Raw genomic sequence first — 57,671 nt, 5'->3', positions numbered from 1 at the left:
GTCGTAGTCGCCTCGGTTTGGTGCGGCCAGAATGCGGTTGATCATAGTCGGGACCAGATAGGTCTGCGTAACCTTTTCGGCCTGAAGCGTCGAAAGATACGTGTCTACGTCGAACCGCGACAGGATGACGTTGGTGTGGCCCTGTGATAGCAAGGGCATGATCGCCATTCCGGATACATGGGTAATGGGTCCCACGTGCAAATACGTTTCATGTTGATCAGGATACAGCCGAGAACGGAAAGTGATCTTGCGCAGGATTGCTCGGCGATTGCGGAGGGAATGCATCGCAGCCTTTAGCACACCTGAAGATCCGGAGGTGTAATGGTGCACCATGATGTCATCTGGCGAAACATCCGCGCAAACGGTCTCGGTCTCAGCCTGAGCTAGAGCATCCTCATAACTACCACCGTCGCCCAGCACCAACAGCTGCAAGTTATCGTTTTCATTGAATGCCTGCTGCGCCGCTGCCAAATGCGCCTCGTCCGTCAGCAGAATTTTGACTTCACTGTCCTTGCAGACGTGAACAACTTCGTCTGCTGACAGGCGTGCATTGATCGGCACGCGGGTAAAGCCACCTTTGAGCAGAGCCACCTCGGCCTCGACGATTTCGGACCGGTTCCAAGCCAGAACCGCTACACGATCACCCTTGGTCAATCCTGCATCCGACAACGCGTTCGCAAGCCGGTTTGTACGCTCTTCCAGTGTCGCATAGGACAGTGATACGCGTTCGTCCTTTACGGCAATCCGGTCGGCCCAGAACAGGGCGGCGCGTGTTACAAGATTTCCCAGGTTCATGTTCAATTCCTCGCATTATCCGATCCAGGCCTCGAAATGCGGAGGCACAGCAAGATTGAAAGGAAGGGTAGAGGGCTAGTTGTAGACAAGAAAATACTATTTACAGCTGTCTAAGATAGTAAAAACTTATTGCAGGATGATGCCCTGACAATGATTGTCGCTCTGCAATATTATAATAATTTATTATGGCGGTGATCACACCATAGTATTTTCCACGACTTTGGTGCTTCAGCTAAACATACAAGGCAAACCAAAGGCTGATCGAAGGGGAAAGTCATGAATGCGGTTACTTTGACGCGCAAAGATCAGGTTGGCATCGTCCGGGTCGACGCCCCCCCGGTGAACGCCATTTCCCAGACAGTGCGGCAGGGTTTGTTGGAAGCATTTGACGAGGTCACAAACGACCCGCAGATTGCTGTTGCGGTGCTAATATGTTCCGGCCGGACCTTCATGGCAGGGGCAGACGTAAGGGAGTTCGGCAAACCGCCGATGCCGCCCCATCTTAACGATCTGGTGTCCTTCATCGAAAGCTGCCCTAAGCCTGTTGTTGCGGCAATTCACGGTCAGGCGCTTGGTGGTGGACTGGAACTTGCGTTGGCGTGTTCCCACCGGATCGCGACCGCGAATGCGCGCTTTGGGTTGCCCGAAGTAATGCTTGGAATCGTGCCCGGTGCGGGTGGCACGCAGCGGCTACCGCGATTGGTAGGCGTGGAACAAGCGCTTAACTTGGCGGTGGAAGGTAAGCCGGTCTCTGCCAAAGTAGCCGTTGAAATTGGCCTGATTGACAAGATAGCAGACGATCTTGAACCGGAAGCGATCACCTATGCAACTGCGCTGATCGGGGTCGATACTGCCCCTCTAAAGCTCAACCTGCCGATTTCGGCTGACAGCTTTGATCCTGCCCTGTTCGATCAATGGCGGGCCATGTGTGCCAAACGCAAGCGTGGCTTCGATGCGCCCTTGGCGGTTATCGACGCACTTGAGGCTGCCACCGGGCCGGATTTTCAGGCTGGTCTCGACAAAGAGCGCGACTTGTTTCTAACCCTGCGCCAAAGCACGCAATCTGGTGCATTGCGACATATCTTTTTTGCCGAACGCGAAACCTACAAAGTAGAGGGGCTGGATCTGTCGCAAGCAGGCGAGATCGGCAGTGTTGCGGTAATCGGGGCGGGAACCATGGGAGCAGGGATTGCGCAGGTCTTTGCCACCCAAGGCATTGCCGTCACTCTGGTCGAAATCTCGGACGAAGCGGCACAGTCCGGAATCAACCGAATCCGGGGCAATTTGGAACAAGGGGTCAAGCGCGGCAAGATGAGCGCAGCCCGTGCCGAAACCATTTTGACGCTGATTTCACCCACGACCGACTATGACGATATGGCTTTGACCGATCTTGTGATCGAAGCAGCGGTCGAAGACATTGTTATAAAGAAGAAAATCTTTAAACGGCTGGATAAGATCTGTCACCCAGGTGCCATTTTGGCGACGAATACTTCGTACCTTGATATCGACGAGATCGCCCAAGCGACCGATCGCCCCGAGCGCGTTGCCGGCCTTCATTTCTTCAGTCCTGCCCATATCATGAAGCTGGTCGAGATCATTCGCACCGATCAGACGGACCCGGCGGTAACGGCGACGCTGGCAGCGACAATGAAAAAGCTGGGAAAAACGGGTGTGATTGCTGGGGTCTGCCACGGGTTCATTGGTAACCGGATGTACCAAGCCTATCAGCGCGAAGCTGGGTTGTTGATGCTGGAATGTGGATCACCTGAACCGGTTGACGCCGCGCTGCGCCAGTACGGAATGGCGATGGGGCCGTTTCAGGTGCTGGATTTGTCGGGCATCGATATTGGCTATCTGATGCGCAAATCGCTGCCTGTCGGCGCAGTGCATCCTCACGCATTTCAGGTCCATGACCGGCTTGTTGAAATGGGGCGCAAAGGCCGCAAAACTAAGGCTGGCTTTTATGGCTACAACGAGAAGGATCCTTCGATAGACGAGGTTGTTCTGGGACTAATCCGGGAGGCGGCCGAAGATGCAGGGATCAATTCGCGCGATCTGAGCGCGGAAGAAATCGCGCGACGTTGTATCGACGCGCTGCAGCAAGAGGGTGACGAAATTTTGAAAGAAGGCATCGCGGCTAAGCCCGGTGACATCGACGTGGTGTTCGTCAACGGCTATGGGTTCCCTCGATACCAGGGTGGTCCGATGTATCACAAGAATTCAGTCACCGACCAAGTTCCGGTCTAAATTCGGCGGTTGTCGGGACGGGATGCGTCGCAAACGAGACTGTTATGTTAGATGGCGTGTTTCGAAATTGTGAGATGCGGCTTGAACCTTAGGTGGGCACTAGGAAGTGTTGGCGCATGAATTCGATTTCACCTCTGACGCCTCGTTGTTAGTAGTGAATGTGGCCGCGTTTGATGGTTCGGATGGTATCAATGCCACTCAAGGTCGCTTTTAATGAGGTTGTTACGCCGCTTCTTGTCGATGTGCCTGATGCTGACAAAATGCGGATCATAGGAATGATTAATCATCACGGATGACGCGCCGGTATGTTGGCGCTTTGTCTGTGCAGATCGACACTGGACATTGTAGCCCCGTCCTCTCATTTGCTTTGCGAAGAAAGGCTCGTGCAGCTTTGGCATCCCGCCTTACGGTTAGTCGGAAGTCGACCATTTGACCGTTTGCATCCATGACGCGCCAAAAATAGTGCCATTTGCCACCGACCCGAATGTTGGTTTCATCGGCATGCCAACCGACACTCGCCCGATGCAGATACTTCTCGGTCCGCCTGGTCAGCTCAGGCCCGAATTTTTGAATCCACCGGTACACTGTCGATCGATCTACCGAGATGCGACGCTCTGACAGAAATTTAACCACATCTAAAAAGGTAAGCGGGTAGCGCAAGTACCAACGCACGGCACAAAATATGATCTTACGCGGGAAGCGGCGTTTCTTGAAAGGGGAACTACGCGGCATGACCAACCTCAAACGCAAGAAACTGGCCAAATGAGCCGATTAACGCGATAGTCCCCAAGCGATGGGGTTATCGTCTGCCAGTTGACTTCATTGGCAAAGCGGTGCTGCAGGCCCACATAGATGCTGCAGACCCCCAGCAGGATCATGATGATATTTTTGAACACCGGGCCGACATTTGGAATCCACAGCAGGTTCTCAATTCCGCGCATGGTGATCAGAATTTTGATCCAGCGCATTATGATGACAATGATAGCGATGCCCCACGGGCTGAGCTCGAAGCGCAGAATCTGCGCCCTGACCAAAGCAAATAGGTAAAAGACCGCGGGAACCTTCGGGCAATGGTAGCAATAGGCCGAACTCGCAGTGCTAAATGCAACTCAGGGTTGGGTGTTTGCTAAAGAGAAACAAAAGGTTGCTCCAATCGTATGTTTGCGTGCGCCGATTAGTATTTCAAATGGAAGTATTTCGACGAAACAAACCACATTGGAGACAGATCATGTCCAAGTCGTCGTCTTTGGCGGTGTTAATGTGGCGGGCAAGATTTTGGACCTAAATCTGAATCCCCGCAAGATTGGCGAACCTCTTTCGAAGAGCCCCTGGCCCGTGACCTTGAAGGGCCCACTACCAAAGCCGAAGATCAAGGTCAAAGACGGTCCGAAACGACTGAAACGATCGGATAGTGAGGACAAAATGCCAGCAAAAAGAAAACTTTGCGTTCCGGACATTTTACAACTGCAGTAGTGGCGGAGGCAGTCGATAAAAGAACACTTTTAACGTACAAAAAGAATGACATCGCTTTCTGGAAGCGATTTTTGCTTCGGGTTTTCTCTCGATATATTCCGCACTTTAGGCGAATGGAAACTCTCTTGGAGTTCGGCCGACACGATGAAAGACCTTTGAGACGCAAATGGAAGAACGTGTGCACTTTTGAAATGGCAGCTAAAGCGAAATTAACAGCTTAGTGCAGCGTTAGTGGCAGAACTATGTGTCGCCCGACAGGTGGCGTTAGGTTTTATTCTAAGGGCAGGTTGACCGATCTGAGAAGCGCAACAATATTCGAACCGCGATTTTCCAGAAGCTTGGCAATTTGATGCACGCCAAATCCTGGAACATTCCACGTTTCGCTATCAGAATTCACTTTGTTCTCATCCATACTGGTGTTTCGACCCAGATAGAAGCACGCTGCTGAACCGAGGCTCTTTGCGTATTGGGCTACAATAGACAGGGAGTAAAAGCTAAGCAATCGTGTGGTTGCCAGCGGCAATGTAGTGGATCTTTTGCGCCTGCAGCGAATGTCGGGAACGAATGTTGCGCCCGCAGCGGCCGAGAGTGGTGGTCAACGACCGGCTTGGGCTGCAAGAACCAAAAGGTGAACATGGAGTAGCCGATCTACCAACTCGTCGGATGCTTCTCTGAAACAACAGCGTACGCCTCAACCGGCTCCCTGATGCCCTTCATCTCCACCTCTCCCTTGCCTACGGCATCCACAACGCCTTCGACGGCAGCCCACATTCGGGGAGAAATCAGTACCTCATTGCGGGTGGCCATGTTGCAAAGCCGCACGGCCATGTTGATCGAGGTTCCTGAGGCGGTGCAATCAAATCGTCCCGCTGAACCGACGATACCGACCGTATTGTAGTCAAACGAGATGCCAACTCCAAAAAGAACCCGATTGCCCAGCTTTTGCCATTTGGCGCAGAACACTTGCATTTTATCGCGCATGGCCAGTGCCATGCACACCGCGTCGCCTGCCGGATGAATAACCGGAATCGAATCCTTGAAGGTATCGCAATTTGTGGACAGCTCCGGTTTTGCAAGGGTTTTCTTTGTGATTTTGATCGTTTTGCGTAGCGGTCGTTTGTCCGGCCTATTTGTGCGGCGCGTTTGACCGCTGGCCCTGATGAAATACGCATGCTGGATCCCCATCAAGTTGCCGGACTATGATGCCCTGGCAATGCCAAGGGGTGTTCCGGCGGCGGCAAAGATCATCATCACAGGAATTGCCCTTGCAACTCGTATGGAGCGTTTCTCATACGCCCCGAAATCTCAGGCTGGCTTGTAGACTTCTTGCTTGGACAAGACCGCCCAGGCGATCCGGGCGGTCTTGTTGGCCAGAGCCACGCTGACCAACCGTGCGTGCTTTTTCTCCAACAAGCGCCGGACCCATTCTGCGGTTTGTGTTTGCATATGGATAACACGTCTGAGAACCGCAGTGTCACCTACGATAGGCAGTTTGCGTAGATACCCATCTCCCGTCTTCGTGATCCTTCCCAGCCGGTCCTTACCGCCAGAGGAGTTCTGTCTCGGGACCAGCCCGAGCCAGGCCGCAAACTGGCGCGCAGACCGGAGTTGCGCGGGATCAGCAATAGTGGCGGCAAGAGCCGTCGCGGTGAGCACCCCGACGCCCGGGATTGTGGCCAGCCGTTGGCTGACCTCGCTCGTGCGATGCCAACCCTGTATTTTGCGATCGAGATTGGTGATCTCTTCTTCCAGTTCATTCATCTGCCGGGCAAGTGACAGCAGCGCGACCCGCGCCACCTGAGGGATGTCGAGGTGACCTTCCTGAAGTCTGGCGCAGAGGTCGCGTATCTTGTGCGGACCTCGGGCAGATACGAACCCGAATTCCGCCAGATGGGCCCGCAACGCGTTGATCAGCATGGTGCGTTGGCGGACCAAAAGGTCGCGTGCTCGATGCAGCATCAGAACCGCCTGCTGATTGGCGCTCTTGATCGCGACGAAGTGCATGTTCGGTCGGGTAACGGCCTCACAAGTCGCCTCGGCATCCGCCATATCATTTTCTGCCGCCTCACATATGGCTTGACATACGAGGGCGCGATCAGACGTACCTCATGCGCGAGCGCGGCAACTTCGCGGGCCCAATGGTGGCTGGCCGCACAGGCCTCCATGCCAACCAAGCAGGAGGCCAGGCCGGACAGCATATCGAGCAATGCGTCGCGCCGAACCTTCTTTCTAAGAACAACCTCTCCATCAGCATCAACTCCATGAAGCTGAAAGACGGACTTGGCCAGATCGATCCCGAGTGTTGTAACATGCATGTGGACAGCTCATCTCTTCCGTTGGGTACAACAACGCCAACATTGGCACATTGCGATGCCGCGTGGTGGAGCTGTCCACACCATCAAGTTGTTTGACGGCGTTTGAAAGGAGCCGCGGAAGGCGCGGTCAGGCTGTTAGCTCAAAGGCATGGCCATTCCAAAGATCGTGTGCATCTGATCGTGCGCGGCGGAAGAAGACGGTACAGAGGCATAAGCGGCGGCGGAACATGGTGTTGATTTGGTTGTGGACGACGAGAAATCGTGGAGCATGGCGTGGTGAGTTGAACCGGCCCATCATCTTTTCCTGCTTTCGCGTCGGCCGAAAAAACGCTTTGCGGCCTTGCGCATTGCGGCCAGGCTGAATCACAATGTCGAGTACATCTCCATTGCCATCGATTGCACGCCACAGCCAATGTTTCACGCCGTTGATCGGCACGACCACTTCGGCCATTTGCCATGTATCGTGCGGCCGGGGCCGGGCGCGTCGGATACAGTCCGCAAACTGAGACCCGAAACGGTTCACCCAGAGACGAACCGCTTCACGACTGACAATGACGCCACGCTCCGCCAGGAGGTCTTCGACATCCGCCGTGCTGAGAGCAAACCGATGATATGCCCGCACCGCATAGGCGATGATTTCGCAAGGAAAACGGAGGCCCTTCAGCCGCGGCAATGAGGTCGGTAAGGTCATGGGACCGCGCGATCCGAGAAGGACAACGCGATCAACTTGGTAATGTTTTTCAAAGAGATCATGCCGAAGCTTGTAAAAAAACTACAAGCTGAGAACAAACGTCGGAACCTGCGTACTTGTCAATCCAGACAAAAAGTTTGCGACACATCCTTTTTCACCCCGTGGCGGGCACCCACAATCCGCCGATCTCTGTCTTCGCAATACGTATGGTCAACGCCATAGCGACTATCCAGCCGGTCACTACGGCCGCTGCCGTTCCGAACCACACCCCGGTTTCGTTGAATCCCAATATGCCAATAAACACCCAAACAAAGAACGCGACCCCAAAGGCCTGGCGATAAAGGCTGATCCAAACGGTCCAAATAGGTTTTTTGAAGGCCTGCAAAAGTGAGTTGATTGAAAACAGCATCATGTAAAAAGGCAGGATCAGACTGTCGACTCGTAGATATCCCACACCAACGCGAACAACCTCGGGGTCCGCTGTAAAAAGGCGCATCACTAAGGGGCCACCGAGCCAGAGGATCGGGATCGCAACCAGTGACATGTAAAACCCGACTCGCCAGCAATAGAACAACGCGGCGCGCACCCGCTGGCTGTCCCGAGCACCGAAGTTCTGTGAGGCGATTGGCAGTAGGGCACCCGTGACACCCAGAATGGGCAGCAACAAAACCTGTTCAAGCCGTATTGCGATTGCATAACCAGCAATTGCATGTTCACCAAACAGCTTCAGCGCAAACTGCAGGACAAAGGCTGACAACAACATGATCGTAAACGAAAAGGCAGTGGGCAGAACCTGCAGCGAAATTTCTGCAAACCGTTTTAGGCGTGGTCTGAAATAGGCCGCGCGCATACGTTTCATTCGCTTTCGCCGAAGAACCTGCTGGATCAAAAAGATCATCACGCCTGTCTGGCTGATCACCGTGGATAAAGCCAAACCGTTGAAGCCGATGCCCGGGATCACGCCCGGAATTCCGTAGATCAGAAGGGGATTCAGGATGATGTTCGCCAGAAACGCGACGATAAGTGCCCGTTGCATAGACACTGCGTCGCCATGGGCCTGCAAGATGCCATTACATCCATGAGCCAGAAGAAATCCCGGCATTGCCAAAAGCAACCAATAGAAATAGCGAAGTCCGGCTTCACGATAAACGCCTGGTTCCGAAACAAGCTTGATTAACAATGGGCCGAACCAAAGCCCTGCCAGGGCAAGCAGGCAAGACGCAACGATTCCGTAAGCTATCCCTTGGGCCGCTAGGCGTCGTGCCGCTCGGTTGTCGCCTGCACCCAGAGCGTTTCCAACCAGTGCACTCATAGCTGCACCCAGCCCGACGCCCACGGAAATAGAGATGAAGAAAGCTTGAAAGCCAAGGGCCAGCCCAGCTTGGGCGCTAGTCGACAACAGCCCGGCAAAGAAGATGTCGACGATGTTGTACAGTGTACTGAAAAGCATTCCGACTGCGCCGGGTATCGCCAATGTTCGGAAATGGCCTGCAATGGACCCTTGGGTCAGATTAAGGTCGATTGCTTGAGCCATGTTAACTGAGTGTCATGGGCGCTCGGCCTGAACTGTTAGAAAAACAAACACAGGGGTCAGAACATCTTCGAACCCGTGGTTGAGTTCAGCGTCCACACTGATCGTATCGCCAGCTGACAGCGTAAAGCGGGCCTCGCCATATCGGTAAACGGCTTGGCCCTCGAGTGCCTGTACAAACACTACGCCGTGGCCGACGTAAGTGGGCGGCGGCCCGCCTTCGCGCAATAAAGTCACGCGACGCGCTTGAAATCGCAGGTCTTTACGCGAATGCAGTGAAAGATTGACGTACTCGTGGCTGTGCCCCGCCGAGATACGGTTTGATTTCAGTCCCTCACCATGGCGCACGAGAGTGTAGTCAGTGTGATCTGTACGCGCTTCGCGGAACAAAGAAACAATCGGAACTTCGAGCGCTTCGGCCAGTGCCGCCAGAGTGTCGATTGAGGGAGAAACCAACCCATTTTCGATCCGGCTGATCATAGCGGCTGAGATGCCGGACTGTTCTGCCAAGCTACGAGCGGATTGCTTCCGACTTTGCCGTAGTTCCTTCAGCGAGGCTCCGATGGCACGGTCGATCTGTCTGCCTGGAGTGTCTCCTTGCATGATCCGTCCTTTCAGTCGCTGCTATAATACCCCAACACATCGCCATCGGTGGTGACGCCAAGGCCATTCAGCAACCGGTTGGCGTAGTTGAAGTAACCTACGATCTGGTTGATTTCGAGAATTTCGCCATCCTCCCAACCGGTGTGTTTCAGGGCTGCCACATCAGAATCGACCATCGTACCCGGCGAAAGTGTAAGCTTTTCCGCATAGGTCAGTGCCGCCAAATGTGCGCCGTCGAACGCATCCTGCGGGCGATGTGCCTCGAGTGCGGCTTCGATCTTGTCGGCGCGTGTGGCGTCGTCGATCAGGTGACGGGCGTTGGACCAGTGGTTAGCATAGGAATAGGGGCAGGTGTTGAGAGTGGATACGTAGGAACTGATCACTTCCTGAAACCACATGGGAACTTTGTTCGCCTCATCGTGCAGACAGGCCCGGTACAGAATCACATGCCCCTTCATGGTGTTAGGCCGCAGGGAATGCACCCGCATGACATTGTCGACAGTGCCGTGCGGTGTACGCGCCAGATCCAAAGTGGCCTTCAGATGCGAGTCAGCATCTTCGTCAGATATCATGCTGATCCAGGCAGACATTTGCGGTTCCTCCCTTGGTCGTCAGTATTATCTGAGGGCAGATCAAAAATTGTCCTCTGAGTTTTTTATTGACGAGTATTGCATATTAAGCAACCATATTAATTAGTGTGCAACGTATTTGAGGAGGCTCAGGCCTTGCCCGACTGCCCCAAACAATCGCAGCGCCAGCCCGGCCTCGGCTGTTTTGTCAGGCCTTGCACCACGACATGCCGGCCTGCCTTTGCAGGAACGGTGGAGAAAACTCCTTTGCACGCCCGGTCCATCAAAAGACAAATTCGCATGGTGTCCCGAACCCAAGCAGGTACGACATGAACCAAGCCACTCCGATGATTGAAGTGACCAATCTGGATAAATATTACGGTGCGTTTCACGCGCTGAAAAACATCGATCTGACGGTCCATCAGGGTGAAAAAGTCGTGATCTGCGGTCCCTCGGGATCGGGGAAATCGACGCTGATCCGGTGCTTTAACGGGCTGGAGTGGCACAACTCCGGCCGCCTCGTGATCGACGGGATCGAGGTTTATGACGGAGCCAAAGAAATTCGCGAGCTGCGGCAGGAAGTCGGTATGGTCTTTCAGCAGTTCAACCTGTTTCCACACCTGACAGTGCTAGAGAATCTGACGATCGGTCCGATGAAAGTGCGCGGGATATCCAAGGCGCAGGCCGAAGAAACCGCACGCAATTATCTTGAACGTGTTCATATCCCGGAACAGGCCGACAAGTACCCGGCGCAGCTGTCGGGCGGGCAACAGCAGCGCGTGGCAATTGCGCGGTCTCTGTGCATGGAAACTCGGATCATGCTGTTTGACGAACCGACATCCGCGCTGGACCCCGAGATGATTAATGAGGTGTTGGATGTGATGGTCGAGCTGGCCGATACCGGCATGACCATGGTTGTCGTCACTCACGAGATGGGCTTTGCCCGTAAGGTCGCTGACACGATGGTCTTTATGGAGGCGGGCCAGATCGTCGAGGTTTCGCCACCCGAACAGTTTTTCACCAACCCCTCGAGCGAACGCTGCCGTTTGTTCCTAGATCAGATCTTGGCGCATTGACATGAGCGATCTGGGCATTTCCCGGCCAAAAGGTCAGCCGCTGCCAAAGCCGCCTTTTTTGAAGCGGTTTTTTGACTCGACCCTGATTTCGGTCGGGATCTATGCCGTTATCGTCGGGCTGATCGCCTATGGTGCATATATCGGCGCGCAGGGCATGGGGTACAACTGGCAATGGTACCGGGTGCCGCAGTTTCTGTATCGCAATACCGAGGTCGGATTTGAATGGGGTGAAATTCCCATCGGGCTGGTCGCGACGATCAAATTGTCGGTCACGGCTTTCATTCTGGCTATGGTTATAGGCTTGCTTGTGGCGTTGCTGCGTCTGTCGGATCTTGTCATCGGGTCCGCAGTTGCGGTTGGATTTCTGGAGCTGATCCGAAATATCCCGCTGCTGGTCCTGCTCTACCTCTTCTATTATGTTCTGGGGCCGATTTTTGGGTTTGACCGATACACGGCCAGTATCCTTACCCTGGCCGTTTTCCATTCTGCCTTGATTTCGGAAATCTTCCGGGCCGGGATCAACGCCGTCCCCACAGGCCAGTGGGAGGCCGGTAAATCCATCGGGATGAGCCCGTCCCAGACTTATCGCTATATCATCCTGCCACAATCCGTCCGCTTCATGCTGCCGCCGATGACCGGCGAGGTCGTTCATCTCATAAAATCCTCGGCCATTGTCAGCGTGATTGCGGTGGCCGAGCTGACGACCTTCGGACGCAACATCATTTCAGACACATACATGAGTTTCGAAATCTGGTTCACCATCGCACTGGTTTATCTGGTGGTGACCCTGATCCTGTCGATTGGCGTAAGCCATCTGGAGAAGAAATATGCCGTCGACCAATAACCCAGAAAATATGTCGGACAACAAGGAGAACCAAGATGAAGCTTTCTCGCAGAATGCTCGGGGCTGCCCTCGGCGCGGTCGTGGCTACCGGTGTGGCGACCTCAGGCTGGGCGCAGAGCGCTACGCAGGAACTATCCAGCGAAAGTGTGATTGAAACTATCAAGCAGGATGGCGTGATCCGGATCGGTCTGTCGCTGTTCGTGCCATGGTCGATGCGCGACAAGAATGGCGATCTGATCGGATTCGAGCTGGATGTTGGCCGTCAACTGGCCGAGGATATGGGGGTTGAAGTCGAATTCGTGCCCACCGCTTGGGATGGTATCATCCCGGCGCTGGTCTCCGGCAATTTCGACGTGATCATCTCGGGCATGTCGGTGACGGCGCAGCGGAACCTGACCATCAACTTTACCGATCCATACGCCTATTCGGGTCTGGCCATTCTGGCCAATAAGTCGATGACCGAAGGCATGGCGCTTGAGGATTTCAACAATCCCGAAGTGACCTTTGCCGCCCGGCGTGGTGCAACACCTGCGGCGGTGATTGCACAGAACTTCCCAGACGCGACCTTGCTGTTGTTCGATGAAGACGGTGCCTCGACTCAGGAGGTTCTGAATGGGAACGCTCATGCTTCCATGGCAGCGCAGCCAACTCCAAACCGCGAGGCTGGGTTGCACCCTGAAACGCTGAGTGTGCCGTTCGAAAATCTCTATGATCCGCGCGGTGAAGCCTTTGGTGTGCGAAAGGGCGACCCGGACGCCATGAACTATTTCAACAACTGGATCGCGCAGCAGTGGCGTTCCGGTTGGCTGAAAGAACGTCATGACTATTGGTTTGCTGGAAATGAATGGGCTGACCAGGTCGCCCAGTAACCCTGACCCACCCGGGGGGCAGCGATGCAGCCCCCCGGATCTGATACGGAGCGTCTCGCGTGCAGGATTTTCTCAAAAAACTCAGATGGCCGGACTACCTGATCGCCGCGGTTCTGTTCGTGTTTTTCGGGTATATCTGGCTGTCGATTGAAGGCACGCTCAATTATAGGTGGCGCTGGGACGTCATCCCCAGTTACATTGTCGGCTGGCATTCAGGTCGTGAGGAATACTTTGCCAATTTGTTGCTGCAAGGGTTGGCCGCAACGGTTCGCATCAGCCTCTATGCCGGAATTCTGGCGTTGATCCTGGGCACCATTCTAGGTGTAGCCCGCTGTTCATCAAATCTGACCATCCGCATGCTGGCGCGCACCTACTTGGAATTCTTGCGCAACGTGCCGCCGGTTGTTGTCGTTTTCATCTTCTTCTTCTTCCTGTCTCAACAGCTGATCGATGCGTTGAATTTGGAACGTTGGGCGCGCGGTATCGCGCGGCAGGAAAACAATCAGGTCTGGGAGTTCTTCTTCGGTGAAATGCGCCGCTTCCCATCGCTTGTTTCGGGCGTCATTGTACTGGCCCTTTTTGAGAGCGCATTCGTTGGTGAAATTGTTCGTGCCGGTATCCAGTCGATCCCTAAAGGTCAGAGGGAAGCCGCGCGCTCTATCGGTATGAGCCGCATTCAGGAACTGCGTTATGTGGTACTGCCGCAAGCGATGAAGAAAGTGGTGCCACCGCTCGCCAATCAGTTCATATCGCTGATCAAGGACAGTTCAATCCTGTCGTTGATTTCTGTGCAGGAACTGACTTACAAAACGGTTGAGCTTGTGGCCTCATCCCGCATGATATTTGAGGCGTGGATCACCACGGCCGCTTTCTACTTTGTGGTTTGCTTCGGCCTTAGCCGATTGTTTGCGCGGCTTGAAAAACGGTCAGACAAGCGCTGACGTAAAGGCCAGTATGATACGCCTCTATGATTTCCGGCTTTCGGGCAGCTGTCACAAAGTACGACTGTTACTGTCCATGCTGCAGCGGGATCACCAGATCATCGACGTAGACCTGCTGAACGGAGACCAAAACCAGAGCGCGTTTTTGCAGGTCAATCCGCTGAACAAGGTACCAGTTCTGGACGATGATGGGTTCATCCTGCGCGACAGTACTGCCATCATGGTCTATCTGGCGCAGAAATACGGCGCAGGCGAATGGGCCCCGACCACACCGAAGGAACACGGCGACATACAGCAATGGTTGTCGTTTTCTGTGAATGAAATCTTCCACGGCGTTGCAATGGCCCGGGCGATTGTTCTGTTTGAGCGCGACACCGATCTGGCCGAGCCGCAGGCGCTTGGGCAGAAATCTCTGAAGATCATGGAGCAACACTTGTCAGACCATCGCTGGCTGGCCTGCGACCGTCCCACCCTCGCAGATCTGGCCTGCTATCCCTACATAGCTTTGGCGTATCAGGGTGGAATATCGATGTCTCCATACCCGGCGGTGCGCGCGTGGATCGCGCGTGTTGAGGCTTTGCCTGGTTATGTCCCGATGCCGGGTTTGCCGGCACCGGGTTAGGGGCAATCGGGGCTATGCTCTGATCTGAACCATGCCGTTTTCGATCCGGGATTCAAACACTTTCATCGGCCGCGTCGCAGGCGCTGAAACCGGGCGCCCGTCTCGCACATCAAATGCGCCCTGATGCAGGGGGCACTCGATGACATAGCCATCGAAATACCCGTCACACAGATCCGCGCCGCCATGATTACAAAGCGCCAGTGAGGCATAGATACCACCGGGCGTGTCGTAGATTGCGATGATACGTGAGCCGAGTTCTACCCGTGTGACCCAATTTTTTTCCAACCGAGCAGCTTCGATCACGTCTTTCCACGGTTTTACATCTGTCATGGATCACGCCTCTTCCTTGTGCCGGATCTGACGCAGGATTTCACGGTGGGCAGCCAGATAGCCGCCGGGCTCGATATGGATGTGGTCTTTTAGCTTCTCATGCAAGCGCGGGAGCGCGTGAAACGGGACCGAAGCGACATAGTGATGTTCCGCGTGGTAATTCATGTTCCAGCACAGAAAGGACCACGGTGCCGAAACCAGATTGGTGCGCGTATTTTCTGACATCTGCGCGACGGTCGGGCGTCCGACATGTTCGGTCATCCGGATGAACCGCATCACCGGCTCGCCCAGAAACAGGGGGATGAACCAGTACCAGATCAGCCCCCACCAACCCGTGATGGCCATGCCCAGAACGATCGCCGCATAAATAGCCAGCATTCTGCGGGCATCGCGATATACGGCCTGATGTTCGACTTTCGGAATGAACCGCAACTCGGTCTCGCTGAGATTGCCGCTGGCGTGGCGAAACAGTTCCGTGAATTTGCCGCGCCAATAGGGCAGGGCGGACAGATAAAGCAGATATTCTCCCATTGTTTCGGGCAAAGGGATCAGTTCGGGGTCTTCCCCGGTCAGTTGCGTATAGGTGTGATGATCGCAATGTTCGTAGCGAAAGAACCGATGTGGCAGAATGATGATCAGGCCGCAGATCTGACCTACCAAATCATTCAGCCACCGGGTTCGGAACACTGTATAGTGCACGCATTCATGCTGTAGTGAGAAATGGTGCACCAGAACGATGCCTTGCAGGAACATTGCGGGCCAGATTAGCCAGCTGTTCCAGGCTAGGGTGACAAGGGTAGTTGTGCCAGCCAGCACCAGTACCCAAAGCGCCAGATGGCGCAAGCCGGGGCCGTCGGACCGTTGCATGAATCCTTTCAGTTCTTCACGCGTGAGCTTGCCTTCGGCCAGTGCCTGAGACAGGGGCGTTACGATTGCTTGTGACATGTGAATTCCACATTTTTGCCGGTGCGGGGGCTGTGCCCTCATCGCATGTACCGGCACCGGAGACGGGAGTGCTCCGCACCATAGGACCTTGTCAGGTGGACCTATTGCAATCAGTTTAGCGCGATGGCACGCGTTCGATCAAGCGGGAAGGCTCAGCCAGTGCGGCGTAGACCGATATCCAGATCGGGGTCGGCGAACAGGGCAGCCGCGCAGGGGTGTTTGTCCAAAATGGTGGCTCCGCCGGGCAGCCGGTCGGCGTGGAAAGCCCCGTTTTCCCAGTATGTCACACCGTCAATCACGATCGTCGGATCAAACACGTTCCAGCTGATTTCGCCTGGGGCATAAGCACCGCAGGTGTGGAAGTGCAAAATACGCGGATTGCCGAAAGCGGACCCGCCCCAACGTTCGAAATTCTCGCGCATATCCCATGGGTAGCCGCAGCCCGGGTGGATGCCCGCATGCCAAGAATGCACGAAATTGCGGTCGATGCCAAACTGACCCGCGACCCGGTCATAATGAGCCTCGGCCCGCGCGGCGTCGGCAGGATCGCCATCAATCCCTGTCAGACGCCCGTTTTCCAGCATCGCAAACACCGGTCTTTCGAACTCTACTGTATAATCATCATAGTATTTTGATCCGGTGCCCGTCAGAAATTTCAACGCCACCCGGCCCGAAAAGCTGTGTGCCGGGACTGGCGTGAATACCGACATGGGGAAGCGTAGGATCGACGTATCGCCTGTCGTATCCAGGTTCATCTCAGGCCGCCCCTGAAAGTTCGTACCCAGAGGGCAGGTGACTCGCACGTCGGCGGCCCTGTTCAGAACGCCATTGATCCCAGCCTTGATGTCGAGGAAGGCATCGTGATGCCCGTTGGAAAAACCAGAGCCAAAAAGCTCGCGGCTCAGGGCGAAACTGACGATGATCTTCTTGCCCTGCGGCATTTCCGAGAACCGGAGTTGATCCCCGAGACGGGCCAGAAACAGGATAATATCGGCGGTTTCGAACCGCGCCAGGAGGTCGGTGGAAAGGTGTGGATTGTCCGGATTAAAACCCACATCCACTGCATCAACCGACAGCCCCATGGATCGCGCGGCATGCGTGACGATTTGGACACTATCCGCATCGAAATAGCCATGTTCGGGAGGTTCATAAGCGATCAACAACCGGTCGCCTGCCGTTGCGTGGGCGCAATTAGTCAATAGATTTCGCGCGCCGCGCTCGGGTGTGATGTCCGACATTCGCGTCTCCTATGGGTTCCGGTCAGTATAGATTAGGCTCGGGTTGAGCGCCTAATCTATTTGAAAGTGATTATGCCTGACATTAGGGTGACTAATATGATCGTAAACCTGCCCTATTCCGCCCTGCGCGCCTTCGAGGCAGTTGTCCGGCATTCCGGCTTTTCCCCTGCTGCAGCTGAGCTGGGCGTCAGCCAAAGCGCGGTCAGTCAGCATGTGCGGGCGCTTGAGGAATGGCTTGGTCGCGATCTGCTGGTACGTGGCGCGAGGTCATCGCGCCCGACCCGCGAAGGAGAGCTGCTGGCACTGGCCATTTCTGAAGGGTTGGGGCGTATTTCGGACGTTTGTACCCAGTTGAGGGACAAGACCCGCACCGACAGGACCATCGTGATTTCATGTCTGCCGGGTTTTGCGTTCAACTGGTTGTTTCCGCGCCTTTTAAACTTTGATCTTGCTCATCCGGACCTGTCGATTTCCATTGCTACGGATACCGGGCAATATCCGTTTTCAGGGGCGGATGCGGATATCGGTATTCGCTATGGACTGGGTGATTATCCTGGCTATCAGGTCGATCTTCTGATGACTGAGCAACTGTTTCCGGTCTGCGCTCCTTCTTTGATACCAAGTTTGCGTGGCGTCGAAGATCTGGCGCAACACACGATGCTGGTGGATGAGAACCTGCATCATGGGCCCGCAAGTCCAACGTGGGATTTCTGGGCGCGGCAATGCGGGCTAACGTTACCGTGGCCCATGCGAACACGGAGGTTTGGGCAATCCAATCTGGTCGTTCAGGCGGCCATCGAGGGGCTTGGTGTCGCTTTAGGGCGGGAACCTCTGGTCATCGACACGCTGTGCGACGGACGTTTGGTGCGCCCAATTCCAGAGCTGACGCAGTCTCCGCTGTCTTATTGGCTGGTTCGACCCCATGAAACTAAGGACAGCCCGAAAGTCGGCGAGTTTCTGAGCTGGATCCGTGCCGAGGTTGAGGCGCAGCCGGACATTCCGCCAGCCGCGGGCACCGGGAATTAGCCTGACTTATACGAGTCATTACCATTCCAGCATGGTGCAAGATCGGCTTGCCGCCCATACTTGCACAAGCCATCTGACAATCTGGAGAGCATTCCAATGTATCTGAGAAACTGCTGGTATGTCGCCGCCTGGAGCAAAGATATCGGTCGCGAGCTGAAGGCCGAGACGTTTCTGGGCGAGAATATTGTGCTTTACCGGCAGGAGGATGGCAGGCCAGTCGCATTGGAGGATGCTTGCCCGCACCGCAAGCTGCCTCTGTCCAAGGGCAACCTTATCGGGGATGTCGTGGAATGCGGCTATCACGGGCTTAAATTCGACTGCACGGGCAAGTGCACTGACAGCCCGACGCAGCGCGGCATGACCCCGCGGCGGGCGGTGGTGAGATCATATCCGGTTGTGGATCGGTATCGGTTCCTTTGGATATGGATGGGCGATCCGGAGCTGGCAGATCCCGATAAGATTTTCCCGATCGAGAATTTTGACGATGACAGCTGGGGCAAGACCGACGGTGGGGTAATGGATATCGACTGCCATTACCTGTGGGTCTGCGACAACCTGCTTGATCCCAGCCATGTCGCCTGGGTGCATGTTTCTTCTTTTGCAGGCGCTGGAACGGATGAAGAGCCGCTGAACGTCGAGCGGACCGACCGTGGCGTCGTCGTCTCGCGCTGGATCGCGAACAAACCACCATCGCCCTATTACGCCAAACTGGTGGCATTTGACGGCGATTGCGACCGGCTACAGCATTATGAGATGTGCATGCCCGCGATCGGGCTGAACAAATCCATCTATACGCCGGTCGGGACCGGCGGGTATGACAAGCAACCCATTGCCGAAACGTTCATCAATATCTCCTATAATTTCATGACCCCAATCGATGAAGACCGCACCAGATACTTCTGGTTTCAGCACCGAAATTCCGATCCCGAAAATGCGGAAGTGTCCAAATTCATGAATGACGGTGCGCGCATGGCGTTTCTTGAGGACAAGGACGTACTGGAAGAAGTCCACAAGGGTATGAAGTACGCCAAGACGCCCAATATCGATCTCGGGTTGGACGCGGGTGCCAAACTGTTTCGCAAAACGCTTGATCGCGCGATCGAAGCCGAAACCACCCCTGTGAGTACAACAGTTCCGGCTTGAGGCGCCGTCTGCGAAAGTTACTTATGTAGTTTCACTTGATCGGGCTATTTGAAGCTGACCCCGCCCTGCCGGCCGAATTTTTGGCAAGAAGGGCGGAGTTTACCGCTTGCTTGTTATGACGCTCTATAGATCACTGGAAACCGGCCCCCGGCGAATGGCGCACCGGGGCGTAAGCTATCGTCGTGCAGCCATTCGGTGACAGTATCGCGGGGCTCATAGGTTGCGCCGTCCACAGCGAACCGGATCGCATAGCCGCGTCTGCGCCGGGTTGAGGTGCGGTTGCCCATCGCTGAATGTACAATCATACCGTCAAATGCCAGCGCATCACCGGGTTTCATTTTCGGGTAGTGAAAGATGTCGTAGTCGGCGCGGTTCATCTCGAAATCGGGCATGTCGATATAGTCTGGGTTGTCCACTTCCAGATAATGCAAAAAGCCCCCAAGTTGGTCCGTTTTGAAGGGCCGGTATTTGGCGCCCCAAGCATGCGAGCCTCTTACGAACTCCAACGCACCGTTGTCGGGGTCCACGGGGTCCAGCGCAATCCACATGGTCATGATCGGGCCTGAGACCGGCCAATAGGGTTGATCTGTATGCCAGCCCGTTTGTGTCTTTGTGCCCGGTTCTTTGGCAAATATCTGGTCGTAGATCAGCGAGGTCCAGGGGCTGTTTGCTACCTCTGCCACACGCTGCCCAATATCAGAGTTCAGGCAATAGTCTTGAAACACGCCAGGATTTTCACGCATGTTTTTGTAAGCAAAGTAACGGTCGCCTTTGGCAACTTCGTCATCGACAGCCTGGCGCAGCTTCCTCAGCCAATACTGTGACAGCACTTGTTTCAGCAGCACGACTCCGTCGCGCGCATAGGTATTCCGAACGGTTTTCAGGTCAGGTGTTTGTGTCATGTAACGTCCATTTCTGTCACCTCATTCACAGAGGCGGTTGCAGAGGGCAGGCGCGTTGCGCCCGGTTTTTCTGGCGTTACGAGGCGGGTGAACTGCGGCAATTTATGATGAAGCAGGGCCAAAGCGACCGGGCCGACCATTTGCCGGCGAGACGTCGATGGAACTGTTCCACGCGAAAGCTCATTGCGTCACCTTTCTTCGCTACCTTAGCCGCAATTTCCGCATTGGAATAGAACCCGTGGCGAGTTGTTTTGCATGTCGATAAATCTATTGACTAAATGTGCACAGTGATAAATATTATTACCATCATGCAAAATTATTCTGTTTTCTCGCTCGCCCGTAATGCGCTAACCGGGCACCGGAACTGGCCGCAGGTCTGGCGCAGCCCGCCGCTGAAAGACCGCTATGATGTCGTCGTGATCGGGGCAGGGGGTCACGGGCTGGCAACTGCCTATTATCTGGCCAAGGAATTTGGCATCACCAATGTCGCCGTGTTGGAACGCGGCTGGCTGGGCGGCGGCAACATCGCGCGAAATACGGTGACCATTCGGTCGAATTACATGAGGGATGAGTCAATCCCGTTCTATGTCAAATCCGTCGCCATGTACGAAGGTCTCACGGACGAGTTGAATTTCAACATGATGCATTCCAAACGAACCATGGTCGATGTGGTTCAGACCTGGCCCAAGCTACGCGAGCTTCGGCGGCGGCAGTTGGTGATGGACATCTACGGCTCGACCTACGAACAGATCACAACCGAAGAATTGCGCCGCCGCATTCCTGCGTTGACTGGCGGCGGCCCAGATGCACGACTGCCTGTGATCTGCGGCATGGTTCATACGGATGCGGGCGTGAACCGGCATGATGCGGTGGCCTGGGGCTATGCCCGCGCGGCTGATGCGCGCGGGATTGAGATTCATCAGCAAACAGCGGTGCAATCCCTGCTACGCGGGGCGGATGGGTCCATCGAAGGGGTTGAGACCAACCGGGGCACAGTTCGCGCAAAGAAAGTGGTCGTGGCAGTCTCAGGCCATACAACGACGCTGACCGAAACTGCAGGCCTCAAACTGCCGCTGCGGACGATGAACCTGACGGCCTTTGTGTCTGAGCCGGTCAAGCCGCTGGTTGATGTGATCGTGAACTGTCCGGACAGCGGGTTCTATTTCAGCCAGTCCGACAAAGGTGAGATGGTCATCGGCGGCGCGCCAGATATGGGGCAGAGCTTCCGTCGAGACATAAAGCAACATGTATTCGAGGATACCGTGACTGCGATGCTGTCGCTGTTCCCCAGTTTCAAGAAGCTCAAACTGATGCGGCAGTGGGGCGGGCATCTGGATATTGCCCTTGATGCCTCACCCATCATGGATCAGACAGATGTGCCGGGCCTGTTTGTCACCGCCGGATGGTGGGGTGGGTATAAGGCTATCCCTGCGGGCGGGCTGACGCTGGCGCATCTGGTGGCCAAAGGTGAACCGCACCCATTGATGGCACCCTTCACACTGGGCAGGTTCCGGCATCTGGATTTCGTAATGGAAGCCGGAACCACCACTGCGCGATAGGAAAGGACAGGATCATGATGCTTATAACCTGCCCGTTCTGTGGCAAGCGCAATGAAAGCGAATTTATCCATGGTGGCCCGGTAGGGGCGGTCCGCCCAGATCCCAATGCCGTCAGCGATGAGGAATGGGTCGAGTATCTGACAGTGACGCCGAATCCATTGGGTCCGGTTCAGGAGAAATGGTGGCACGCACGGGGATGCGGTGAATGGTTCACCATCTGGCGTGATACACGGACCCATGACATTGTGGAGGCACCCGATGGCACAACGTAACCGCCGCGCCTCGGGCGGGCGCATCGACCGAAACCGCCCTTTGCATTTCACCTTCAATGGCAAACCATATGAAGGGTTTGAGGGCGATACGTTGGCCTCGGCCTTGTTGGCCAACGGAATTCGTGTCACCGCCCGCAGTTTTAAGTATCACCGCCCGCGCGGTATTATGGGGCACGGGGTCGAAGAACCTGCGACGCTGGTGGAACTGGACGGCGAGGATGCCTCGGGTAACCGTCCCGCGACCACGGTTCCGCTTCGGGACGGGCTCAGCGCACGATCGGTCAATTGCTGGCCGTCGCCCGAGTTCGATCTGGGCGGGATCAATCAGTTGCTCTCGCGGTTTATCCCCGCAGGGTTTTACTACAAGACGTTCAAATGGCCGAACTGGCATCTGTTCGAACCTTCGATCCGCCGGGCTGCAGGGTTGGCGGCAGCACCCGAAAGCCCCCCGGCTTCAGGCCATTTCGAGGCCCGAAACGCCCATGCCGATGTGCTGATCGCGGGGGCGGGCCCAGCCGGGCTGCAAGCGGCGCTTGAGGCTGGTCGCGCCGGAAAACGCGTGTTTTTGGCCGATGAGGGCGCCGAGGCGGGCGGTAGTTTATTGAACCGCAACCTGTATATCGGTGGGCAGTCAGCCGTGGACTGGGTCGCGGACGCGGTGGCTGAGCTGCGTGGGATGGAGAATGTAACCCATCTGCAGAATGCAACCGTCTGGGCTTACCGCGAGCACAATCTGATGATCGTGAACGAACGCGAACCCGAACTGGACGGAGTTCTGGAACGCAGCTGGCGCGTGCGGGCGGGGGAAGTTGTGATTGCAACCGGGGCCACCGAACGAGCCATGGTCTTTGGTGACAATGATCGACCCGGTGTCATGCTGGCCTCGTCGGTGCAGGCCTATGTCAATCGCTGGGGCGTTACGCCCGGGCAGCGTGTGGTGCTGTTTACCAACAACAACAGTGTTTATGCCGTGGCGGCCGATCTGGCAGCAGCCGGTATGCAGGTTGAGGCCATCCTCGATTGTCGCAAAACCGTTCCACCTGAAGCTATGAAGCTGGTGCCGGATATTCCGGTTCATGCCGCAACCGTTGCTGGTGACGTACGCGGGCGCAAAGGCGTGCGCGCAGTCAAAGCCGTTCCCGTGACCGGAGGAGCGGGTCGCTGGATCGACTGTGACGTGCTGGGTTGTTCCGGCGGTTGGAACCCGACCGTTCATCTTTGGTCGCAATCCCGCAGCACGTTGCGATTTGATGAGGATCTGGCAGCCTTCGTTCCTGACCAGGCGGTTCAGAATTGTCGCGCTGTGGGTGCAGCGGCTGGTGATCTGACGCTGGATAGGATTGTTGGTGGCGGCGAAGACCTGGCCTACGCGATCGAACCTCTCTGGCGGGTCAACGTGCCGGGACAGCGCGGGAAGGCTTTTCTGGACGTGCAGAACGATGTCTCGGTCAGCGATGTGCATCTGGCCCTGCGCGAAGGCTATGACAATGTGGAACATGTCAAGCGCTACACGACCGGCGGCATGGGGGTCGATCAGGGCAAGACCGGCAATATCAACATCATTGGCACTGTTGCGATGCAAAAGGGCGTGCCGCTGCAAGAGGTTGGAACAACCACCTTTCGATCCCCCTACACGCCTGTTTCGTTTGGTGCGATTGGCGGATTACGGGAAGGCTGGCGGCTATTCCCCTATCGCCATACCCCTGTAACCCAATGGAATAAGGACAACGGCGCTGTAATGTATGAAGCCGGCGCGCGCTGGCGGCGTCCGGGCTATTTCCCAAAACCGGGTGAAGGCCTGCAAGAGGCGGTAAACCGCGAATGCCGCGCTGTTCGTGAAGGCGTCGGTGTCTATGACGGATCGCCTCTTGGCACGTTTGAACTGAAGGGGCGGGACGTTCCGAAATTCCTAGATTTCATCTACTCCAACCTTATGTCCACGCTGAAACCGGGTGACGGACGCTATGGGCTGATGTTGTCTGAAGATGGTTTAATCCTGGACGATGGCGTGGCCTTCCGGCTCGATGAGCACCGCTGGATGATTTCAACCTCGACCGGTCACGCGGATGCGGTGAACCAGCATATGGAAAAGCTGCTGCAAACCGAATTCCCCGACTGGCAGGTGCTGATTACCACTGTCACCAGCCAGTGGAATAATGCCACTATCTGTGGTCCCAAGGCGCGTGAAGTTTTGCAGGCGGTAGGCTCGGATATCGACCTCGCGCCCGAGGCGTTCCCTTTCATGTCTTTCCGCGAAGGCACCGTCGCTGGTTTCCCGGCGCGGGTGGTGCGAGTGAGTTTCACCGGTGAATTGTCCTATGAGGTCAACGTAGCCCCGCGCCACATGGCGGCCCTTTGGGACAAGGTGATGGAGGTTGGTGCGCCCTTTGGCATCCTGCCTGTGGGTTCGGAATCCAGCCATGTGCTGCGGGTCGAAAAAGGGTTCCTGTCGTTGGGGCATGAGGTCGATGGCACGGTGGATGCCTATGATCTGGGAATGGGATGGGCGATGTCCAAGAAGAAGCCTGACTATCTGGGCAAACGCTCGGTCCAGCTGCGCAGGTCAGGCGGCAGTACCCGGCGCGAGCTGGTTGGAATTCTGGCGGATGATCCCAACCAGCAAATCCCCGAAGGTGCACCACTGACGCCCGGAGGTCGGAAAGAAACCACCGACGGGCTGGTCACTGCCTGTGTATGGAGCGTGGTAAACAACCGCTGGGTTGGGCTGGCGTTGCTGGAAGATGGCCACGCGCGGCAGGGCGAAACCGCCCACGTCCGGCTGAAGGATGACGTGATCCCGGTCACGGTCACGAAACCGGTCTTTCACGACCCCGAAGGTAAATTGCTGAGGTCCTGAGATGAGTTATGACGTCACAATTGAACGGTGCGGCCTGATGGCTCTGTTCGACCTCAAAGGCGCGCCTGACGCGGTATCGAAATGGGCTGGGGACGCTTTACTTAGTTTGCCGTACCGCCCTAACAGCCGAACAGAAAAGGATGGCATCGAACTGTTTCACATCGGTCGTGACCACTGGATCACCCGCGCCCCACTGGCGCAGGAAGACGCGATGGAAGCCCGGCTGAAGCCCACGGACTGCCCGGCTGATATCAGTATAGTTCGGGTCTCGGACACGATGACCTTCTTTCGCTTAGTCGGCCACGATGCAGGTCAGGTGATGTCAATTGCCTGCCCGATGGATCTGCATGACAGCGTGTTCGGGACGGACGCGGTTTCCTATACCGAAGTATTTGGCCTCAAGGCTTTGGTGATGCGGTGCCAGGATGGTATTGAGTTCGCAGTCGAACAAAGTTTTGCGGATATGGTCGAAGACTATCTGATACGCGCAACGGCTTGAGGGGAAGATCGGCATGGTTCGAACGCACATCCACAAGTACCAGACGCGCTATCACGCGAAAGCAACTTATTCCAAGGCGATCCGCGCCCGGGGTGACTTTGTTTTCATGCAGGGACAGGTTGGCACTCTGATGGATGGCACACTGGTTGGCGAAGGCGACCCGGGCGCGCAGGCAGATCAGGCCTGCCGCAACATCCAGCGCTGGATGGAAGAGGCCGGGGGAAGCTTGACCGATGTTTGCAAGTTGACAGTCTACGTCACCGATATTTCATACCGTCCAGCCGTTTACGAGGCGATCAATCGCTGGTTCGAAGGTGTTCATCACTGTTCGACAGGCGTGGTTGTGCAGGGGCTGGCCGATCCGTCGCTTTTGGTCGAGATCGACGCGATGGCTGTCATCGATGATGATGCTGATACCCGCGGCTGAAGCATTCGGGTCTATCCGACATCGCATTGCGTAGAAACGCCAGTCATGACAGTGTCCGGTCGAGCCGGCCCGGTTTTGTCTGCGAATTGTAATGCTTTCGACACTCACCTCGATACTGCCGATCTTTTTGATCATTGCGCTGGGCTTGGCCCTGCGCAAAGGCGGCATTCCCAGTACGGATTTCTGGAACCTGAATGACAAGCTTGTCTATTGGGTTCTGATGCCATGCCTTCTGTTCAGTAAAATTTCCCTGTCGCCGTTGGACAAGTCGGCGCTGGGCCTTTACTCGGTCGCCATTCTGGGTGGGTTCGTTGTGGCGCTTCTGTTTGCGCTTCTTAGTGCCCGTTTGATGGGTTTTGCGCCGCCGCAGGCCACCTCGATCCTGCAAGGCAGTGCGCGACATAACTCATTCATCGGACTTGCGCTGGCTGCCAACTTGTATGGGCCAGCGGGGCTGGATATCGCGATTCTGGCGACCGCAATTCTCGTGCCCACCACCAATATTGTTATGGTGGTTCTGATGGTTGGTGCGCTCAAAGGCGATCGGACCAACAGCCTGGCCGTTGCAATCCTGCGGGAACTCGCGCGCAACCCATATGTGATTTCGATCTTTCTGGCGGTCTGTGCCAACCAGTTGATCGGTGACAGGATAGCGGTCGTGCATGATGTGACGGATGTTCTGGGTGCAGGCGCTTTGCCGATCACATTGCTGGCTGTCGGTGCAAATCTGAGAGTCCGGGCAATGGCCGCAAGTGCGCTGCCCTTAATTCTGGCCTTCACGGGCAAGATGATTGTCTTCCCTCTGGCAGTTCTGGTGATCGGACTGCTGGTGGGGTTGCCGCGGGAGGTTCTGCAGATCGCCGTCGTCTACTCGGTGGTGCCGGCCGGTGCGTCTTCGTACACGCTGGCCAAGCACTTGGGTGGAGACGCGCCGCTGATGGCGGCCATTGTCACGTTGCAGACGTTGATAGCAGCCGTCAGCATTCCCGTATCACTTGCTTTGCTGTTGCCGATAATTCCTTAGGCGATTATTGCGACAGGTGTTCATGGGCCCAGACCGCTATGTCCAGCAGGCGGGCGTCATCACCCTTTCGTCCGATCAATTGAATGCCAAGCGGCAAGCCATTTTGGTCGGTTCCGAACGGCAAAGCGACCGAAGGCACCTGCAACAGGTTCCACATCCGGGAAAAAAGCGGATCTCCAGTAGCGTCCAAACCGGCAGGGGCTGGTCCGGGGGCCGACGGGACCAACAGAGCGTCCACATCACGGAACATCTGGTCCAGCATCGCACCCGCCCGGTCGCGTAGGTCCAGCGCGGCTTGGTATTCTGCGTCGGTGACCGCCAGCCCCGCTGTGGCAAGGTCATGAAATTGCGGGCTGATGGCAGGCATGCCGATAGCGTATTCTGCAGCGCGCTGCCGCGCGACCTCATAGCCCATGACGGTAATCTGAGCCTGCGTAAGTTCGGCAAAAACGGGTGGAAAAGCAATTTCTCCGGTCTCTGCTCTCGTCGCGGCAAGGGCGGCTAACGCACGCGTGCACGTGTCCCGCATCTCGACCGAACCGTCCCGCCAGTGCGGGCCGCGCATTAGGCTGATCCGAGGCAAAGCCTCTTCGAACTCAACTGGCGGTGCCGGGTCAGTTCGGCACATTACCGCATCGGTCAGCACAAAGTCGCGGGGATCACGAGCCAGAAGGCCGAGTGTATCCAGGCTTTGGGACAAGCCCATGACACCCGTCAGAACATACCGTCTGGTGGTTGGCTTGAACCCGCAGACCCCGCAATACGCTGCTGGTCGGATCAGCGAGGCTGCGGTTTGCGAACCAAATGCGAGCGGAGCCATGAAATCGGCCACAGCTGCGGCGGAGCCGGATGACGAGCCTCCCGGCGTATGCGCCGGATTCGCCGGATTGGCAGTTTTACCGGGCTTGAAGTAGGCGAATTCGGTGGAGATGGTTTTACCGATTGGGATCGCGCCCGCGTCCAAAAAAGCCTGAACGCAAGCTGCATTGCGGTCGGGGCGGCGCCCGGCATACAGGTCGCTACCCCATCCTGTCGGCATGTCATCGGTGTCGATGATATCCTTGATCACAAACGGCACGCCATGGAGCGGCCTACCAACGGGGAGAGTATCGGCGGCCTTGGCGCGCTCCATGGCGCGGTCCGCATCGAGGGTTTGAAAAGCCCCGATGACGGGTTCACGCTTCGTGATGCGGTCCAGATGGGCCGCCATCACCTCGGAAGGTTTCACCTCACCTGCGCGGATCAATGTGGCAAGTTCATGGGCAGAATGATGGTTCAACCCAGTCATGTCTCCAGCGCTTTCAACGCGTCGGCAAAGGGGGCGACTGGCATGTCGTAGATGCCACCGCCCAAGCGACCGGCCTCACCCAATCGGTCAAGAATGCCCAGCCCGATCACAGGCCCCGAACCCTGTTCCACGGCACCCCGCGCCGTGCTGCCCAGCCGAACATCGAAGGCCCGGAAATACGGATGCGTTCCGACTGACAGACCTGACATTCGCGCTTGAGCGTCGTCGGGCAGATAGGCACCCAGACCCTTCTTTTGTTCAGGGCTCAGATCTATGGCCATTGCCCCCAGCCCGAATGCCTCGACCACGGCACTGTCCCCGACCGCTCCGAGGGCGCGGTCCTGCGGCAGATCCACGTCAAACGCCCCTTTGGGAGGGCTGGCCGGGGTTGTGAACCAACGGCCCGGCAGATCCGAGATCTGGATGCCAACTTCACGCCCATTGCCGCCTGCAGCAGTGACGAAGCTTGACCCTTCAATACCCTCCGCCAGTTTCATCATGCATTTGGTCGCTGCCATCCAGAGGTTGAGAAATAGTGACGGCGAGCAGTCCATAAAGGCCAACGCGTCGTCATCCGTGATCCCGCTGGTGGTGCGATCCTTGAGTTCAGCAATCAACGCCTGTGCGGCCACGGGTGTGCGGCCATGGCAATCATCCCCACCCATCAGGCCGATCACGGCCAGCGGGACCAGAGCGATCCCTTCGGCAATCCCTTTCTCCAGAACGTCAAGAAACCGGGTGTTGAGCCAGCGAATGTGGTTGAGCACCGCCTCGGACCTCAGCCCCAACCGCATGGCCGGGCGGCTGCCTGCATTAATCGGCGCATAAACACGTTGTTGGCCACGCCACGCGTCATAGACTGTGTGCAGCGGCATATCCGCCGAGACGACCGCGGCCAGAGGTGTCACGACATCATGGTCCTGCGCAGGTTTCAGGATGATCTCGCCCGCATTGATCATCGCCTCGGCCTGATCGAAGTTCTGTGCCAGCCCTTGCCAGACTGCAGCGACACAAGCCGAGTTCAGGATCGGCGCGGTGATCTGATCCGGGCTGGCGAAGGCGGGACCGGCATGTAGCAGGACATTTTCGTCCAACCTCAGCGCCTCGGAAGCAGTATTGAACCGGTTCCAGACCGGTTGTGTCACCATGGCCTTGTCGAACGCCAGCTGATCAGCCGGATGCAGCATCAAGTATCCTCCGGCGGGATGATCCATGTTTCCGAGAAATAGAGGAAGGCTGTCGTCGTTTCATACCCAGCCTGGACCCGTGTGCCCAACTTGCCCGGCAATGCGTGACCATTAACGATGATCTGCGCCGAATGTGCGGGCACCAGTAGCGAGAACATGTTCTGCTCACCCGAAGCGACCTCATGCGGAGACAACTCCAGCGCCCGGGGTGGCTCGAGCCCCTCCCAGACCAGTTCGACCGTCAGGTTTTCCCCGGCGATGGTTTCGGTATAGCGGTGGCTCATCGGATCGCCCGAGGATCGGACGACCTGCGCGCCTATCTCGGGCAGGGAAGCAAAAGCGGGAGCATTTGCGAAAGCCGCCAGTTTGCTGATGAAATTGGTCTTCAGAAAGGCGGTCAGATCGGGATTGTCGCTCAGGATTGCGTTCGGTGCCTCCGGCGGTCCTTCCACTTGATCTGGCGTTCCATACAGCAGCAGCACCTGACCCTGACCGACTGGAGACCATGCCACGCGAAAGAACAGCGCCATGGCGGTGAAATTGTTGTTGTCGTCTTTCAGCAGGATGCCGGGGTTCTCGCCTGTCCAGTCGACGGTTCCGGGGGTGATCGGTTCGTTCAACGGCATTACAGATCCTCCTGCGGGGTCACCCAGGTTTCGGAAAAGGCCAGAAAGGCGGTCGACATGGTGCGGCCAAAGAACTGGCGGCTTGCAACCTGACCGGGGAGCAGGGTGCCGTTGATGACGACCTGCGCCGTCTTGGCTTCAAGGAAAACCGAATACATCTCATGCTCTTTGGTTGCCGAGTTTTCCTTAGTTACCTCTACTGGCAAGGGTGGACCCATTTCCTGCCAGATCATCTCGACCGTGACGCCCGAGCCGCGCAGGGTCTCGGAATAGCGCGATCTCAAATCACCGGGGCGTTTTTCGACGCTGTCACAGTCCAGCCAGCTCATCGCGTCGAGGCCTGCCTTTCCGATAAAGGTGGGCATCTTGGTGACCCAACCATCCACGATCCAGCGCATCATGCGTTGGTTGTCCGTCATGATCAGATTGGGTGCGTGCGGCCAACCCTGCGCTTGATCCGGCGCGCCCAGGATCAATGCGGCATTGCCCCGACCATAGGGCGACAAAACCACCCGAAAGAATAGCGCCAGAGTGTCATAGTGGTCCTGCGTCGAGTTCTGTTTCAGATAAATGCCGGGGTTTTCGCCGGACCAGTCGACCCGACCCGGATTATGTGGAACACGATTGGTCATGACCAGCTTGCCTCATACTTTTTCAGCGCATCGACGATGAACGTCTCACGTGCCTCGCCCTGCAAATGGTCGCCAGATTTGTAGATCTCAGCCACCTGATGCGAGATTTCCTTGAGCACAGCACCATCATCGCGGCCGTCCTGAAGCGGAATGCGCAGCATTGTGTCCCCGGCATAGGTCGGTATCACCTGACCAGCAAAGCCATCGGTCGGTTGCGGAGGGGACTGACCGTCTTTCAACGCGCGAATGGCGTTGCGCAGCAAGCGGCGTGCCTTGGCCACACCGCGATCCGTAAAGCTGAGGTTTTCGCGGGCATGGATGTTCCGCGGCCCTTGACTGACCCAGGCGTCATAGTCGCCGGGGTCCCGCTGGCGCATCTCATAGGGTCGATCGGGATCCTGGCCATAGAAATCGGTCATCCCAAAGCCCACTTTGTTTTTGTCCGTTAGGCCCTTTGGATCGTCATTCGCCGCCGCATCCCGGAAGTGGCGCCATGCGATGACCATCGTGTTGGTGTCGTCAATTGGGGTTATCCAACGCGACAGCCCGCAGCGCCCAAAATAGCGTGACCCGTCTGGCACCGGGAAGTGGCCGCCATTTTGCGTGAACGACGGCAGCATATGGTCATGTATGCGCACCCAGACGATATCTTCGACACGTCGGACATTGGTGTAAAAATCGCCCGTTTGACTATCGTGAAACTCGATCATCGGCATCTCGGCAAAGGCGTCGATGAACTGGCTGCGTACGGCCAGTGTATGCAGGTAGACAACATGGAACGGGTCCCATGCGTTTTCCATCACCTGAAGCCAGTTGCACGGGGATTTGATGAGGTAAGGCACCAACTCGTCGCCATCATCATCAAATGTGTCCATCACTGGAAATGGGGGTTGCTCTTCGGGGGGCCCCATAAATGCAAAGGCCAAACCCTTGTACTCGATCACTGGATAAGCCCCCAGGCAGGCCTTTTTTTTGACCTGTGAGGCGGGCGGCTCACACGGGGTTTCCAGAATGGTGCCGTCCAAACCGTACTTCCAACCGTGGTATGAGCATCTAATTCCGCCTTCCTCAACGATGCCGAACTCCAGGCTCATGTTGCGGTGGCAGCAATGCAGATGGGTCAGGCCCAGCTTGCCCTCTTTCTTTTCCCGGAACAGAACCAGATCTTCGCCCAGAATACGCAGGCGATAGGGCAGGTCGCCAATCTGATCGGTCATTGCCACCGGCATCCAGAACCGGCGCAGGTATTCGCCGCACGGAGTGCCCGGGCCAACCTCGGTCAGTTCCGGGTCAGGTTCTTGTTGCCAGACTTTTTGTTGGTCGTGACCGCGGAAATTGCCCTTGGGGGCTGAGAAATGATCGTTCATGCCGTCCTCCGTGCGTATCGGTGGTCAGGGAAACGGATCGGGTACCGGCGTGGTGCCGGTCCAGATCGATTTGACCTGACAGAAATCCCTTATGGCGTCCGGGCCCAATTCACGCCCGTAGCCCGACAGTTTGACCCCACCAATGGGGCAGGCAGGGTCAACGCTGCGATAATGGTTGATGTAAACAGTGCCCGCCTCGATTGCCTCGGCTACCCGCGCGCCCTTATCGGCATCGGTGGTCCAGACACCGGCGGCCAGCCCGTAGTCGCTGTCATTGGCCAGCGCGATGGCTTCGTCTTCGGTGGTGAAAGAGGTGACGGCCAGAACCGGGCCGAACACTTCTTCACGCCAGAGCTGCGTGCCGGGGGTCACATCGTCGAATACCGTTGGTCCGATATAGAACCCATTCCGGCCTGACGTTGTGGCGGTGCCGTCCAATAAGCAAATCGCACCGTCGGCTTTGGCGCGTTCGATCATTGCCGTAACCTTTTGCAGATGCGGTTCATTGGCCAGCGGTGCGACCTGAGTATCCGGGTCCATCGGATCCCCCATCTGCAATGCGCGGGCGCGGTCGATCAGGCGGGATAACAGCCTGTCCTTCAGCCCGGCCTCAAGGATCAGCCGCGATCCGGCGACGCAAGTCTGGCCATTTGACAGGAATATGCCGGACAGAATTCCGTTGACCGCATTGGCCATGTCACAATCGGCAAACACCACCTGCGGAGATTTGCCGCCCAGTTCCAGCACCGCTGGGATTACGCCGGCCGAGGCAGCCCCAGCCACTTTTCGTCCGCCAAGGTCCGAACCGGTAAAGGTGACCTTGCGTGTTAGAGGGTGGCGGACCAGTGCTTCGCCGACCTCGTGACCCAGTCCGGTGACGACGTTCAGCACCCCGGGCGGTAGTCCCGCCTCATGTGCCAGGCGTGCGAATTCCAAGGTTGAAGTCGAAGCCATTTCTGAGGGCTTCACTACAACCGTATTGCCAGCTGCCAGTGCCGGGGCCAGCTTCCATGCAAGGATCATCAGCGGAGAATTCCAGGGCGTGATGGCGACCACGACGCCATAGGGCCTAAAGTGGCCCACGCTATGCACGCCGGGGATGGAATTGGCCTGAGGTTCGGGCTGCAGCTTGCGTGCCTCTGTCGCAAAAAATCGAAACCAGCTGTGCAGCCCGGCAAACTGCCCGCGCACCTCAGTAATGCGTTTGCCGTTGTCGCGAATTTCGGGCGTGACAAGGTCTTCCCACCGGGTTTCCAGCATGTCAGCTAAACGGCCAAGCATATCCGCCCGTTCTGTCGGCCCGGCTTTGGCCCATGGCCCGCTGCGGAAGGCCTGGTCGGCGTCCCGGATAGCCATGTCGGCGGTCTGTGCGTCGCTACGGGCGATCATGCTCCACACCTGACCGGTGGCGGGGTCGATACTGGGCAGAGTTTCACCGTCCCAATCGACAAAGGCACCGGAAATGAACGGGGAATAGGTTTTCATTCAACGTTCCTCGGATAGCGGTTGAGCCACCAATGCCAACAGATCGCCACGGCGCACCATGCCACGATTGCCATGAGCCAGAACGTGCCCGGCTGTGGGAAATTTAAGTTCGACTGCCGGGCGTTCCGGTTCGGCGGGGAAATGCAGCGTGCCTGCCAGATCGCCTCGTTTGACTTGTTGTCCTGCGGTGCAGCGTCGGTCGAACAGCCCATCTGCGGGTGCATGGACTGAATGCAATGGATCGGCGATTTCCACACATTGCGTTGAAACAGGGTCCGGAGCACCGCCGGGCAGGATACCTAAATGCTTCAGACAGCGTTTAAGCCCGGTTTCAGCAAGGTCCGCGGCATGCGGATCGACACCACCCCCGCCGCTGAGTTCAGCTGCGATCATCGAGACCCCAACCCGCGCGGCGGCGGCATTCACACTTCGGTTATCGTTATGTGCGCCCAGCACCCAGATCAGAGGCAACCCGAAAGCGCAGGCTAGTTCCATGTTGGAAGCGGTCAGATCCGCGTCATCCCCCCGCGCTGCCAAGGCGCAGGGCTCGAATACAGATGCCCTGCCACCCGAGTGCAGGTCAATGGCGGCATCTACGCGCGGCAGTAGTACAGTTTCAACAAAATGCGCCAGCATCGCTGTCGGACCTCCATTCGCGGTGCCAGGAAAAGCCCGGTTCAGGTTTTGCCCATCCAATGGCGACACCCGCGATGAGGCGAGAAACGCGGGGGCGTTCAAGGCCGGGATCAGGATCACCTGTCCGGTCAGGTCAGATGGGTTCAGCTGTGCCGCAAGCCGCAGGATCGCGGCAGGTCCTTCGAATTCGTCTCCATGAGTGCCGCCCAAAATTAGAACAGAAGGTCCGGGTTTGCCACGTAAGCTGATGACCGGGATCGGGTGGTATCCCAACGGTACGGCATTGTCGGACCATTTCAGCATCAGATCACCGGACCGTCGACCTGGCGCGTCCAGATCGATGGTCAGGTGAAGCCTGCTGTGTTGGGGCGAAAACGTATCGGTCATCCGGGTTCTTTTGCTGAGTCCCAGTCTTCATAACATAATTTTTTTGAAAGTGAATTGCTTAAAACGCAGCTCTATGTGATATATGATGAAAATTGCCATTGCCGCCATCTGGTGGTGCCGGAGGAATTGGATGGGCATAACCCTCGCAAAAACAGGAATAGGCAGGATTAAACCTCATATGATTGGAGGGGCGTCTGCTGACGTTCCACCGCCTGCGATCCTTTTGAACTCGAATGAAAGCGTGTTTGGTCCTAGCCCGTCTGCCCGCGCTGCCGCTTGTGCGGCAATCAGCAATGTCGAGCGCTATTTGGAAAACCCTGACGATATTCTGGCCCCGGCGATTGCCGCGCAGTACGGGTTGGATGCGGCCCGGATCACCACAGGACAGGGATCGGACGATCTGCTGGCCCGTCTGGCCCGCGCCTACCTAGGGCAAGGTACCGAGCTGATCCGCAGCGCCAATGGCTATCTCAAGGTGCCAAACTATGCTTTTGCCAACGATGCCGAGGTGGTGTCGGTCGCGGATGACGCATTCAAACTTTCTGTCGACCGGATGATCGATGCGTTGACCGAACGAACCCGGATCGTCTACCTCGCCAATCCGGAGAACCCGGCAGGCACCTATCTGAACGGCGCAGAGCTGCGGCGCCTGCATGCCGCGTTACCGGAAAACGTTCTGCTGATCATCGATGCTGCCTATGAGGAATATATCGATGCGGCGGATTATGAGCCCGCGCATAAGTTGGTAGAGGCTGCCAAAAACGTGGTCATGTGCCGGACGTTTTCCAAGATATTCGGGCTGGCTGGGGCGCGTGTTGGTTGGATGTACGGGGCCAGTGATGTGGTGGACAATGTACGCCGGATCGGCCTGACCTTCCCGGTGGCGTCCTCTTCGGTCGCAGCGGCTGTTGCGGCACTGGAAGACACGGCACATACCCGTTTCGTGCGAGAGACCAATTTGAACAACCGAGCCTGGCTTAGCGCCGCGCTAATGGAAATGGGTCTGCATGTTGTCCCAAGTCAGGCCAATTTCGTGCTGGTTCATTTTCCGGACCCCGGGAAATCTGCCGAAGCGGCCGATCTTTTCCTGCGCGGACAGGGGATTGCTGTACGCCGGTTCGCCTCACCCGCCTACCGTGATTTTATTCGCATCACCATCGGTCACAGGCATGAACTGCAAGCGGCGCGGGATGGGCTTGCCGCATTTCTGGACGGAGGTGCCTGATGGTTGCGTCCCCTCTACCGACCGAATGTACGCCGCAGGTCAAGAATCCTTCAGGTGCGGCTATCATCGCCGCTATCAAAGCGGCGGGTGTTGGCGAAATCGTGGCATTGCCGGACATCGTTACCAGTGACGGGCTGCTCTGGCCGATCTCGCGAGATCCCGAATTTCGCCTGACCCGGATCTGCAAGGAGGATGAGGGCGTCAGCATCTGCGGGGCGATGTCCTTTAACGGCACGCGCGCGATCCTGATGATGCAGCAAACGGGGCTGATGGATTCATTGAATGCGATCCGGGCCATTGGCGTCGATTATGAACTGCCGGTGGTCATGATGGTTGGCCTGCAGGGTAAAGAGCCACATATTCATCCGGACCAATCGGCCTCTTACGGGGTGCGGATTGTTCGGCCGGTGTTGAATGCGATGGAACTGTCACATTCCCTGATCGAATGGCCAGGGGACGAGGCTCATATCCCGCAGGCGATTGAAGCGGCTTATGCAACTTCGAGACCCCACATTTTCTTGATCGGCCGGGCGCCGGAGGCATCATGACCATGCACCGCGACGCAGCGCTTAAGGCCCTGATCCCTCATGTCCGCGAGGACGATATTGTTGTTGCTGTTTATCAGAGCTGTTTCGACTGGCTTGCCCTGAATCCGCGCGACCTTAATTACGTGGCCGTCGGGGCTATGGGACAGGCGTCGTCCCATGGTCTTGGTCTGGCGCTGGCCAATCCTGACAGGCGGGTCATCGTTCTGGATGGCGATGGCAGCCTGCTGATGAATCTTGGGACATTGGTGACGATTGCCAATGCAGGGGTGACTAACCTCTATCATTTTCTGTCGGCTAACCGGGTCTATGAGGTGAACGGGTCGCATCCCCTGCCTGGTGCGGATAGGGTTGATTTTGCGGCCATGGCCTGGGCTGCCGGGTATGCCAGTGTGCAGCGCTTTACCGAGCTGGATCAGTTTTCAGCTGCGGTGCCTCAGGTTCTGTCATCCACCGGCCCGCAATTCGTCTCGATGGAACTGACGGCAGGTGCCCCTTACCCTCGGGACTACGCCTATATCCACAGCGCGCAGGCGCGAGCCAGTTTTCGCGAGGCGCTTAATCGTCGCTGATCTGCGATTGCACGATCTTCAAAAAGGACTGTCCCACGGCGGACAAGGGCTTGTTCTTGGACCAGAACAGGACTGCTCGAAACGTCAGAGGCGCCGCAAAAGGCAGCGCGACACAATCGGGAATGGTTTTGAGATAATCCAGGCTTGCTCCGACAACCGAAACTCCTAGACCGCGCGCGACCAGACGGCACACTGCGTCGGTAGTGCGGGTCTCATACTGCATCTGACGTGAGATCCCTTTGGCCTCAAAAAACTGGTCAATCTCAAACCGGAAGCGTGAGGACGGCATATATGAGATAAAGCTCTTACCCGCCAGGTCCTGCGCCTGAACTATGGTTTTCTCTGCCAGAGGATGGCCGGTTGGAACGACGCAACAGACGTCGCTGTTCCGGATAACCAGGCTGTCAAAGGACGGGTTGGCGGGTTGGGTTGTCGTGATCCCGAAATCGTAATTCTGCGAAACCATCCATTCGACGGCGTCATCGCTGGGCGCGATTTCCATTCGGGCCATGGCTTTTGGCCAAGTAGCTGAAAACTCCTGAAGCAGATCCGGAGCAAGCTGAGAGGACACCCCCGGCGTGATCACCAGGTTAAGCCGCGCGTGACCGAACTTCCCAATGGCTGTGGCGGAATCCTTTATGTGCTCCATGCCGCTAACGGCCTGCCGAACCTCTTCCACCAGCAAGCGTGCTTCATCCGTGGGTACCAGGACCCGGCCCGAGCGCTGAAACAGCTGAAAACCGACTTCGGCCTCGAAATCCGAGATCAGGCGGCTGACCGCGGGTTGTGAGATGCCCAGCATCGCTGCCGCTTCGGTTACAGTTCCGGTGGAGACGACGGTTCGAAATGCATCAACCTGTTTGAACGTAATTTTCATGGGGGCTCAGTGCCTGATTGGGATATGCGGTTGGATTATTCATAGTTTCACATAATACAAGAATATGAAACGGTCCGGGTAGGTTATACGGCTCGAGGGTGTCAAATCGCGGTCTGAATTTACTGCGGGCGAGTTGATACAGTGATGAATTCGATCTCATCCGACACGATCTTGCAAAACCCGTGACGCAGCTTGGCATCAAAGCTTAGGGTATCGCCAGTTGCCATAACAAAATCCTCGGTGCCACACCTGTATATTGCGTCGCCCATTATCATGTAGAGAAAAACACAGCCTTCGTGCTGGTAACTGGGCAATGTCCCAGATTGGTCCTTTGAAATGGTAATACGGGCAGATTTAAACAGACCTCCCGGTCCGCCATGTTTACCAAGTAAAAGGTAGTTATGCACGTGGCCCTGCGTAATACGCCGGGACATGAGACCTTCGCCTGCTTTGACGTGATGTACGTCGGCCGAAACTTCCGTGTCCGCAAACAAGGCCATCAGAGGAACATTCATCGCGTCCGCCAATGCCTGTAGCGTGCCAAGAGACGGAGAGACGCTACCGTTTTCAATACGGCTGATCATCGAGGTCGAGACCTGCGATGTTGACGCCAGCTCAGAGAGGATCAGATTGCGTTCCTGCCGTAGCCTTTGCAAAGTTTGCCCGACTTCACGCTCGATATCTCTTTGTTTGATCACAGTTTTCAGTGCCGATACTGCTGTAGTTGCATAGAAGATTGTTTGCTTTAGTTGTGTCAGTTTTTTGCATTCAGTCAATTGGTCTTTGTCAGGTTATTGAAGGCCGTTCAGCAGATTAACGATACACCATTCAGAAATTACCTGACTTGTCCCGCAGAGTTGATCCTCCGTTTCCTTACTATTGGGGTGGACCATTTCAGTGGAGGAGGATCAGACGGCAAGGGTACATTGAACCCCCACGCGTATGATAAACCCGTCATGACAAGGCTTTAGGACGTGACTGAAGACGCGACAGGGTTAAGCTGGGAGCTCTAGACCAACCGGGTACGATACGGTTGCTGATGCTATGCCTCAAGAGCAGAAATTAGTGCGCGCGTAACATCTGGAAGAACGAGTTCCTGTGAGGCATTGGCCGCTGTGTCGATGAATGGCCGGTATGCATATTGGGTCAGAATTACTTGACGTTTGGGTCAGAATTGAATGACGCGATTTACCGATTTATTGAGGTTTTGGTTGTCAATTGAGCCAAATATTCGTGATGTTCTACATTTACTATGTGGCGACAAATAGTTTTGCTTTTTGCGACAGAAATTTTCCTTTGCGCCGCATAGCTTTGCCTTCTGCCAATTGGTTGCGTTGAGCATTTTTCCCCATAAAAACTGGTTTTGAGCGAAGCCCTTGAGGGCGCTCGTCTCCAAAACCTGCTCCCAGCGAGGGTTGGGGGTAGCAAGTGCAAAACAATTCGACAGGGTAGTGCGGCCCACAGGCGTTCGCCGAGGATACGGCCCTGTCTAATTGTATTGCGGGCGCGGGGGGCGAAGTCCCCTAGCTCTGCTGTATTGCAGGTCGGGCGGAAACCGGTCGTTCGCTGCGGTGCAAAGAAAATGCTACACTACTCCAAAGCAGTCATTGAATCGGACAGACTGCTCAAAAGACCCGGATGATAGTGATCTATCAAAGTTCGCTTCATCTGTTCTCCTCGCATCGAATAAAGCCCGATTTTTGTCTGTGGCAATAGGCCCATTGCGGGGCGTAAAAACAATCGACCCGTTTTCGCGAATCCAAATTGAGTGGCTGCGACGGCGGGGAGTTTAGTAGTAAGCGATCTTACAGGAAATGATATCGGAGAAACGATACTCGTGTCGGAAGATCACAAAGCGTGAATGTCCAATGGATCGGAGAAGCCCTTGATTTGGGTCCCGCCAAATGTCTCCTGAATATCAACTCCGTCGAGCAGATCCAGGGTCTCTTGATCAACCAAGATCCTGCTTCCGGTGTTCTGGGTTTCCGCTTCCAATCGGGCTGCGAGATTTACCGCGGAGCCGATACAGGTATAGGTCGCTCGGTTGTCAGTGCCGGCATAGCCCGCGACGACTTCGCCTGTGGCGATACCGATCCCGATCCTGAGACTCCGTTCTCCATCAGCGAGCCGGTCATGATTCAGCATCTCGATCATGCTATGCATTTCATGCCCTGCAGCTACCGCACTTTGCGCAGTATTGTTAAGAGGTTGTGGAACACCGAAGAGAGCCATCAACCCGTCACCCAGCATTAGGCTGACAATGCCACCATTGCTGGTCACCGCCTCGAACATCAAAGTGTAGAAGGTGTTGAGTAGATCAATTGTTGCCTCGGGCGCTAGGTTTTCTGAAAGGGCTGTGAAACCGCGAATGTCGCAAAAAAGAACCGATGCGTTTGCACGTTTGCCACCGATGGCAAACCCAGACTCTTGCAGGTCTTGCGCAACCTCGGTGGTTGCGAAGCGTTCGAGAAGGCGTCTTTGTTCGTCCCGCAGTCGCTTTTTTTCAAGGCAGCTGGAGACGCGGGCGCTGAGAAGCGTCTTGTTCACCGGCTTGGGCAAGTAGTCTTCTGCGCCTAACTCGATGCAGCGCACAATATTGTCGAGCCCTTCGACTGAGGAGGTCACAATCACCGGCAATTCGCGCAGGTCGTGGTCCGCATTGATTGCCTCCAGAACCTGAAACCCGTCCATTTCCGGCATTTCGATATCGAGTAGAAGCAGGTCATAAGACTGACTCGACAACATCTCCATCGCGACGAGGCCGTTTTCCGCGACAGAGGCTTTGTGCCCCAACAATTCAACATTGCGAGACAGGAGTAGCCGATTGACTTTGTTGTCATCAACGATGAGGAGATGGCCGGGTGTATCAGTCATTGTTCAGGGTCCGCAGGGCCGCAGCAGCTTTGGCGAAAGCGGCCTCCAGAGCTTTCGCATCTGTAAGGTCGCCAGTCGCTGGTATGTCCCCGAGCTCGATTTTTCTGGCCAACTCGGCCAGTGCAGTCGCACCAAAGGTGTTTGCATTCGACTTAATGGAATGAGCCGCGCGGCGATATCCATCAGCGTCAGACGCGTCGGCAGCCGCTTTCAATTCGGCGATCATGCCAGGGGCTTCGTCGAGGAAGGTGTTCACAAGCTCGGCGGCAAATTCGTCGCCTGTCGCGTCCTTGAGTTCAGCGAAGATATCAAGATCAATTGGACCGTTTGTCATGGATTACTTGCTTTTCCTAGGAACATTCAAAAGGGCTTCGATAAGAATAGGCAGGCGGATCGGTTTGGCGATGTAGTCGTCCATCCCGGCATCTAAACACATCTCGCGGTCGCCTTGCATGGCGTTAGCGGTCATGGCGACTATACGCGGTCGGTCTTCTCCGGGAAAATCTTGGTTTATGCAGCGTGAGGCTTCGAGCCCATCCATTTCGGGCATCTGCACGTCCATCAATACGACATCGTATGCTTGCCGGTTCACGCTTTCGACCGCCTCAGCGCCGTTGCTGGCCAGATCAGCGCGATAGCCCATCTGTTCAAGCAGGCGAAGCGCAAGTTTCTGGTTCACCAAATTATCCTCAGCCAACAGAATACGCAGAGGGTGGCGTTTTGCCATCTCTGGATCGGTCTGGGGTTTGTCTGCGGGTTTAGTCGCTTTCACGGGAGTATCTTCGGTTGAAAACAACGTGACCAGAGTGTCGAAAAGATGCGACTGACGCAGTGGCTTGGTGAGGTCGGCAGCAAAGAGACCGTCTTCGAGGTCAATTTCACGTGGACCAAGAGAACTAAAGAGGATCAGCGGTAAGTCCGGATGCATGGCCCGAATTTTCCGGGCAAGTTCCTCACCATCCATTTCTGGCATGTGCATGTCGAGAATTGCCAGATCGAACTTTTGAGCCTTCTCGAGCGTGGCCAGCGCATCGGACGGGGTTTCGCAGGTAGTGGTTTTAGTGCCCCATTTCTCGGTCTGGAGCGACAAGATTTTACGGTTGGTGGCGTTATCATCCACCATAAGAATGCGCTTGCCTTCAAGCTCGGACTGAATGCCTACCAGATCACGCGACGACGATTTGACAGGTTTGGAAGGTTTGGTCTGGATTGTAAACGTAAAGGTCGAACCGTGCCCCACGCCGTCACTTCGTGCCCACATGGTGCCGCCCATGAGTTCTGCAAGACGCTTGGAAATTGCCAGGCCGAGTCCGGTGCCGCCATATTTGCGGGTTGTTGAGCTGTCTGCCTGACTGAAGGACTGGAACAGACGGCTCATCCCCTTTTCGCTCAGTCCAATACCAGTGTCACGGACTTTGAAAGTCAGCTCAAGCGATCCGCGTTTATTGGCGGTTTGTTCAACAGATAGAACTACTTCACCGCTTTCAGTGAACTTCACCGCGTTAGAAAGCAGATTCAGCAGGATCTGCCGCAACCGGGTCAAGTCAGCACTGATTGCAAGAGGCAGAGCGTCGTCAAATTCATAGGCCAGATCAAGCTGCTTCTCCGCGGCTCTGCCGCCTATCAGATCAAGCGCGCCTTCGATACATTCACGCAGGTCAAAAGGATGGCTCTCGATGTCCATCTGCCCGGCTTCGATTTTTGAGAAATCGAGGATTTCGTTGATTATGCCCAGTAGTGCGTCGCCACTGTCGCGGATCGTGTTGGCATAATCGCTTTGTTCGGCATCTAACTTGGTATCCATCAGGAGCCCACTCATCCCGATAACGGCATTCATCGGTGTACGGATTTCGTGGGACATGGTGGCGAGGAACGCGCTCTTCGCTTCGTTAGCAGACTCGGCCACCTCACGGGCCTTTTCGGCTTCGCGGAAAAGGCGCACGTTCTCAATGGCAATAACAGACTGATCCGCAAAAGACTCAGCCATAGCAATATCGTCGTCCGAAAACGGTATTTTTGATTTCCTGATGAAATAGAGTCCGCCCAAACACTTGTCTCCGCGCATTAACGGTATGCCAAGAAAAGCTTCAAATCCGTTTTCTTCGTGAAGCTTCTTTGCTAACCGAGGTAAGCCCTGCGACGTCAAATCGTGTACATGCATGGTTTTCCCGGACAGTAACACGGACGACAGAAAATTATCCTTCGGGTCCAACGGGTGTCGGGTTCGTCCGAAATCACGTAATAGGCCTTTTGGCGTCGCCAAAGCCACTTGCCACCAGAAACTGTCATCTGACAAAGCGGCGCCTGCCATGTCGCATGAAACAAGCCGTGTCGCGGAATTTACAATCGCCTCAAAAACAGGTGTGGTATCTGAAGGCGATTGGCTGATCACCCGCAGTACATCAGCACTGGCAGTCTGGCGCGCTAAGGAAGCCTGAGTTTCATTGAACAGACGCACGTTTTCCAGCGCGATGATAGCCTGATCCGCGAAAGATTCGGCAATGGCTACTTCGTCATCACTGAAAGCCTTCGACGTTTTCCGAATAAAGACGAGAGTGCCGAAACAGTCTTTCCCTCGCATCAAGGGTACCATCAAGAACGACTTGAATCCTTGTCGCTCTACGATTTCCGTGTCCCGCGGAGATAGTTCATCAAAGCGCGATTCATCCAATTGCAGCGTCTTGCCGCTCTGGATGACGCGGGATGGCAGGTTGTCGTCGGGATCAATTGGCAGGCGCTCAGTCCAAGTGATTTCCTCTAAACCATCCGGAGTTGCGGCCGCCACTTGCCAGTATTCAGTTTTGTTAGCCTGCATGGCAATCGACAAGTCGCAATCGATGAGAGCTGTCGCCAGTCCGACAATCTTCTCAAAAACCGGTTTGGTATCTGTCGGGGATTCCGAGATCACTCTGAGAACATCCGCACTTGCCGTTTGGCGAGAGAGTGCGACTTGCGTATCGTTGAACAATTTAGAGTTTTGAATCGCTATGATCGCCTGCGAGGCAAAAGTCTCCATCTGCTTGATTTGCTTGTCCTCAAAGGCGGCTTTATTTCGGCTGCCCATACTGATGACACCAATCGTGTCACCGTCGCGTATCAAAGGTACAGAGAGAACCGACCTGTATCCTTGCAAGTTGGACCTAAGGACCGGATCATAGTTAGGGTCCGCTTGAGTATCCTCAACGTAGTCGGCGCGCCCATATAAAAGCGCCCGGGCGGTCGCCGACGTTTCGCCCGGTTCAAATGGATGCGACTCGAGGAATTTGGCAAAACTCTCTGTGAGATTGTGCCCGGCAAAGAAATGGAATTTTCCGTCCTCGGGTTTCTTTAGCGCCACAAAAGCATCCTGTAGGCGGCAGATGCGCGACGAAACCGCTACCAACGCTTCCAAAACCGGCTCTAAAGCGTCAGGCGAACGGGAAATAACCTCGAGCACTTCGGATGTCGCCTTCTGATACCCCAGTGCCTCTTCAACTTCTGCAGTGCGGGCCTGCACTTCTTTGAACAGTCGCGTATTGTTGATGGCGATCACGGCCTGAGACGCGAAGGTTTCCAGCAGGCTGACTTGTTTGTCGCTAAACGCAGCTGCCTGCCGATGCGCCATAACAATAACGCCAACGGTTACGCCATTGCTGACCAAGGGGACACCAAGAGTGGTAAGGTAGTCCCCGATCTCAGCCGCTTTTTTCCATGTGTAAGACGGATCCCCACGCGTATTCCTAATATAGACCGTCTTGCCGTGCAGGGCCGTGCGCCCGATGCAAGAACCCTCCTCTGGAGCGATAGGGTTGTCGGACAGGAACTTGAGAAATGCATCGCTGACATTGTGGGACATGGCCACGCGGTATAGGCCATCGTCAGCATCCTTCATTGCAAAGAACGCGTATTCCGGTGAACAGATCCGCGACGAGACCTCCAGGATGGCGTCCAAAACCGGTGGAAGATCGTTCGGTGAGCGCGAGATGACGTCGAGCACTTCGGACGTCGCCGTCTGATACTTCAGCGCCTCTTCGACTTCAGCAGTGCGTTCCTGAGTTTCCCGGAATAGCCGTGCGTTCTCGATGGCGATGCTGGCTTGATTGGCAAAACCCTGAACGAGCTCGACGCTGTTTTGTTGCGGCGGTCCGGCCTCGGCCCAACCGACAATTATGACGCCCCAAATCCGCGCCTCTGCCCGGATCGGTACGGCCATCAAGCGCCGATACCCAGCCTTTCGGGCAAGCTCTGGACTGAAATACTCGGGCCCCCGCGCATCTGCTAGATGCTGGACTTCGCCGCTTTCCACGACCAATGGAGCCAGATGACCCTTGGAAGCTTCCAAGGGATAATCCGAAGTCAGTGCCTTCAAAGTAGTCTGCGGAAACCCGTATTGTGCGCAGAAATGATAGAGATTGCCGTCAAAGCGTTCGAGGACGCAGAACTGCGCTCCACAAAGTTCAGCGGATTTTTGCACGACAAGGTCAAACACAGGCTGGATGTCGGACGATGCTTCGTTGATGAGGTGCAGGATTTCAGCACTGGCACGTTCGCGCACCAATGCCTCTTCGACCTCGGCCGTGCGCGCCCGAACTTGCTCAAAAAGCCGAGTGTTATTGATAGCAATCAACGCTTGGGAGGCGAACGTTTCCAAGAGCGCGATCTGTTTTGAATTGAATGGTGCAACTTTGTCGTGGCAGAGCACGATCACACCGACCACAACCTTATCCTTGACCAATGGGACACCCAGAAGCGAGCGATACTTGCCAATACGTGCGGCTTCCTTCCAGGCGTATTCGTTAGCTTCAGTGTCCTCGTAGTAGACTGTTTCTCCTCGTGCAGCTGTTTGGCCAATGCCGCTCCCATGACCTGCCGGCACTGGGTGTGCTTTCATGAACTTCATGAAATCACTGTCAAAGTCGAGCATGATGTCAGTATGGTAAAGGTTGTCTTGCGGATTCAGGATCGAGATCGCAGCATATTTTGGCTCGCAGATCCGGCCGGCGACTCTCAGTATCTCTTTCAGCACCGGCTCCAGCTCATTCGGAGATCGCGAAATCACCGACAATACGTCTGACGTGGCAGTTTGATACTCCAGTGCCTGCGTGACTTCTTCCGTACGCTCCTCCAACTCGTGGAAAAGGTTTGCGTTGGTAATCGCGATAACGGCCTGATCTGCAAAAGTTTCCAGCAGTTTGATCTGTTTGGCGGAAAAACCCGAGACTACTGGCGCCCCAAGAGAGATAACGCCTACGACTTCACCGTTTTTAACCAGCGGAAGCCCAAGTAATGACTTGTAATCACCTACACCGCTTTCTTCTAACCAGGTGTAGGTGTCGTCCGCTTCGACATCTTCGACATAGCTTGTGCGTTTCGACAGGATCGCACGCCCGCTTACACCGTTCTCCGCTGGTGAAATCGGGTGAGCTTTGACGTACTCTGCAAAGGCCGTATCCTGTGTTAGCGTCGAGTGCACATGAAAAAGCCCATCGTCCGGGTTGAGCATCGCGACATAGGCATCCTGCAATTCGCAGATGCGCGACGCTTCTTTGAGAATGGCGTCCAGAACGGGCGATAGTTGATTGGGAGACGCTGAGATCACACGCAGAACTTCGGATGTTGAAGTCTGATACTCCAAGGCTTGCGTGACCTCCGCCGTACGGTCTTGCACCTCTCGGAACTGGCGTACGTTATCCATTGCGATCACGGCTTGGGCCGCAAAGGTTTGGACCAGAGCGACATCATCATCCGAAAATGGCGAAACTTCACGGCGATAGAGAACGATCACCCCAAGACCGGTGTCGTCTTTCATCAACGGCACCGCAAGGACCGAGCGAGCACCTTCAATCTCAACCATCTGAACCCGTTTTGGGTCACGGTCCCGGTAGTATAGTGGATCATCGGCGATATCGTCTTGGCGGATAACCTGACCATCGATCATTGGTCTGATCGCAACCAGTTCAGTGCGCGTTAATGGCTCTACGAAATCTTTGAGCGCTTCATCAAAATCAGTTCTCGCACCGATATTGGCTGGAATCGTTGCGTGCCCTTGTTCGTGGTCAGCGACACACAAGAAGGCCAGCGGTGCTTTGCACAAACGGCTTGCGTTCTCGAGAATGCTATAAAAGACAGGTTTGTCGTCATCGCGGCTGCGGCTGATGACTTCGAGTATTTCACGCGACGCTTCTTCCCGTTCAAGTCGTTCCTGAACTTCACGAAACTGGCGCGTGTTTTCGATGGCAATGACTGCATGTTTGGCGAATTCTTCAATCAACTGCACGTCAGGGTCAGCAAATGGTCGCACCTCCCGGCGGCTAACTGCGATGGCTCCGATGGCCTGATCTCCTTGCATCAGGGGGACTGTAACGCGTGACCGAATGCCTTCGATCTCAACCATCATGGCAGCTGTAGGATGGCCCGAGCGATAAAAATCCGTGTCGGTCAAATCATCGATGCGACCAACCTTACCTGTTCGTATCGCAGTGGCTATTGGAATCGATTCGTCCAACTGCCACTCGTCTCCAACATCAAATTCGGTTCTCTGATGCCCCCAATTCGCCGCCAACCGCCCGTGGGTCCCTGCTGCGTTGATCAAAATAAGGACCGCCTGATCTGCATCACATACCCTGGTGGCCTGCTGAAGCACTGAATCAAAGACGCGCGCATCGTCATCACGGCTTTGGCTAATGACCGTTAGAATTTTCTGTGTTGCCGCCTGACGCTCCAACTGCGTGTGCAGTTCATTCAATTGTCGCGTGTTATCCAAGGCGATCACGGCTTGGGCGGCGAAGCCCTCAACCAGAGAGATCTCGTCGTTTGTAAATGCGCGAACCTCACGTCGGTAAATCCCGATGACGCCCACGGGCGTGCCATCTGCCGACATTAGTGGGACCGTCAGAAATGACCGGACACCTTCTTCGTCTACAAGTTGACGGCGCCATGGGTCGCCTTTGATATACTGGTCAGTCAGGCGCAAATCGACATTGTGAATGACGCTTGCCTCGCGCACGGATTCCGCAATCTGGAGATGTGAGTCTAGTGACCAGCGATCTACGCCGACCTCGTAGGTCGCCAATTGATCACCGAAATGGGCCGCATATTCAAGGTGGGTTCCTGCTTCATTCAAAAGGCTTAGTGTGGCGACATCCGTTTCGCAAAGCCGGGCCGTGTTTTCCAGGATCGTCTGGAACACCGGCGTCTCATCTTCCCGCGATCGGCTAATTGTCTCGAGAACTTCACGCGTGGCGCCTTCGCGTGCCAGACGGATCTGCAATTCGCGAAATTGGCGAACATTCTCAATGGCGATTACCGCTTGGGCGGCAAAGGTTTCGACGAGCTTGACCTGATCGTCGGTATAGGGCCGCACCTCGTCTCGCGCCAACATCAAGCATCCGATTGCACCGCCATCCACCTTTAGAGGAACAAACAGATTGCTGCGGCACCCATGCTTGTCGACAATCAGCTTGAACCGCTCATCGCCGGACTTGTGGAATTCAGTGTCTCCCATATCCACAACACGTTTGGTCTTGCCGCTGAGGATTGTTTCAGTCACCAGAGAATTGCCCGGCTCCATCGTGTATTTTCCGTCGCGCCAGAGCTGCTGAATGTCAGGGTGCAGGTTAACACTGGCCACGAGCCGCTGAAGTGTGTCGCCTTCCTGTCCAAGAACCAGACCAGCAAAAACAGCGTCGCAAAGGTCTTTGGCAAGCTCAACAATCAGATCGCAAACCGGCTGAACGTCGTCCTTGGTCACAGAGATCGCCTGCATCACCTGAGCGGTGGCTTCAAACCGCGCCTGTTGATCAGCTGCGCTTAACTCCGAACTTGGCGCAGATGATGGCGCGGGACTTATCGAGGTCCCTGATGCCTTTTTGTCGCCCAACTGCGCCCAAACTCCCACGTCAATTCTGACTAACAACTGTCCGGAGTTTAGAGAGCATGTTATAGAAGTCACTGGAATTCTTTACCGATGATGCCCTTTGCATTCATGCACGCGCGAGCACGGCCCACTTAGCTCGGATCATCCGGCTGGTCAGCGCGATGAATCAACAGTGTAGTGCCAAGGCGCTGGATAGACTTGTAGGCCTTACTGTTCTGGCACTCCATATGCGACTCGAAAACGTCAGGACGTTCGATCTCTGAAGCGCTCCACCGAGCGTCATTGCTTAAACCCAGACTTCTGTTGGCGAAAGGCAGCATGTGCTGGACACGCAAGCCCCTGTGAACTCTCTGGGAAGATGCACTGCGAAGTGTACTGCTCGCTTAAAAGGACGGCAGGCATGTTCCCATCTCGGCCATCGAAGCAAAGGAAATGTTGCAAATGTCGGAACGGCCGCTTTCAAGAAGCTGATTAGTTAATCATGGTTCAAGCTCAATGTCCGGTTTGGGCCGGTAGGTCTGGGCCAAAAAACGACGTTTACAAACGCCTTAACAGTTATCAATGAGCGCGTTAGGCGGGCTGTTCCGATAGGATTTCTTCGCGCGATCTGAAGCACATCGCGGAGGAACCGATCTATGTCCTCGCGTTGGGTGTGGTGGTTGTTGAACGCACAGCGAAGCCCATGTTTGCCTTTCACCGTTGTATCCGAAGGCATAGCGAGCCCGCGCTCCTGAATCCGAAGCATGATTTCGGTGTTAAGTGCTTTGGCTGCGTTTTCGTCTGCCGCTAGATGCCGGAAACACACAATGTTGAGCTCGACAGGAGCGACAAGTTCCAGAAGCGGATGCGCCTCTACTTGCGCGGCCATGTAGCGCCCAAAGCCTATGTCTTGCGCAATGAGCCGCCCGAACTTCGTCGTACCCTGTTCCTTGAAAGCCATCCAGATTTTCAACGCGCGAAAGCTGCGGCTAAGATCCAGACCGTAGTCAGCGAGGAACTTCCCGGCAATCATTCCGCGCTCCTGGAGTTGCAGGTAGGGGCCGTGCATCTCGAATGTTCTGAAATGCGCATCGGGGTCCTTGATCAATACAGCGCCAGCGTCAAAGGGAGTGTGCAGCCATTTGTGGGGATCAATGGAAACGGAGCCGGCGCGTTCGATCCCGGCGACCAGATGGGCGTGGTCGGGGGCAAGACGCAATACACCGCCGATGCACCCATCAACGTGGAACCACAGGTCCTCACGCTCACACAGCGTGGCGATCGCGGTCAGATCGTCAATCGCACCGGTGTTTGTCGTTCCAGCCGTTCCAATCACGCAAACAGGTTGCATCCCGTTCGCGCGATCTTGCTTGATTGCCTCTTCCAGCGCATCGAGCCGTATTCTTTGGTAGTCATCGCTCGCGATCTCTACCAGCGCCTTGGCGCCGAGGCCCAGCGTCTCCAACGCCTTCTGGTGGCAACTATGGGCCTGATCGGAGGCGTAAAACCTAATTGGCTTATCCAGCGCGGCAATACCATCCTGGCGAACGTCATATCCGGCGGTGAAATTGCGGATCACGGTATGCGCCACAAGATTTGCCATTGAACCGCTGCTGGTTAGAGTGCCGCTCGCACACTTGGGAAACCCCGCAATTTCCTTTAGCCAATCGACAACTTGCTGTTCGACCTGCGCCGCTCCTGTGTTGCCACCCCCAAGATTGCTGCCCTCTACGGCCGCAAGAAAATCACCCAAAGCGCCGGTGAAGTTGCTGGCACCCATATACCACCCCCAGAAACGTGGATGGATATTGCGCATGGGATATGCGCGCACGGTCGCCCGATTTTCATCGTAGACCTGCTCCAGAGGCGAGGGATGTTCCGGCAAACCAGACTGGAACGTGGTATGGACATCGTCGGTCATGGGTCTCCAAACAGGACGCTCTCGCACCTGTTTCAGATGCTCGATGGCCTCATCGACCATCCTGTGGGCGAGCGCGCAGCTGGCCTCCCAATCGTCCGGATCAAGAGTTAATCTATTGGATTTCACCATCAACAGCGTCCCTTTTGTTTAGAGAAAAAGGGTGCGCGATAAACGTATTCAGTGCGACCGTTCTACGGCCTTGTTGAATCTCCAACAGATGGATATTTCTGTTGGGGCGATGGCGGATCGGAAGGCCTCTGCGTGCGCCTCTTTTTGATTGGCGAAACAGCTTTGTTGTCCGCAGAGCTACCACCCGATCATGGAAGATGCTGCACTTGCGCCTACGTCCACTTCTAGGAACGATGCATTGCAGTGATGGAGGCATCGACGACCGTCGGCTTTGGGCCGTGCTTGAGGTCATCAAAATGGTGGCCAGGGGCCTTGCAGCGCTATCTCTGATGACGGCTTTGGAACCCTGAGCTGCCGTAATCACACTTCGATCTTTTGCAAGTGCGGCACGTCGCGATCCGCGCAATCCGGACTTTTAGAACGAGTTGGCAGGAAGCAGGTGAGCGGAGGAACACAGACGTTCGGCTGAGTTCATATGTGAGAAAAAATGAAGACGAATTTCGTTTCTGCGCCTTGGGTCGGGCGATTGAAAGTAACCGCTTAATTGCTTCTGCAAAGGTAAACCGATGGCGAGAACAGCGGAAAATAATGTACTTTGTCAGAAAGCCAATTTGCTGATGTGAGGAACGTCGTGACCTCTGAGAACACGCTAATTTATCTGTCTGACAAGGATCTCGGGGGTTTGGGCATCCAAACTTCTGAAGTTGCCGATGCCATCGAATCCGCCCTAGTAGCCAAAGTAGAAGGAAAGCTTCGCGCTTCTCCGAAAACAGTCATCTTGCCCGGCGACGGGCGCTACGCAATGTCTACCTTAGCAATGGGAGATGATGGTTTCATCGTGACCAAGCAGGTCACAGTGTGTCCGGAAAATCCGGCAAGTGGTCTTCCCGCGATTAACGGTGCAATCATGGTTATGGATGCGCAAACCGGACTACTTCGCGCGGTCTTGGGAGCGAATTGGATTACAGCAGTCAGAACAGCGGCTCTGTCAGTGGTGGCGGCGCGTAGGCTTGCTGACCCTCATGCCGAGACCGTGGCTTTTGTGGGCGCGGGCGTGCAAGCGCACGCCCATCTTGCTGCGTTTTCAGATCTATTTCCCTTGAAACGAATCCGCGTGTTCGGGCGAGGTAAGGAGAATGCCGACAAGCTTTGTCGTTATGCACGAAGCCTGGGACTGGACGCTGAATCATGCACCAGTGCAAAAGGCGCCCTGAATGATGCAGATCTGATAGTGACATCGGTAACTTTGGACTACTCAATCGAACCCTTTTTGGACGGCCGATGGCTGAAACCGACTGCCTTTGCGGCGATAACGGATGTCTGCATTCCGTGGATTCCAGCAGGTATGGCTGCTTTCGAAATGGTAATTGTCGACGACCGGCTACAGGAATTGGAAAGCGACAAGCCGATGTTGCCATATAAGAAAATTGCTGGCGATTTGGCGGAATTGGTCACCGGTAAAGTCGACATTCGCCTGCGCAACAAACCGGCCGCTTTTGCATTCAGAGGGATTTCATTGGGGGATTATGCTGCTTCGGTTCTCGCGGTTCGCCGGGCCTCCGAAATGCCCGTGAAGTGATACCAAAGACATAAATATGCACTTTGAAATAAAAGTTGAAAGGCTCGCTTTGGGCGGTCGTTCTCAGCAATCTGACTTGTACAGCGAATTCACATTTTGTGCCTTTGATCTAGTAGTCAAGATCTCTCATAAACCGGTGGCGACGCATCGGGGAAACAGGCCAATCGCGTTTCATTCGCTTTGAACAGCGGATGTCACGTCTCCGACGACTCCGGGTTTCAGGGGCGGATGCAAACCCAAAAAAAATTGCGTCGAGCGTACCGGGTGACTGACATATGCGACGTGACATTGCAGGTTCCTTTTGTGTATGTGTCAAGCTTGGCTCGTCTCAGGGAACTCGGCCACGGACGTGATCCGCCTGAACCCGTAAGTCATCCATAAGTCGCTTGGGCAATCACCCAATTTCAGGCATATTGATAAGCAGCGGCACGACCATTTCGGAGACAACATGACCGCCCCTTCGTCCATCTTCGCCGACAAGCTTCGAAGCCATCGAGCTCGCGACGGTATCGACGGCCGCATGTCACAGGAACAATTGGCTGCTTTGCTGGGATTAAGTGTAGATGCGGTCAGCAAATATGAGCGATCACTGTCGTACATCCGAGGTGACCTGGAGCACCTTTTAGTAGAAAAACTCGGATGGACGCGGGATGAAGTTGTGGCTTGCCGCGAGGATTGGGAAAGCTGTTCGAGTGGAACGCATGCGTCCTACCGGGTTCTTCGCGAACATGAAGTGGCGCTGGAATACGGATCTATCGAGTTTGCCGATGCCGCCGTTCAGGCCTTGGAACTCGAAAGTGCTCATGAGTTTCCCGACGGGTTTTCCGCCTGCGACCCCATCTGGGCGGAGATCTTAAAGGATGGGGCGATGTCCGGCGTATATGTCATGATTGGAGATGAGTTGGCCGCTCATATCTCGCTTATTTTCCTGGATGAAGACTTGGAAACCAAGTTCCGTGAGTGCCGGCTGGTTGAAGCTGAATTTAGTCTGGAATCCTTTCGACGCCCGGTTCTTCCTGGCGACTATTTCGGCTATTGCGCCGGCGTCTACATCGCGCAGGGGCATCAAAATTCTGCGCTTCATCTGCTAAATGGGTTTGTGAAAGTACTCGAAGATCTCGTGATAAGGGAAGTCTATCTAAAAGATCTAGCCGCCATCGCCGCAAGCCCAATAGGGCATCAGCTGTGCAAGGATCTGAGTTTCCAATTCATCGGCCCACACGTTGACGCTACAGGTCTCGAATTCTGGCACCTCGCCGGGGAAAACATACTCTATTCTCTCTTTGCTCGACGCAGCCCTATGCTCAAGAAGGCATATGCTGACCGTTTCGAAAGTACTTAACTACCGTCTGACAATTTATCGTATCGATAAAGTCCAGCTCAACGGTTCAACCCTAGGTGTTTCGTGAAACAGCATTTTGTGAAACGCTACGTTGATGTGGCCAAAAAACCGAATGTCCGGTTCGGGCTGACTTCGTGCGTGGGTCGCCGTGGGCCCAATGTCAGGTTGTTCGCGGTCCAGACTTCGTTTGGCCTTCCTGCTTTGCGCTTGCAGCGAATGTCTCCTTCTGACGGTCCGCACTGCAGCATCGCTAATCCTCGGGCAATGGCAGCAATTGGCCGGAGCATTATTGCATCAGGCATCTGTCATATGCTGGACCAGTGAGGTCAGCTGTCTGTCGCAGTAGCCATCTTCCCAAGCCGTTTTGGTGCGGTCATGCATCAACTGGATGAAATCAGCGGGCGCATTAAGTGAGAGATAGGTCTTCAACGCATCCTCTTGCGCCATCGCGTAAACCTTCAGGGAAGCTTCCGCACTGTCGTAATCCTCAAACGGAACAGTTCTGGCAAAGAGATCATGGTAGTCATTGACCAGTTTGATCGTGGCAGGGAGTTGGTCGGCATAAACCTGCATCGGGATGCCCGCTTTTTGGCAGACAAGTGCACCGTAGATCATTCCGAACATGAACCCCTGTCGAACCGTGAAGAGGCCGGCAAAGAGCGCGGCAAGTGCAGTTGGTTTCTCTCCGACATGGGCGGACTTTCCACCCAGTTCTCTGATGATACTGCCATAGCGGTCCCAGGTTCCGGCACTGCCCACCGTAAGGATTGTGGTTTCGTCACCACCAATGCCGGAAGGGTAGGCATTGATCATGCCCAGCATGTAGCCAGCCCCCTGTCCCTCAAGGATGGCGACCAGTCTATCGGCATCCGAGGTATCGCCCGTGCTCATGTCACAGATGGTCTTACCCTTTAGCGAGACGCTCAGCCCGTTGACCAGTTCAATAGTTTTCTTGTGGCTCTTGATACAGATGATGACAAAATCAGACGCCGCAATAGCATCATTCGGTGAAGAGCAGATCGTGGCTCCAGCCTCAGCAAAAACCTCTGCCTTTTCCGATGTGCGGTTCCAAACGCTGACTTCGTGGCCTGCCTTGAGCAAGCAATGCGCCAGCGCTGAGCCCATATTGCCCAGTCCCAAAACAGCAATTTTCATGATGTTTGTCTCCGGTGGTCGCCAATGAATTACTGCACCAGCATGCGCCGGCATCGGGGGACCACATAGTTGTAAATTATTCTATATTGTTAGAAGATCTTACTTATGGATTGGCGCACACTTCCCTCTTTGACATCTCTCAGAGCCTTCGCCGCCGCTGCCGAGTTTCGAAATCTGACCCGGGCGGCAGAGGCACTGAACGTGACCCATTCCGCAGTCAGCCAGCAAATCCGCGGGCTCGAACAACATCTCGACACTCGGCTTATCACTCGTACCCGACATGGCATTTCTCTGACATCGCAAGGCGAATTCCTGTCAGCTGGCCTGCTTGAAGCCTTCGCTGAAATGGCCTCCGTGACCGAGAGCGTGTCGAGTGCAGAGGCGGTTCGACCGTTGGTGGTTAGCGCGACTCCGATGTTTTCAAGCGCGTTCCTTATGCCGCGTCTGTCGACGTTTATTGACGAATTCCCCAATATCGAGTTGAGGATCGATTCAACGATCCAAGCTGTCGACCTCAAGCCGGGCGGAATTGATATGGCCATCCGATATGGAACAGGTCGCTGGCAAGGGCTTGTCTCGCAGGTGCTGCTGCCAGGCTGTCTGACGGTCGTCGCGTCCAGCGAACTCATCGGAAACCGGGTGCTCACGAATCCTGCAGAATTGCTTGATTTCACACTTCTTCAGGAACAAGGGTCAGTCGAATTTGACCTGTGGTTAGAAAAAGTCGGAATTCCGACCGACGCCGACCGGAGAGTTGTCCGCGTGCCGGGCAATATGCTGCTGGATGGCATCCGTCGCGGTGATGGTATCGGGGCGACGGTACCGGCTTTTGTTTCTGACGAGTTGAAGTCGGGACAACTCGTGGCGCTGTTCGACGATCCAATACCGCAGATCGGCTACTACCTTGTCACGTTGCCGGGCCCGGTTCGACCAGCGGCAAAGCTGTTCATGCGGTGGCTCTCGAAATCAATTACCGAATATGAGAAAAGCCTTTTCCGATGGACGCCCTCTCACTTGCTGTAGGCAGTAAAGAGCACCGACTACAGTCAAATTGGGTCTGACATACCGTATACGACTGTGCGTACAGGGCGCGAATTGGCGCCGGATATGATCATGTTCCCGCAACTTGGCGTTCATAATCCACACCATCATGCCAACCGAGCGATTTGGTGACGTTCAGGTTGTCGTCTAAGTCCCATTCTTCCCAGCCCGAGAAACGAACATGGTTGCCAGTCTCTTTATGATGGCCTTCGAAAGTCCACGCATAGACCATATGGTGATCGGCGACGAGAACCGCGTCGAGGCTAAGAACGAGGTCAGGGAAGTCAGCCATAAATCCCGCCGCCATGTCGCCAATCTCCGCCTGGCTCTCCATTGGGTCGCCACCGTTCATTATCATGATTGTATGTTCAGCATATCTTCCGGCGACATCGCCAGATGCCCGGTTTGTCCAAGCAGCGCAATGGTCTTGAGCTATGCGGTGGGCGGTTTGTACATCAGGTGTCATCTATATCTACATGTCCAAAAAATCGCGAAATATATGGTTACAGAAACGTTAGTCGGGTCTCTAAAAGCAATCAAGCTTGCTAAACAGCGCTTCTCAACGTTTGCAGGTTTGTTTGCCTCACTGCCATCCGCTCATTGAAATTTCTGCGTTTTGAACGAGCGGCAGCTTTCGGGAAGCCGGTGGGTGAACTCTGAGAGATATCGAATGTCGGCTGTGGGCCGCCAACGAATGCGGCCCGTAGTAGTCAGATTTCAATGGCCTCTGCTATGGCAAGTGCATCCTCAAGCTCAACACCGAGATACCGAACGGTGCTGTCCATCTTAGTATGCCCAAGCAAGAGTTGTACCGCGCGCAAATTGCCTGTCTTCGTGTAAATTTGAGTGACCTTTGCCCGCCGCATTGAATGTGTGCCATATGCGCTTGCTTCCAAACCTATAGACGTGACCCAATCACGCACGATCCGCGCACACTGGCGCGTTGAAATGTGTAAACGCTCATGGAAACGCCTTGGCCAAAGGTATTCAGATCCGACCATGAGATTGTCTTCCATCCACCTTTCGACTGAGCTTCGAGTTCCTTCAGAAACCTCGAAACGGACCGGCTTCTGAGTTTTGCTTTGCAACACCGAAGCCCGCTCCTTGACCTGACTAGAAGCCATTATGTCTACGACTTTCATTTTCACCAAGTCACAGCCGCGCAACTTACTATCGATGGCCATATTGAAGAGAGCGAGGTCGCGATGGTTCACTGCGAGTTCTAACCTTACTCGAATTGCCCAGACGTGTTTGGGTTTCAACGGCCGTTTCTGACCGACGATGCGTCCCTTGTTCCAAGCTAAGCGAAGAGCGCGAATGGCAGGTAAGTTTGGTGTGTCCATAACTGATCCTCCGATCCGCCATGCCCGCCCACAACGACAACCCGACGTTGACGAAAGAGGATATCACAAGATGCCGCGTTGCCGCCGAGGTTGGCTGTGAGCCCTACCTCTCAAATGCCGCAAAGTGAAATTCTGGTAGGTATGCCTATAGCAGACCATGGTCGCAGTAAGGCATGCTTATCACCGCAGATTTCACAGGACAGAGTTACTTACGCGCTGCGGGCGCCAGCGTCAAAGACGGAGTACATGCACCGAACATTGAGCGTGTCGAACGACGAGAGCGGCTGTTGAACCCAAAAAGAACTCTTTCATTCCAGGTTTGTGCGAAGCAAGGACGATAAAATCGATGCGATGTTTGTTTGCGTACTCGGTGATTGCTCGGCCAGCTGATTGGCTCTCGATCAAGACCGAAGAGATTTCTGCTTCTTCTTTCAGGCGTTCAGCTAAGCGTGTCTTTGCTTTTTGAAAGGATTTTTCTGCAATCCCTTCATCCATATAGTACATTACTTGTCTGTTTGGTGGTTCGTGAATATGTGCTGCTGTGATTTTTCCGCCTTCGGATACAAGGGCATATGCCGCGGACAATGCATGTTCACTGATGCCGTGTTCCAGAGACAGCGCGACTAGGATATTTTTGTACATTTCAGACTTCTATTTTCAGATTTAGGATTTCCGCTGCGAACTAGTCTCTCCCACGTCATGGTTGAGAGAGCGCCCTTGCACCCCAATCATTGGAGTGGGGTGCGTGCATTTGTCTGACGTCAGCGCCTACCGGACAGATTTGGGGTTTGAGCAACGGAGGATTTCTGGTTCATCGAAGCCGTTAAG

General features: G+C 55.4%; 48 protein-coding genes and 2 pseudogenes (1 of these 50 running past the window's edge). 20 read left to right on the top strand and 30 right to left on the bottom strand.

What is annotated here, in order from left to right:
• Positions 1 to 795, bottom strand: the 5' portion of a protein-coding gene (locus tag AC2FI8_RS20435) for a class I adenylate-forming enzyme family protein (protein WP_496780769.1). 744 nt of this gene lie to the left of the window's left edge; the window shows 795 of its 1,539 coding nt (coding positions 1-795); it begins with the start codon at positions 793 to 795; its stop codon lies off the left edge, out of view.
• Between the two features lie 276 nt (positions 796 to 1,071).
• Here AC2FI8_RS20435 and AC2FI8_RS20430 point away from each other — a divergent pair, with 276 nt between their 5' ends.
• Complete coding sequence (locus AC2FI8_RS20430) at positions 1,072 to 3,042, top strand: 3-hydroxyacyl-CoA dehydrogenase NAD-binding domain-containing protein (RefSeq protein ID WP_496780768.1); 1,971 nt, start codon at positions 1,072 to 1,074, stop codon at positions 3,040 to 3,042.
• 148 nt (positions 3,043 to 3,190) lie between these two features.
• Here the strand turns inward: AC2FI8_RS20430 and AC2FI8_RS20425 are convergent.
• The 8 genes and pseudogenes from AC2FI8_RS20425 to AC2FI8_RS20390 all read right to left on the bottom strand — a co-directional run bounded on the left by AC2FI8_RS20425 (position 3,191) and on the right by AC2FI8_RS20390 (position 10,245).
• Positions 3,191 to 3,774: pseudogene (locus tag AC2FI8_RS20425) on the bottom strand (IS6 family transposase).
• A gap of 8 nt (positions 3,775 to 3,782) precedes the next feature.
• Complete coding sequence (locus tag AC2FI8_RS20420; protein ID WP_496740993.1) at positions 3,783 to 4,010, bottom strand: hypothetical protein; 228 nt, start codon at positions 4,008 to 4,010, stop codon at positions 3,783 to 3,785.
• Positions 4,011 to 5,163: 1,153 nt separating this feature from the next.
• On the bottom strand, positions 5,164 to 5,700 hold the full coding sequence (locus AC2FI8_RS20415; protein WP_496740997.1) for an adenylate/guanylate cyclase domain-containing protein: 537 nt from the start codon (positions 5,698 to 5,700) through the stop codon (positions 5,164 to 5,166).
• A gap of 120 nt (positions 5,701 to 5,820) precedes the next feature.
• Positions 5,821 to 6,830: pseudogene (locus tag AC2FI8_RS20410) on the bottom strand (IS110 family RNA-guided transposase).
• Between the two features lie 127 nt (positions 6,831 to 6,957).
• Positions 6,958 to 7,521 (bottom strand): IS6 family transposase, encoded by a 564-nt coding sequence (locus AC2FI8_RS20405; RefSeq protein WP_496780767.1) that lies wholly within the window; start codon positions 7,519 to 7,521, stop codon positions 6,958 to 6,960.
• Between the two features lie 154 nt (positions 7,522 to 7,675).
• The gene (locus AC2FI8_RS20400; RefSeq protein WP_496780766.1) at positions 7,676 to 9,055 is read right to left on the bottom strand and encodes an MATE family efflux transporter; all 1,380 of its coding nucleotides are present in this window, start codon (positions 9,053 to 9,055) and stop codon (positions 7,676 to 7,678) included.
• A gap of 12 nt (positions 9,056 to 9,067) precedes the next feature.
• A complete protein-coding gene (locus AC2FI8_RS20395; protein ID WP_496780765.1) occupies positions 9,068 to 9,655 on the bottom strand; it encodes a helix-turn-helix domain-containing protein in 588 nt (195 codons plus the stop codon).
• 11 nt (positions 9,656 to 9,666) lie between these two features.
• Positions 9,667 to 10,245, bottom strand: a complete 579-nt coding sequence (locus tag AC2FI8_RS20390; RefSeq protein ID WP_496780764.1) for a carboxymuconolactone decarboxylase family protein — start codon at positions 10,243 to 10,245, stop codon at positions 9,667 to 9,669.
• 308 nt (positions 10,246 to 10,553) lie between these two features.
• Between AC2FI8_RS20390 and AC2FI8_RS20385 the strand changes: the two genes are divergently transcribed.
• From AC2FI8_RS20385 to AC2FI8_RS20365, 5 genes are read left to right on the top strand one after another with little or no spacing between them, the layout of a single operon-like run.
• The gene (locus tag AC2FI8_RS20385) at positions 10,554 to 11,300 is read left to right on the top strand and encodes an amino acid ABC transporter ATP-binding protein (RefSeq protein ID WP_282121048.1); all 747 of its coding nucleotides are present in this window, start codon (positions 10,554 to 10,556) and stop codon (positions 11,298 to 11,300) included.
• Between the two features lies 1 nt (position 11,301).
• Complete coding sequence (locus AC2FI8_RS20380; protein ID WP_496780763.1) at positions 11,302 to 12,144, top strand: amino acid ABC transporter permease; 843 nt, start codon at positions 11,302 to 11,304, stop codon at positions 12,142 to 12,144.
• Between the two features lie 35 nt (positions 12,145 to 12,179).
• Positions 12,180 to 13,013 (top strand): transporter substrate-binding domain-containing protein, encoded by an 834-nt coding sequence (locus AC2FI8_RS20375; protein WP_496780762.1) that lies wholly within the window; start codon positions 12,180 to 12,182, stop codon positions 13,011 to 13,013.
• A gap of 59 nt (positions 13,014 to 13,072) precedes the next feature.
• Complete coding sequence (locus AC2FI8_RS20370; RefSeq protein WP_282121045.1) at positions 13,073 to 13,954, top strand: amino acid ABC transporter permease; 882 nt, start codon at positions 13,073 to 13,075, stop codon at positions 13,952 to 13,954.
• Positions 13,955 to 13,967: 13 nt separating this feature from the next.
• Positions 13,968 to 14,576 (top strand): glutathione S-transferase family protein, encoded by a 609-nt coding sequence (locus AC2FI8_RS20365; protein ID WP_496780761.1) that lies wholly within the window; start codon positions 13,968 to 13,970, stop codon positions 14,574 to 14,576.
• Between the two features lie 12 nt (positions 14,577 to 14,588).
• Here AC2FI8_RS20365 and AC2FI8_RS20360 read toward each other — a convergent pair whose 3' ends face one another.
• From AC2FI8_RS20360 to AC2FI8_RS20350, 3 genes are all read right to left on the bottom strand, one after another.
• Positions 14,589 to 14,906 carry a non-heme iron oxygenase ferredoxin subunit gene (locus AC2FI8_RS20360; protein ID WP_496725727.1) on the bottom strand — a complete coding sequence of 106 codons (318 nt, stop codon included), beginning with the start codon at positions 14,904 to 14,906 and terminating at the stop codon, positions 14,589 to 14,591.
• Positions 14,907 to 14,909: 3 nt separating this feature from the next.
• Positions 14,910 to 15,851, bottom strand: a complete 942-nt coding sequence (locus AC2FI8_RS20355; protein WP_496780760.1) for a fatty acid desaturase family protein — start codon at positions 15,849 to 15,851, stop codon at positions 14,910 to 14,912.
• A 152-nt stretch (positions 15,852 to 16,003) separates the two neighbouring features.
• On the bottom strand, positions 16,004 to 17,089 hold the full coding sequence (locus tag AC2FI8_RS20350) for a hypothetical protein (RefSeq protein ID WP_496780759.1): 1,086 nt from the start codon (positions 17,087 to 17,089) through the stop codon (positions 16,004 to 16,006).
• Positions 17,090 to 17,185: 96 nt separating this feature from the next.
• Between AC2FI8_RS20350 and AC2FI8_RS20345 the strand changes: the two genes are divergently transcribed.
• Together AC2FI8_RS20345 and AC2FI8_RS20340 are read left to right on the top strand one after the other, a co-directional pair.
• On the top strand, positions 17,186 to 18,115 hold the full coding sequence (locus tag AC2FI8_RS20345) for a LysR substrate-binding domain-containing protein (RefSeq protein WP_496780758.1): 930 nt from the start codon (positions 17,186 to 17,188) through the stop codon (positions 18,113 to 18,115).
• Positions 18,116 to 18,211: 96 nt separating this feature from the next.
• On the top strand, positions 18,212 to 19,258 hold the full coding sequence (locus AC2FI8_RS20340; RefSeq protein WP_282154148.1) for an aromatic ring-hydroxylating dioxygenase subunit alpha: 1,047 nt from the start codon (positions 18,212 to 18,214) through the stop codon (positions 19,256 to 19,258).
• Between the two features lie 113 nt (positions 19,259 to 19,371).
• On the opposite strand, the gene AC2FI8_RS20335 is transcribed toward AC2FI8_RS20340, so the two are convergent.
• Positions 19,372 to 20,160: a phytanoyl-CoA dioxygenase family protein gene (locus AC2FI8_RS20335; protein WP_496780757.1), complete on the bottom strand. Its 789-nt coding sequence runs from the start codon at positions 20,158 to 20,160 to the stop codon at positions 19,372 to 19,374.
• A gap of 308 nt (positions 20,161 to 20,468) precedes the next feature.
• Between AC2FI8_RS20335 and AC2FI8_RS20330 the strand changes: the two genes are divergently transcribed.
• The 6 genes from AC2FI8_RS20330 to AC2FI8_RS20305 all read left to right on the top strand — a co-directional run bounded on the left by AC2FI8_RS20330 (position 20,469) and on the right by AC2FI8_RS20305 (position 26,798).
• Positions 20,469 to 21,719, top strand: a complete 1,251-nt coding sequence (locus tag AC2FI8_RS20330) for an FAD-dependent oxidoreductase (protein WP_496780756.1) — start codon at positions 20,469 to 20,471, stop codon at positions 21,717 to 21,719.
• 14 nt (positions 21,720 to 21,733) lie between these two features.
• Positions 21,734 to 21,991, top strand: a complete 258-nt coding sequence (locus AC2FI8_RS20325; protein ID WP_282121036.1) for a sarcosine oxidase subunit delta — start codon at positions 21,734 to 21,736, stop codon at positions 21,989 to 21,991.
• On the top strand, positions 21,978 to 24,848 hold the full coding sequence (locus tag AC2FI8_RS20320; protein WP_496780755.1) for a 2Fe-2S iron-sulfur cluster-binding protein: 2,871 nt from the start codon (positions 21,978 to 21,980) through the stop codon (positions 24,846 to 24,848). The genes AC2FI8_RS20325 and AC2FI8_RS20320 overlap by 14 nt, the downstream gene beginning before the upstream one ends.
• A gap of 1 nt (position 24,849) precedes the next feature.
• A complete protein-coding gene (locus AC2FI8_RS20315) occupies positions 24,850 to 25,347 on the top strand; it encodes a sarcosine oxidase subunit gamma family protein (RefSeq protein ID WP_496780754.1) in 498 nt (165 codons plus the stop codon).
• A gap of 13 nt (positions 25,348 to 25,360) precedes the next feature.
• Complete coding sequence (locus AC2FI8_RS20310) at positions 25,361 to 25,774, top strand: RidA family protein (RefSeq protein ID WP_496780753.1); 414 nt, start codon at positions 25,361 to 25,363, stop codon at positions 25,772 to 25,774.
• Positions 25,775 to 25,865: 91 nt separating this feature from the next.
• Positions 25,866 to 26,798, top strand: coding sequence for an AEC family transporter (locus AC2FI8_RS20305; protein WP_496780752.1), 933 nt, complete (start codon positions 25,866 to 25,868; stop codon positions 26,796 to 26,798).
• 4 nt (positions 26,799 to 26,802) lie between these two features.
• On the opposite strand, the gene AC2FI8_RS20300 is transcribed toward AC2FI8_RS20305, so the two are convergent.
• From AC2FI8_RS20300 to AC2FI8_RS20270, 7 genes are read right to left on the bottom strand one after another with little or no spacing between them, the layout of a single operon-like run.
• The gene (locus AC2FI8_RS20300; RefSeq protein ID WP_496780751.1) at positions 26,803 to 28,086 is read right to left on the bottom strand and encodes an amidase; all 1,284 of its coding nucleotides are present in this window, start codon (positions 28,084 to 28,086) and stop codon (positions 26,803 to 26,805) included.
• On the bottom strand, positions 28,083 to 29,273 hold the full coding sequence (locus AC2FI8_RS20295) for a YlbE family protein (RefSeq protein WP_496780750.1): 1,191 nt from the start codon (positions 29,271 to 29,273) through the stop codon (positions 28,083 to 28,085). Before AC2FI8_RS20295 ends, AC2FI8_RS20300 begins: the two co-directional genes overlap by 4 nt.
• Positions 29,273 to 29,899 carry a hypothetical protein gene (locus AC2FI8_RS20290; RefSeq protein ID WP_496780749.1) on the bottom strand — a complete coding sequence of 209 codons (627 nt, stop codon included), beginning with the start codon at positions 29,897 to 29,899 and terminating at the stop codon, positions 29,273 to 29,275. Before AC2FI8_RS20290 ends, AC2FI8_RS20295 begins: the two co-directional genes overlap by 1 nt.
• A complete protein-coding gene (locus AC2FI8_RS20285) occupies positions 29,899 to 30,531 on the bottom strand; it encodes a hypothetical protein (protein ID WP_496780748.1) in 633 nt (210 codons plus the stop codon). The genes AC2FI8_RS20290 and AC2FI8_RS20285 overlap by 1 nt, the downstream gene beginning before the upstream one ends.
• Positions 30,528 to 31,898, bottom strand: coding sequence for a Rieske 2Fe-2S domain-containing protein (locus AC2FI8_RS20280; RefSeq protein WP_496780747.1), 1,371 nt, complete (start codon positions 31,896 to 31,898; stop codon positions 30,528 to 30,530). The genes AC2FI8_RS20285 and AC2FI8_RS20280 overlap by 4 nt, the downstream gene beginning before the upstream one ends.
• A 24-nt stretch (positions 31,899 to 31,922) precedes the next feature.
• Complete coding sequence (locus tag AC2FI8_RS20275) at positions 31,923 to 33,383, bottom strand: aldehyde dehydrogenase (RefSeq protein WP_496780746.1); 1,461 nt, start codon at positions 33,381 to 33,383, stop codon at positions 31,923 to 31,925.
• Entirely contained in the window at positions 33,384 to 34,406 is a 1,023-nt protein-coding gene (locus AC2FI8_RS20270; protein ID WP_496780745.1) for a succinylglutamate desuccinylase/aspartoacylase family protein, read from the bottom strand. It lies immediately after the preceding gene.
• A gap of 178 nt (positions 34,407 to 34,584) precedes the next feature.
• Here AC2FI8_RS20270 and AC2FI8_RS20265 point away from each other — a divergent pair, with 178 nt between their 5' ends.
• The 3 genes from AC2FI8_RS20265 to AC2FI8_RS20255 are packed head-to-tail and all read left to right on the top strand — an operon-like array spanning position 34,585 to position 36,748.
• Entirely contained in the window at positions 34,585 to 35,631 is a 1,047-nt protein-coding gene (locus tag AC2FI8_RS20265) for a pyridoxal phosphate-dependent aminotransferase (protein WP_496780744.1), read from the top strand.
• Positions 35,631 to 36,179: a decarboxylase gene (locus AC2FI8_RS20260; protein ID WP_282154133.1), complete on the top strand. Its 549-nt coding sequence runs from the start codon at positions 35,631 to 35,633 to the stop codon at positions 36,177 to 36,179. Before AC2FI8_RS20265 ends, AC2FI8_RS20260 begins: the two co-directional genes overlap by 1 nt.
• Positions 36,176 to 36,748 (top strand): thiamine pyrophosphate-dependent enzyme, encoded by a 573-nt coding sequence (locus AC2FI8_RS20255; RefSeq protein ID WP_170415911.1) that lies wholly within the window; start codon positions 36,176 to 36,178, stop codon positions 36,746 to 36,748. Before AC2FI8_RS20260 ends, AC2FI8_RS20255 begins: the two co-directional genes overlap by 4 nt.
• On the opposite strand, the gene AC2FI8_RS20250 is transcribed toward AC2FI8_RS20255, so the two are convergent.
• The 6 genes from AC2FI8_RS20250 to AC2FI8_RS20225 form a co-directional block, all read right to left on the bottom strand.
• Positions 36,735 to 37,625, bottom strand: coding sequence for a LysR substrate-binding domain-containing protein (locus AC2FI8_RS20250; RefSeq protein ID WP_282170347.1), 891 nt, complete (start codon positions 37,623 to 37,625; stop codon positions 36,735 to 36,737). The two genes, AC2FI8_RS20255 and AC2FI8_RS20250, sit on opposite strands and share 14 nt — an antisense overlap.
• Before the next feature lie 119 nt (positions 37,626 to 37,744).
• Positions 37,745 to 38,323, bottom strand: a complete 579-nt coding sequence (locus tag AC2FI8_RS20245) for a helix-turn-helix domain-containing protein (RefSeq protein ID WP_496780743.1) — start codon at positions 38,321 to 38,323, stop codon at positions 37,745 to 37,747.
• A 1,150-nt stretch (positions 38,324 to 39,473) separates the two neighbouring features.
• A complete protein-coding gene (locus tag AC2FI8_RS20240; RefSeq protein WP_496770863.1) occupies positions 39,474 to 40,499 on the bottom strand; it encodes an adenylate/guanylate cyclase domain-containing protein in 1,026 nt (341 codons plus the stop codon).
• Positions 40,492 to 40,833 carry an Hpt domain-containing protein gene (locus AC2FI8_RS20235; protein ID WP_109310482.1) on the bottom strand — a complete coding sequence of 114 codons (342 nt, stop codon included), beginning with the start codon at positions 40,831 to 40,833 and terminating at the stop codon, positions 40,492 to 40,494. The genes AC2FI8_RS20240 and AC2FI8_RS20235 overlap by 8 nt, the downstream gene beginning before the upstream one ends.
• A gap of 3 nt (positions 40,834 to 40,836) precedes the next feature.
• Positions 40,837 to 48,228, bottom strand: coding sequence for a GAF domain-containing protein (locus tag AC2FI8_RS20230; protein WP_496780742.1), 7,392 nt, complete (start codon positions 48,226 to 48,228; stop codon positions 40,837 to 40,839).
• Positions 48,229 to 48,829: 601 nt separating this feature from the next.
• Positions 48,830 to 50,383 carry a pyridoxal phosphate-dependent decarboxylase family protein gene (locus AC2FI8_RS20225; protein ID WP_496780741.1) on the bottom strand — a complete coding sequence of 518 codons (1,554 nt, stop codon included), beginning with the start codon at positions 50,381 to 50,383 and terminating at the stop codon, positions 48,830 to 48,832.
• Between the two features lie 631 nt (positions 50,384 to 51,014).
• Here AC2FI8_RS20225 and AC2FI8_RS20220 point away from each other — a divergent pair.
• Positions 51,015 to 51,962, top strand: a complete 948-nt coding sequence (locus tag AC2FI8_RS20220) for an ornithine cyclodeaminase family protein (protein ID WP_496780740.1) — start codon at positions 51,015 to 51,017, stop codon at positions 51,960 to 51,962.
• Between the two features lie 448 nt (positions 51,963 to 52,410).
• Positions 52,411 to 53,304, top strand: coding sequence for a helix-turn-helix domain-containing protein (locus AC2FI8_RS20215; RefSeq protein WP_496780739.1), 894 nt, complete (start codon positions 52,411 to 52,413; stop codon positions 53,302 to 53,304).
• Positions 53,305 to 53,598: 294 nt separating this feature from the next.
• On the opposite strand, the gene AC2FI8_RS20210 is transcribed toward AC2FI8_RS20215, so the two are convergent.
• On the bottom strand, positions 53,599 to 54,459 hold the full coding sequence (locus AC2FI8_RS20210; protein ID WP_496780738.1) for an NAD(P)-dependent oxidoreductase: 861 nt from the start codon (positions 54,457 to 54,459) through the stop codon (positions 53,599 to 53,601).
• Between the two features lie 105 nt (positions 54,460 to 54,564).
• On the opposite strand from AC2FI8_RS20210, the gene AC2FI8_RS20205 reads away from it, so the two are divergent.
• Complete coding sequence (locus AC2FI8_RS20205) at positions 54,565 to 55,482, top strand: LysR family transcriptional regulator (protein WP_496780737.1); 918 nt, start codon at positions 54,565 to 54,567, stop codon at positions 55,480 to 55,482.
• An 88-nt stretch (positions 55,483 to 55,570) separates the two neighbouring features.
• On the opposite strand, the gene AC2FI8_RS20200 is transcribed toward AC2FI8_RS20205, so the two are convergent.
• The 3 genes from AC2FI8_RS20200 to AC2FI8_RS20190 form a co-directional block, all read right to left on the bottom strand.
• Positions 55,571 to 55,966 carry a nuclear transport factor 2 family protein gene (locus tag AC2FI8_RS20200; RefSeq protein WP_496780736.1) on the bottom strand — a complete coding sequence of 132 codons (396 nt, stop codon included), beginning with the start codon at positions 55,964 to 55,966 and terminating at the stop codon, positions 55,571 to 55,573.
• Positions 55,967 to 56,210: 244 nt separating this feature from the next.
• Positions 56,211 to 56,843: a tyrosine-type recombinase/integrase gene (locus AC2FI8_RS20195; protein WP_496780735.1), complete on the bottom strand. Its 633-nt coding sequence runs from the start codon at positions 56,841 to 56,843 to the stop codon at positions 56,211 to 56,213.
• Between the two features lie 231 nt (positions 56,844 to 57,074).
• Entirely contained in the window at positions 57,075 to 57,485 is a 411-nt protein-coding gene (locus AC2FI8_RS20190; RefSeq protein ID WP_496780734.1) for a universal stress protein, read from the bottom strand.
• Positions 57,486 to 57,671: the final 186 nt, after the last annotated feature.

The organism is Ruegeria sp. CDSB029, assembly GCF_059611125.1.
The sequence above is the reverse complement of the archived record's forward strand: the minus strand, read 5'-3'. Positions and strand labels throughout refer to the sequence as shown.

Bases quoted from the DNA above. Each gene is read 5' to 3' on its own strand.
- AC2FI8_RS20300 (WP_496780751.1), bottom strand. From the start codon at position 28,086: ATGACTGGGTTGAACCATCATTCTGCCCATGAACTTGCCACATTGATC.
- AC2FI8_RS20335 (WP_496780757.1), bottom strand. From the start codon at position 20,160: ATGACACAAACACCTGACCTGAAAACCGTTCGGAATACCTATGCGCGC.
- AC2FI8_RS20295 (WP_496780750.1), bottom strand. From the start codon at position 29,273: ATGCTGCATCCGGCTGATCAGCTGGCGTTCGACAAGGCCATGGTGACA.
- AC2FI8_RS20290 (WP_496780749.1), bottom strand. From the start codon at position 29,899: ATGCCGTTGAACGAACCGATCACCCCCGGAACCGTCGACTGGACAGGC.
- AC2FI8_RS20415 (WP_496740997.1), bottom strand. From the start codon at position 5,700: ATGGGGATCCAGCATGCGTATTTCATCAGGGCCAGCGGTCAAACGCGC.
- AC2FI8_RS20350 (WP_496780759.1), bottom strand. From the start codon at position 17,089: ATGTCGGACATCACACCCGAGCGCGGCGCGCGAAATCTATTGACTAAT.
- AC2FI8_RS20200 (WP_496780736.1), bottom strand. From the start codon at position 55,966: ATGACACCTGATGTACAAACCGCCCACCGCATAGCTCAAGACCATTGC.
- AC2FI8_RS20420 (WP_496740993.1), bottom strand. From the start codon at position 4,010: ATGCGCTGGATCAAAATTCTGATCACCATGCGCGGAATTGAGAACCTG.
- AC2FI8_RS20260 (WP_282154133.1), top strand. From the start codon at position 35,631: ATGGTTGCGTCCCCTCTACCGACCGAATGTACGCCGCAGGTCAAGAAT.
- AC2FI8_RS20315 (WP_496780754.1), top strand. From the start codon at position 24,850: ATGAGTTATGACGTCACAATTGAACGGTGCGGCCTGATGGCTCTGTTC.
- AC2FI8_RS20390 (WP_496780764.1), bottom strand. From the start codon at position 10,245: ATGTCTGCCTGGATCAGCATGATATCTGACGAAGATGCTGACTCGCAT.
- AC2FI8_RS20360 (WP_496725727.1), bottom strand. From the start codon at position 14,906: ATGACAGATGTAAAACCGTGGAAAGACGTGATCGAAGCTGCTCGGTTG.
- AC2FI8_RS20330 (WP_496780756.1), top strand. From the start codon at position 20,469: ATGCAAAATTATTCTGTTTTCTCGCTCGCCCGTAATGCGCTAACCGGG.
- AC2FI8_RS20380 (WP_496780763.1), top strand. From the start codon at position 11,302: ATGAGCGATCTGGGCATTTCCCGGCCAAAAGGTCAGCCGCTGCCAAAG.
- AC2FI8_RS20275 (WP_496780746.1), bottom strand. From the start codon at position 33,383: ATGAAAACCTATTCCCCGTTCATTTCCGGTGCCTTTGTCGATTGGGAC.
- AC2FI8_RS20365 (WP_496780761.1), top strand. From the start codon at position 13,968: ATGATACGCCTCTATGATTTCCGGCTTTCGGGCAGCTGTCACAAAGTA.
- AC2FI8_RS20310 (WP_496780753.1), top strand. From the start codon at position 25,361: ATGGTTCGAACGCACATCCACAAGTACCAGACGCGCTATCACGCGAAA.
- AC2FI8_RS20430 (WP_496780768.1), top strand. From the start codon at position 1,072: ATGAATGCGGTTACTTTGACGCGCAAAGATCAGGTTGGCATCGTCCGG.
- AC2FI8_RS20405 (WP_496780767.1), bottom strand. From the start codon at position 7,521: ATGACCTTACCGACCTCATTGCCGCGGCTGAAGGGCCTCCGTTTTCCT.
- AC2FI8_RS20250 (WP_282170347.1), bottom strand. From the start codon at position 37,625: ATGAAAATTACGTTCAAACAGGTTGATGCATTTCGAACCGTCGTCTCC.
- AC2FI8_RS20190 (WP_496780734.1), bottom strand. From the start codon at position 57,485: ATGTACAAAAATATCCTAGTCGCGCTGTCTCTGGAACACGGCATCAGT.
- AC2FI8_RS20215 (WP_496780739.1), top strand. From the start codon at position 52,411: ATGACCGCCCCTTCGTCCATCTTCGCCGACAAGCTTCGAAGCCATCGA.
- AC2FI8_RS20255 (WP_170415911.1), top strand. From the start codon at position 36,176: ATGACCATGCACCGCGACGCAGCGCTTAAGGCCCTGATCCCTCATGTC.
- AC2FI8_RS20375 (WP_496780762.1), top strand. From the start codon at position 12,180: ATGAAGCTTTCTCGCAGAATGCTCGGGGCTGCCCTCGGCGCGGTCGTG.
- AC2FI8_RS20225 (WP_496780741.1), bottom strand. From the start codon at position 50,383: ATGGTGAAATCCAATAGATTAACTCTTGATCCGGACGATTGGGAGGCC.
- AC2FI8_RS20280 (WP_496780747.1), bottom strand. From the start codon at position 31,898: ATGAACGATCATTTCTCAGCCCCCAAGGGCAATTTCCGCGGTCACGAC.
- AC2FI8_RS20395 (WP_496780765.1), bottom strand. From the start codon at position 9,655: ATGCAAGGAGACACTCCAGGCAGACAGATCGACCGTGCCATCGGAGCC.
- AC2FI8_RS20305 (WP_496780752.1), top strand. From the start codon at position 25,866: ATGCTTTCGACACTCACCTCGATACTGCCGATCTTTTTGATCATTGCG.
- AC2FI8_RS20385 (WP_282121048.1), top strand. From the start codon at position 10,554: ATGAACCAAGCCACTCCGATGATTGAAGTGACCAATCTGGATAAATAT.
- AC2FI8_RS20210 (WP_496780738.1), bottom strand. From the start codon at position 54,459: ATGAAAATTGCTGTTTTGGGACTGGGCAATATGGGCTCAGCGCTGGCG.
- AC2FI8_RS20285 (WP_496780748.1), bottom strand. From the start codon at position 30,531: ATGACCAATCGTGTTCCACATAATCCGGGTCGGGTCGACTGGTCCGGC.
- AC2FI8_RS20240 (WP_496770863.1), bottom strand. From the start codon at position 40,499: ATGACTGATACACCCGGCCATCTCCTCATCGTTGATGACAACAAAGTC.
- AC2FI8_RS20195 (WP_496780735.1), bottom strand. From the start codon at position 56,843: ATGGACACACCAAACTTACCTGCCATTCGCGCTCTTCGCTTAGCTTGG.
- AC2FI8_RS20400 (WP_496780766.1), bottom strand. From the start codon at position 9,055: ATGGCTCAAGCAATCGACCTTAATCTGACCCAAGGGTCCATTGCAGGC.
- AC2FI8_RS20345 (WP_496780758.1), top strand. From the start codon at position 17,186: ATGATCGTAAACCTGCCCTATTCCGCCCTGCGCGCCTTCGAGGCAGTT.
- AC2FI8_RS20205 (WP_496780737.1), top strand. From the start codon at position 54,565: ATGGATTGGCGCACACTTCCCTCTTTGACATCTCTCAGAGCCTTCGCC.
- AC2FI8_RS20325 (WP_282121036.1), top strand. From the start codon at position 21,734: ATGATGCTTATAACCTGCCCGTTCTGTGGCAAGCGCAATGAAAGCGAA.
- AC2FI8_RS20320 (WP_496780755.1), top strand. From the start codon at position 21,978: ATGGCACAACGTAACCGCCGCGCCTCGGGCGGGCGCATCGACCGAAAC.
- AC2FI8_RS20235 (WP_109310482.1), bottom strand. From the start codon at position 40,833: ATGACAAACGGTCCAATTGATCTTGATATCTTCGCTGAACTCAAGGAC.
- AC2FI8_RS20265 (WP_496780744.1), top strand. From the start codon at position 34,585: ATGATTGGAGGGGCGTCTGCTGACGTTCCACCGCCTGCGATCCTTTTG.
- AC2FI8_RS20340 (WP_282154148.1), top strand. From the start codon at position 18,212: ATGTATCTGAGAAACTGCTGGTATGTCGCCGCCTGGAGCAAAGATATC.
- AC2FI8_RS20270 (WP_496780745.1), bottom strand. From the start codon at position 34,406: ATGACCGATACGTTTTCGCCCCAACACAGCAGGCTTCACCTGACCATC.
- AC2FI8_RS20355 (WP_496780760.1), bottom strand. From the start codon at position 15,851: ATGTCACAAGCAATCGTAACGCCCCTGTCTCAGGCACTGGCCGAAGGC.